This is a genomic window from Bartonella vinsonii subsp. vinsonii, from assembly GCF_902825235.1.
Lineage (GTDB): Bacteria > Pseudomonadota > Alphaproteobacteria > Rhizobiales > Rhizobiaceae > Bartonella > Bartonella vinsonii.
Genome location: NZ_CADEAJ010000007.1, coordinates 1 through 56650 on the forward strand (window position 1 = coordinate 1; position 56650 = coordinate 56650).

Consider the following 56650-nt stretch of genomic DNA (forward strand, 5'->3'; position numbering starts at 1 on the left):
GCCCCAGAATGGGAAAAACATCTCTTGCGACCAACATTGCCTTTAACATTGCCAATGCTTACAAGCGTGATGGCACAACACAAGATAATGAGGGAGGTATCGTTGGATTCTTCTCCTTGGAAATGTCTTCAGAGCAGCTAGCAACCCGTATCATTTCTGAACAAACGGAGGTTTCTTCTTCTGATATCAGACGGGGCAATCTCTCCGAAGAGCAATTTGCAAAAATCATCCGTGCTATGAATCGCTTACAAAAAGCCTCGCTTTATATCGACCAAACGGGTGGTCTTTCTGTAGCTCAATTAGCGGCACGTGCTAGACGTTTAAAGAGACAACATGGTTTGGATGTTTTGATTATTGATTATATCCAGTTAATAACGGGGCATTCCAAACGTTCCTCAGACAGCCGTGTGCAAGAAATGACAGCCATTACCATGGCTCTTAAGGCATTGGCGAAAGAACTAAATATTCCTATCATTGCTCTTTCACAGCTTTCACGACAAGTTGAAAACCGCACCGATAAACGCCCACAACTTTCTGATTTGCGTGAATCCGGTTCGATTGAACAAGATGCCGATATTGTTTTGTTTGTCTATCGTGAAGAATATTACTTGAAAAATGAACAGCCAAAGGAAGGCAGTATTGAAGCTGTCAAATGGCAAGAAAAAATGGAACAAATTATGGGGCAAGCTGAAGTGATTATAGTCAAACAACGTCATGGTCCCATAGGAACTGTCCCTCTTGCTTTCCAAGCTAATTACACACGTTTTCAGGATTTCAAGTAGATGCAAGAGAAGACAAGGTAGTTTATAACTTTATATAAAAAAAATATTGACTTTATTCAGGGCATTTTGACATTCGCGTCTGTTGGTTTGATAATAGTAACAACTATTTTTGCAATTTTAATATCCCTTCTGAGTTGCAGAACAACCCAAAATATAAAGATGATGATACAACGGCTTGGGTGAAACTAACACGTGATTTACAACAATATATGCACCAACTCTTAAATATAATAATTTTAGCGCTTATCGTTTTAATTTTCCCAAATAGTTATAAAGAAACTGTTTCTTTGCCTGTAATTTCTAGGTATATGGAACACAAATTTCCTTTTTCATTAGATACCGTAATGTGGTACTCAGATATCGCTGTTTGGTATTTAAACATTGTACTTTGGTATTATTTTTTATGCCGTGTACTCTTTCTTATGTTGTATACACACAATTTAATAAATATATCTATCCTCACCCTGCAGTGTTCCATTATAAAGCCACAGTGAAATTTCCGATTTTATAAAACTGTTTAGGTTAAATGGCGTTTTCTCTCCTCAACGTTTATTGATGAAATCAACAACAACATCAAAAAATTATCGGAAGCAGCTTGACATTATTTCTGTAATGTGTATTTTCGAATCAGGTGCCTAGAAAACGCCTTAAATCGATAGCGGATAGATTGCCGACACAATCTCTTCTCCGCACATTAAAGGCTTTGACTCATTATATGTTACACGCATATAATGCTCTCGTCGGGTGTGGCTATGCCATAAAATACCCTTTTGGGAAAAACATAGCGACGGACTATCGACCGTGTTTTCTAGCGCCCGGCATCCTCTTGGGATGTCAATAGAAAACCTCTAATCGATAGGAGTTCATATGAACACTCTCATTAAAATTACAGAACAAACGATTGATCAAGAAACAGTTCAAGCAGTAAATGCGCGTGAGTTGCATACGTTTTTAGAAGTAAAATCCGAATTTAGAAATTGGATAAAAAATCGCATTGAGGAGTATGGTTTCCTAGAAAATAAGGACTTTATAAGTTTCGCTAAAATTTTAGCGAAACCTAAAGGCGGTCGTCCAAGTACAGAATATCACATCACTTTAGACATGGCGAAAGAGCTCTCAATGGTGGAACGTAATGAGAAAAGTAGACAGGCTCGACGCTACTTTATTGAATGTGAAAAGAAACTAAAAAGCCAATCTACTAATTATGATAATGATACGCGCTTTGATAATTTTAACTATCTTCGCCAATATGTTTTGACAAATTATCCTAAAATCATGGGGATCATCTTTAGTCGTCTTTTGAAAATAGATGAAATTGAAAAAGAGCTTGATCATTACAAATCAGTTACAAAAGAAGCTAAGCGCGTTCTAGCAAGATCTGTAGTAAAAGCTGCTTAGACTTAAAACAGAACTCCCTTCCCCATCTTCAAAGGTGGGGAAGACGTTTCAAGCCGCGTTTTTGATTGTAATAACGACTTGCTTGCCAAGAACACTCAGTGCTTGCTCTAGTGTTTGAAGCTTAGTTGGATAATTGGGATCAAGAATGCGTCTTGCTTCTGTTTCTTTTTTACCCAAACGATTAGCCAATTCTGTTTTTGTGATATTCGCTTCATTAAAGGCTTCTACCACTGCTAACTTAAGAGCATTCCATGCGTCTACAGTTACCGCTACAAGACCTTTATACTGCTGGGGTGTAGGTAAAGATAAACCACGCATAGGATAGCTCCGTAATGCTAACCCTAAAGCTTCAACAGCATTCTCTAATGCCTCTGCTCTATTTTCTCCAGCTGTTATTGCTTCTGGTACATCTGGAAAGGTTACAATAAAACCACCATCTGGATCAGATTCCAGTTTTGCTTGATAAGTGTATTCCATGTTTAGGTCTCCTCGCCATAATCGAAATGCTTTTGAAACGAAAAATTAAAGCCGTTGAGAGAGTAACTCATACCCCTAACTGCTTTTTTATTATTTTCACGTAAAGTGGTGTTAATTCACCAGATTTTATAACGGTTGTCTTGTCTCCAAAAGTTACCAAATAATGTGACCCTTTACCTGCATCAGGAGTTTCACTGTAATGAATGCCTCTTTTTCTGGCTTCTTTACGTAATTCTCTAAGCAGCGCTTCTCGTTTCATTTAGCCTCCCCTTTCTGCATAAAATGAATATCGCACAAAAAGGTTCGATAGTCAACAATAAATCGAACAAAAAAGTTTGATACAGACTCTTAATGAAAGGATATTTATTGAAAAGTTAAAAGCAGAAATAAGAAAGCCGTGCCATTTGTGTGACATGGTTTTTTGATGAATAATTTGTCAAATAATATTATAATATAATACTTTAAAAAGCTGTTATTAATTTACTGAATTATTTGATAAAATATGTAAATTATGCTAAGATTTTTCATGTATAAATTGCACATCAAATGGAACTTACAAGCATGTTAAATAAAGTGACGTTAATCGGGCGTTTGGGTGCTGATCCCGAAAGCAAAACTATGATCTCTGGAGCAGAAGTCGTCAATTTTCGTATAGCAACTTCTGAGAGCTATACAGATAAAAAGACCAATCAAAAAATAGAAAAGACAGAATGGCATTCCGTTGTAGTTTTCAATCCACATTTGGCAAAAATAGCGCTTCAATATTTGAATAAAGGTTCAAAGGTTTATGTAGAAGGCAAATTACAGACACGCAAATGGCAAGATAAAAATGGACATGAACGTTACTCAACAGAAATTGTCTTACCACAATTCAAAGGCGAATTGTATTTGCTTGATGCAAAGAAAGAGCAATCTTCTTCACCTGTCACTTCCCAAAGTTATGCCGCCGCTTCAGGAGCTGCTGATTATAATACATCTCTTAATGATAGCATGCCATTTTGATTGAAAAAAATATGACAAAAAGAAAAAAACGTGCAAAACGTGGTCGTCCACGGATTAAAGGATGTATCAGAGAACCGAATGGTCGCATCTCAAGAGCCAAAACACCGCGTGAACCCGTTGATCAATTAGCAATAGAAATACGCGCTAAACGCTTCTGTTTAACCATAGAAGACGCCAAAAATCCGCTTGCTGGTACCTATATCGGGCGGCTTTATTTGCAAGGAGAACTCAATCAAGATCAATATGATGCTGCACAAAAATATCTTGAAGTGAGAAACAATTACCTCTGTGCAAAAGCGTTACCTAATGCTGTTTATGATGACTTTACTCCTTCATCAAATGAGGAGGCACAAAAACGGTGGATTGAAAGAGTAACTCATTGTTATGAAGAGACAAAAGAGGTTATCAAAGAAGCTCAATATCTATATCGCCAACATAATTTTTATGCCACCTTGCAATATCTTGTTATAGAAGACCAATCACTACCATATCTTGTTAATTCTCTGCGTATCGTGCTTAACGGACTTCATAAACATTTCAGTCGTTAAAAAAAGAATTGACATCAAATGAGAAATCATTAAAATGTGTATATATTTACACATTATGAGTTTAGGTAATGGAACAAGATAGCCGAAAAATCATTGCAAAATTAAAGCGTGATGGCTTTGAACTTGTCAAAGTAAAAGGTTCTCATCATAAATTAAAAAAAGATGGTAAGGTTGTTATTGTTCCGCATCCTAAAAAAATCTTCCGATTGGTACAGCACGTTCTATCGCACAACAAGCAGGTTGGTTAAAAAAAGGAGAAGAAGAATGAAAAGATTTTTTGCTCTTGTTCATAAAGATGAAGATTCTGCTTTTGGTGTTCAGTTTCCCGATTTTGAGGGACTTTTTTCTGCTGCTGATCAAGAAGAAAATTTAATCGCAAATGCAACAGAAGCACTTCAACTTTATTGTGAAGATATAGATACGGTGCCTATTCCTTCAAAATTTGAAGAAGTCATACAACGGCAATCTGTCAAAACAGCTTTGGCCGAAGGAGCTTTTTTAATACAAGTCCCCTTTATTGAAAATGACACTGAAGTGGTGCGCACAAATATATCTATTGAACGAGGACTTTTACGTGCCATTGATGATTGTGCACAAGAAAGAGGCTTAACAAGATCTGCTTTTCTGGCAACAGCAGCGCGTCACGAGCTTAATATTTAGATTTTCTTACTTTTTGGATGCATCAATGCATGCCATTTTATTCCTAAAAACACTAGATTTTGATCAAAAAAATAAAAAAACACAAGATCATGATTTTTCTATTGACATGATGTAAAAAATCGTATTTAATGACAATACGGCATTAGTCGTATTGTATCCAAAATTTAAAAATCCCCCCTCAAAATTCAGTAAAATGTGGACTTGAAACGCGGCTAAAAAGCCCTGTTTTCTTGAAAATTTTGGCTAATCCATTTTTCACAGTGTAAAAATCAATATTTGACCCATTATGTTATTAAATAATTCCCCAAAAGGAGCTATGATGAAAGCTGTCATCACTAAGCCAATGTGTGTCGTTGGCGACAATAAAAGCACCGTTCGTTTTGAACCTTCAACACAAACGACCCCATTTGTTGAAATTTCCAATCAGGTCTATGCACGTCTCAAACGTGCCAATGCTGTAAAACCTTTTGTTGAGGTTAAGACAACAGCAAAGCTTGAAAAACCATAAAACAATTCGTGAGACCTATTTAAACACAGCCTTAGCACAGACCCTCAATAGCGCCGGAGGTGTTGCAACACCAAGTGCTCTTGGCTCGGGGAGCTTTGGTAGTTTTGACTTTACAGGGGTGACGTTTATCAATTATCGAAGCATTCACAACTATAATGTGAGTGCAAAAGCTGGGACAAAGCGCGCTATAGGAATTAAGCCTGATGAATGTCAATTCTTTCCTGTTGATGCCCCTAGTGTATTCCAAAAAACCTTTGCTCCTGGTGAAAGCTTGGATTTTGCCAACACGGTTGGAAAACCTCTCTACACGATGCTCATCGTCGACCACGACCGTAATGCATGGGTGAAACCTGAAGTGTACAGCTATCCGCTTTACATTTGCACACGCCCTGAAATGCTGTTTAAAGCAGTCATTGGAGCGAAATAAGATGCGATGGCACGGGCTTGCTCAACAAAATGGTTAAAGATGTACGCAACACTTTTGGGCAGCCCATCATCTACACGAGAAAGGACAACCAGCAATCTTTTCGGATTACAGCGATTTACGGCATTAAGCATTCGGAATCGGACGCCGGTGGTAGAATCCCCACCACAATTGCAAGAAAGGAACTTGATCTTTGTATTAAAGACATTGGAGGCTTACCACCAAAGCCTGAAGATAGCGTTGTTGTAATGGCTCCTGAAAACACTGAAGATACCACTCAGGAACACTTCATTGTCATAGATGTCCAAGCCTCTGAATCCGGTATGTATAAGCTTATCTTGCGGGAGAAAAAACAATGAGACATCTTTTTTTAGCGGCACAGTAAAACAGCGTTTTGATTATCCATCACACTGTAAAGCTTCTCCTTTAAGACGAAGAGGAAGCAAATAAAAATAGCATCAATTCAATAGGAACACTCATGCCCCCCAGAGAGACAATCAGGGAAAGTTTTGTTGCGTTGATCAAAGCAGCAAAGACGGTTGCTGATGACAATGTTTTCAATATGCGTGATTTCAACTTTTCCGTTGAGAAAATGCCGGCCATTAATATCTCAACACAAAGCGAAACAATTGAAGATAGCTATGATTATGGAGTAAAGCGGCGTGTCTTAACGGTGGATGTTGAATGTTATGCGACATGTGAAGATGGAGCGCGTTTTGTTGACCAATTAGCATGGGAGGTTGAGGAAATTTTCTATGCCAATCCCAATCTTAACAACACCGTTGAAACATGCCGCCTGCAAAATATTGCTTTTGCCTTTCGTGATAATGGCGCCCTAGCACTCCATGGTGCAATTTTAACCTTTCAAGTCATTTATGTAACCAATATCCCCTCCCCTGATACAGAAGAAGACAGTGTAACAGCAAGACTCATTGAACCTTTCTTAAGCTTTGAACCAGAAACAGGCGCGAGAAACAAAGACAAATATCATAAAATCGAGGGTACTCATGTTAGAGCGGCGCGATAAAGAAATCACTGATTTAAAGAGACGTGTGGCAAATATGGTTGTGGTGGGTAAGATTAGCCATGTCGACCATAAAAACGCACGCTATCGGATAAAAAGTGGCAATCTCATCAGTGACTGGATTCCAGACACACAAGCCCGCGCCGGTAAAACACGCTCCTATGAAGGGCGTGATGTTGGAGAGCAAGTAGTTGTTATCTCGTCATCGGGGGATTTATCACAAGGGGTGATTGTTGGTTCCATTCATACAGATGCTCATCAAGCAGCCGATAAGGGCAACATTCACCGAACGATATACCCTGATGGAACAACGCTTGAATATGATGATGAACAAAACCGCTATAGCATTCATATCAAATCAGGCGGAAAATTTATCCTCACAATTGCGGATGGCATATCTCTTAAAGGTGATGGTGGCAAGCTAGAGCTTACCGCACCAGAAGGTATAAAAATTTCTTCAGAACGTGACTTAAGTTTGAATGCAAAGGGCAGTATTTCTTTGAAAGCGGATGGTGGCGTTTCACTGAATTCGAATGATAGTCTCTCTCTTCATTCCGGTAATCATGTTTCCATTCATTCAAGTGGATTAAGGCATAACGGCACCAATATTGGAAACAGCCATGTTCATGGTGGTGTCTCCCCTGGTGGTTCTATGACAGGAGGTCCCAATTGAACAGTGGAATGGACCGCACAACGGGAAAGCCATTGACCGGCATTGCGCATTTGCGCCAATCAATCCTTGATATTTTGTCAACGCGGATTGGTACACGGGTGATGCGGCGTGACTATGGTTCACGCGTTGCCGAACTTATTGATGCACCGGTGAATGAGGCTTTTGCTGTTACCCTTTATGCCGCTATTGCTGAGGCTTTAGACAAGTGGGAACCGCGTTTTAAACTGAAAACAATTGATTTTAAATGGAGTGAGGCTGGACAAGTTTCTTTGTCCTTTGAAGGCATTTATTTGCCTTCAGGCAAGCCCATTACCATGGAAGGACTATTGATACAATGAATGGGGCGCTTGCAAAACCAGAAATCATCACAGAAATTTCTTTTGAGGAAATACGGGCTTCTGCTCTTGCCCATTTAAAAGAGCTTTTGCCTGAATATACCATTCTTGAAAGTGATCCGGCAGTCAAAGTCATTGAGGCTTTTAGCTATCGAGAGTTGCTTTTAAGACAGCGTATTAACGAAGCGGCACGCAACAACATTCTTGATTTTGCAACCGGTGAATCTCTTGATGCTTTAGGAAACTGGCATGGTCTTGCCCGCATGGAGGGTGAAAGTGATGAGAGGTATCGTGAACGTATTCAACTTCATGCCCGTGGTGGCAACGGTAGCGGGACAGAGCCCTATTACAAGCTTATAGCCTTAACAGCAGATAATCGTGTTAAGGATGCGATTGTTTACCGTAAAGGCAAAAACCCAACCATCTATGTTGCTCTTTTTGGCAACAATGAAGAAGGAACCGCATCTGAAGATCTCATACAAACAGTCTCACAAGCCCTTCACAGAAAAAATATCATCATGACCAATGATACAATCATTGTTCACGCTTCTGTCAAAAAAGTGGTGGATTTGGAAGCAGATATTTGGCTGTTACCGGAAACATCTTTGAAAATTCTCACGACAATGGAAGCAAATTTAAGAGCCGCATGGAAACAAGAACAAGCCATTGGTCGTGAATTAAGCCTCTCATGGTGGATTTCAAAATTAATGATTGCTGGTGTCCAGAAAGTTATCGCCATTACACCAACACAAGACAGTGCGGTTTGTGATGAAGAAGTTTTATCGATTGGAAAAATCACCTTAAACTTCAAAGGGCGCGCCCGTTAATGGTTGGCTCCCTACTCCCAAGCAATGCAACAGAATTTGAAAAACGCCTTGCTGAGGCATGTGATTTTCATCAAGATGTGGATGGTTCTGTTTTGGGGATTTCACGCTCTAAACTGATTACCCGCCCTCCCCGTTTCTTGCCGTGGTTGATTGAAGAATATGGGCTTGGAGAACTTACACCTTATGTTCCAAACCTTTATGATTTGATTGATCAAGGGCTTGAATGGCAGCGCTTGCGCGGCTCCCTTGCTGCAATAGAGTTGGGGCTTGAATGGCTTCAAATTACAGCACGCTTTCAACCCGCATGGACGGGACGTGCATGGTGGAATTCCTTTCAACTTTACTTTGATCAATTGCCTGAACGAACACAGCTCGAAGCCATTGAAGCCATCACAGATCTTTCCAAAAGTTTGCGCTCTGATTTTCGCCGTGGTGTCAATGGCTATGATGTGCAAGCTGTTGAATGCAATATGTCACGGCTTGATGACAGCATGTTGGAGTATGAAAGCGGTGTGTGCATAACAGCTGGGGGCACTTTGTTTTCCTTCGGGCGCACTACAGAGAGCACCCATCTTCTTAGTAAAGAAGAAGGCAGGCTTATTGGCAATTGGATCGATGATGGGGATGAAGAATTAAGCTGGGAACAAATTGATTATCCATGGGATATGGCAAACTTTCCGTGGTGTTCGGTCAAAAAACATGAACGCGATATTTTTATGGCAGAGTGGTTTCATGGACGCACGCTTTATCTCGTGTTACGAGACAGCCAAGATGGCGTGATTGGGTATCGCAGATGCTATGCTGTAGCGCCTGTCGAACAGGCTTTAGAGGGTGTGTACAGCCATGCAGGCGGCAGATTTAACCCTTCCACAACAGGCACTCTGTTGTTTCTTGCAGCACGCACAGATTTTGGCGATGTTGACGGCAAACAAGCAGCATTTGTTTCCCTTCTCGTTCATGCCACCCCCAAACAAGATATCCCCCTTGATATCCCTTTGGGCAAGCTTTGGTTGGAGCCTGATGAACTCAACGGCGGTGTGGAGATCCTCAAAACAGCTATCAACATTCCTTTGCGCGCCGATGTTCGCGAACAATTCAAGATTTTATTGAGGTTTTAACATGAAGCATGAAAGTGGTTTACCCTTTGCAATTGACAGATCTCGTGGCAAAGAGGAACAGCAAAGCGTTGTGTTTTATGGACAACGCCCCTTTATTCAAAGCGGTGAACTGAATGAGGTTCAAACTATTATAAGAGGACGCCATGACCGTTTGGGGCGCCTTGTTGCCAAAGAAGGTGACCGTGTTGAACGGGCTGATGCTTTTGTCAACAAAGAGATGAGGACCGTTACTTTAACAGAGGGCAAGATTTATATCGCCGGTGATATCTTTCCGGTCTCTGAAGCCATACTTAATAATGTTCCTATGGTTGGGCGCCTTGAAATCGGTGTGAAGCTACAGAAAAAATGGATAACCCATGAGGATGATCCAGAGCTATTGGGGCAAGTTCCAGGCACCTTAGCAGAAGGAGAGCCCGGTGCGGCACGCGAGAGTGCTAAGCTTGTTTGGGCACTCAAAGAGGATGCACAGCAAGGCACGTTCTTTCCGGTTTATATTTTGCAAGATGGCATTCTCATTGATCAAAAATCCCCCTCTCTGCTTGAACCGGCCATGCAAGCCATTGCCACTTACGACCGTGCGCATGGACATTATATCGTCAAGGGATGCCGTGTGAGCGCATTAGGAGCAAACAATGGTTGCCAAGTGTTTAGTATTCAAGAAGGGGAAGCGAATATCAATGGTTTTAAACGCAAACGCCTTGCCGCTTTGCGCCATGAAGAACGAGAAGACTTTTCGACAAGCGTTGTTCCTAGTGAAACGCATATTTTTGCACCCCCAAAAGGCAAAACAAGCTTTACCTTTAAAAGCTATTATGCCCCCATTGCCGATATTCACTCGCTTTTGTTGACAAAAGAAAAAACCGTTAACGTCACCCGTGGTGCAGTTGCTGCAGGGCGTGATGGTGTTCCCGATAAAAGCATCACCGCGTTTATTAAAGTCGTTCAAGGCAACAAGGAATTTAAAGAAGGCACAGATTTTAAAAAGACAGGAGATACCATTGATTGGGCACCGGTGGGAGATGAACCTGCTGGTGGGAGCACTTATAAAGTCACTTATCGTTATCGTGCGCAAGTGACAGCTGATAAGGTAACAGCGCAGGAAATCACTGTCTCAGGCGGCGCTGAGGGGGGCGATATTATCGTCAGTTACACCTACAAATTGCCCCGTATTGACCGTATAGGTCTCAATACAGGGGGCGATGTGGTTTATATCAAGGGGATTTCGTCAGACGATCCCATGGCACCAAGCGTCCCTGATGATGTGTTGTCCCTTGCAACCATTACCAACAATTGGCTTGAAACGCCGGGTGTTGTCAATGATGGCACACGAGTTGCGCCCTATGATGAGATGTGGCGTTATTTTCAACGGGTGCTTTCCCTTGATCGGTTGATGCAGTTAGAGCGCATTAAAAGCAATGTCGACTCTAAAGAGCCTGTTGCCAAAAAAGGCATGTTTGCCGACCCTTTTCTGGATGACTCTTACCGAGATGAAGGCTTTCAACAAACAGGGGCTGTAGGCAATGGCATTTTGCAGCTTGCCATTGACCCAACATTCTATACGGCACCTTTAAAAGCCCCTGTCACCCTTGACTGGACAAATGAAGTGATCATTGCGCAAGAATTGACAACGGCTTGCGAAAAAATCAACCCTTATCAAAATTTTGCGCCCCTCCCTGGTACGGTCACGCTTACCCCCGCAACAGACTTTTGGCACGAACAGCGCACCGATTGGCTCTCAAGTGTCACCAATCAAATCATTATGGGAAAACATCGCGGCAGTACCATACGTAAAACAGAAGTAAGCGATAATTTCATCAACACACACCAAGAACAAACTGATTTCTTAAGACAAATTACCCTTCACTTTAAAATTGAAGGTTTTGGCAAGTTAGAACAATTAGCAAGCCTCACCTTTGATGGTGTGAGTGTCTTGCCAACGAACCGCCTTGTTGCCAATTCCAACGGCGTTCTTGAAGGCACTTTCAAGATTCCACAAAACATTACCGCTGGCACAAAAAATGTTATAGCACGGGGGAAAGGTGGAACAACGGCAACAGGTCTTTTTACTGGCAAAGGTGTGATTGATGTGAAGGTAATGCGGCGCACCATAACGGTGAAGATATGGGAAAAAGACGATCCACAAGCACAAGTCTTTATCCCAGATGAAACACGGCAAATTACTGGCATTGACTTTCATCTTTGCAAAATTGGCAATAAGGACCATGATCTGGTGATTGATTTGGTCACCACAGAAAACGGCTATCCCACCGCCGATATTCAAGCACAAAGTTTTTACTCCATGAAGGGCGCAAAGGCAGGATGGGCAGAGGCACGCTATGATGTACCACTCCTTATTCCCGATGACCGCTTAACGGCTTTTGTCATCAAAACAGATGATAGTGATCATTCTGTCTCCTTGGCAAAACTTGGCGATTTTGATGCCGAACACCAGAGATATGTCTCAAGCCACCCTTATGTGACCGGTCCACGTTTTTCTTCTGTTAATGCGCAGACATGGACCGCCCATCAAGATGAGGCTTTAGCCTTTCGGGTGTTGGCGGCACGCTACACACAAACAGAAAAAACCATTGATCTTGGCAGTTTTGATCTTGTTGACTGCTCTGATTTGCAAATACGCGCAGCCATTGAATTGCCTTCAAGTGATTGTTCTGTCATCTTTGAAATTGAACGAAACAACGGCACGATTTATCAACTCCTTCCCTTTCAATTGCTAAGCCTTACCGAATATATCAGTGAAAAGGTAAAGCTTCGCGCTATTCTCAAAGGCACCGAAAAACTCTCACCTGTTTTGTTCGCTCCAGTGCAATTGATTGCGGGAAAGATTCATAAAACAGCCACCTATGTCACCCGTGCTTTTTCCTTTGGCGAAAAGGCAAGGTTGACCAGCTATATCAAAACTTTTTTACCGGGCGGTGCAACCTTTACACTGGAGATGCAGCTGGATGATGGTGCTTTTACTCCTCTCACATTAGAGGAAACGGAGCAACTTGCCGAGCCGCTTTGGACAGAGCGCAAATTTGTAAGCAGCGACAAAACAGCTAAACAGGCGCGCTTAAAACTCACGCTAACCGGTGGACCAGCAGCGCGGTCCATGGTGAGTGATTTTGGTGCCGGTATATTGTGAGGGGAAAACAGACATGACAAAAACCAAAAAGCTTGAAATGGAATTGCCGAAAGAAGGGCGTTTTATCAGTTCTGAATTCCCCATTTTGCGGGAAAACTTGACAAAAATTGATCAGGCAATAGCAGATGTTGAGGAAAAGGTAGAGGGAAAAGCACCTTCAAAACACACGCACCCTATAAGTGATGTTGCAGATCTTGAAGCAGCTCTCAAAGGCAAAATGGCAGCCGATAAAACCTTCACTTTTGCTGATTTAAGCGATATCGAGGGTGCAAAAGATGCCGCAAACAATTATGTTCTCTATAAAGCAAGCAACAATCATTTTACCTTTGGCAGTGCTATTTCCTTATTAGGTACGCACCAACATAAAACCGAAGATATTATTGGATTAGATGAATTTAGAGCCAAGATCAACGAAGATCTGACAGCCTATGGTCACCTAAAACAAGCCAATGAATGGCAGGATTATAACAAGTTTACAAAAAAAGTCACTATGAGTGGTGGCTTGGAACTCATAAGCAATTCGTCTGAAAACTTCAAGCCCCATACTCATTCGTTATTCGGTTTCATGCATAATGATACATTGGGTTTCATGAATGAGGATGATTCCTCATTTAGCCTCATCCATAATGGTAAAGTGGTCACAAGTTTAAGCACAACTGGAAGCTCACTTAAAGGACCGCTGAAAGTGGATGGTGATGTTGTTTATACCAAGGCGCAAGTGGATGCAGCTATACTGGCACAAATAAAGAACCTTAAAAAAGCTTTAACCGATCAGATCATTAATTGGCCGGCACTTGCCGATGCCGAATTGCTCTATACGCAAGATGGGAAAATTGAATGGCCTGATTGGGTAACTGATAACACAAAAGTTGAAATCCAAGCATGGGGTGGCGGCGGTAGTGGTGGTGGTGCGGATACACCAAGATTAGGCGGCGGTGGCGGTGGCAGCGGTTGCACGGTGTGGTATGGTTATAAAGCCAGTTTAAACGGTCATGAGGATATCGTGATTGGTAAAGGAGGGGCTTCTATTGCAAAACGCTATGCAACAGGAAATTCTGGAGGAACAACAGTTGTTGGTAAAAATTTCATGACTGCTACAGGGGGACATGGTGGTGGGGGTGCTTATTACGATAACTCTCGCGCAAATTTTGTTGGTGGTACTACTTACTACTATTCAGGATCTGGCGCTGCTGGAGGTACAGGTGGAAACTTTGGTTTAGCAACAGACGAACATCCAGGAATCGCCAAAGGCGGAAATGGTTGTTCAGGAACGAGTGGAATTACTAGCAAGACAAGCGGTAATGGAGGTGATGCTGGGGGTGATACATCAAGGGGTGGTTCTGGAGGAACAGGACAAGGTAATTATACTTCAGGAAAAGCAGGGCGTGGTTTTGGTGGTGGCGGTGCTGGTTCTCATGGAGATTCCTCTCCAAGCGGTGCTGGAGCTGATGGCGCTGTTCTTATAAGATTATGGAAAGAATGAATGGTTATAAAAAAACCACAAGAGAAAGATGATCAAAACTAAGCTATAATATTACATTCAGAAAGCATTCCAATACGATAGAACGGAACTAACAAGAACTCGTGAAAAGAGGATGTATTTTAGGTTGTTTATGTTTTAGAGCTTGCGCTAAATCATAATTTGCCTGCATAGCTAGCCAAGCACGTGCAGTACTCACACCAGCCATTTCAAGCCTAATAGCGAGATTGGGACTAATAGCAGCTTTCCCATTTAAAACCCTAGAAAAAGCTACACGAGACATACCAAGCCGTTCAGCTGTTTCACTAACAGATAAGCCAAGTTCTGCGATTACATCTTCACGCAAGAGTTCACCAGGGTGTGGAGGGTTTTTCATCATTTTTTAGCTCTCCTTATTTAATGATAATCTAGATAATCAACCAATTCGACATCTATACCAACAAAACGGAATATTACACGCCAATTTCCATTTACTGTAATCGACCAATAGCCCTTAAGATCACCTTTTAGAGGATGTAATCGAAAGGACGGATAATTCAAATCATTTGGTGATATAGCTACGTCAAGAGCACCTAGAATACGCCTTAACTTTTGAGTATGAGCAGACTGAATTCCTTTTGTAGTGCCAGTATTGTAGAAGGCTTCAAGCCCTTTATGTTTAAATCCCAAAATCATAACATATTGTATCGTGTATAGTTACCAAATACAAGAAAAAATTTCATAAATCCTAATAAAATACCTTATCATTGATTTAAATAACCAATCACAGAAACAAGATCTTTAGCGGTTAAGTTCATTTATTCCATTCTCAATTTAATAGCCTCAATTGGATGAGGTGGAGAAACAGGATAGTGTTCCGCTTCATACGCTTCAATTAACAAAACAAGAGTTTTCATTCTATCAAATTCTGGAGTATTAACTTCTGGCTGATTGTCAAACATCGCAGACACAATTTCTAAAGCTTCTTGGTAATTTCTCTCTGTACGAATTGGTTTGATATTCATTTCTTAAATTACACAGTATTGATGTTATACTATTTAAATTGTAATGGTTTTTAAGTTAATTGCAAAGAAGACTATCTATGACTACACGCAATCCTAATCGTTGTCCTACTCATCCAAGAGAAGTTTTAGCAGAAATTATTCCTGAAACTGGCAAAACAAAGTCAGAAACTGCACAGATGCTCGGTATATCACGCCAACATCTCTATGATATCCTGAATGCAAAAAAGCCTGTCTCTCCTGCTATTTCTGCTTGTCTTGGCAAAATGTTTGGTGATGGAGCCGCTATATGGTTACGTATGCAAGCCAATTATGACGCTTGGCATGTCGAACGCGATATAGATGTTTCTTCTATTCCAACACTAGAAGCTAGTAAAAAAGTAGATGTGCAAATGGAACATAGTCGTTAAGAAGGTGCCGTTTTGAAAGCATTTTATCTTCTCCCCGCCTAAAAGACGAGGAGATAAAATTATATTTTTAAACTATGCAGCTTTTACAACAGATCTCTCTAAGACTCGCTTAGCTTCTTTTGTAACCGATTTATAATGTTCAAGTTCTTCTTTGATTTCATCTATTTTCAAAAGACGACTAAAGATGATACCCATGATTTTAGGATAATTTGTCAAAACATATTGGCGAAGATAGTCAAAATTATCAAAGCGTGTATCATTATCAATCAATTGGTTTTTTAAATCATAGAAAGCTTTAACAAGTGCTTTTTTAAACGCACGCACCGTATCGTTGTTACGCATATAGGTCATGAGTAAAGTTGCTTGTGGTTCGTTGAGGATAGTAACTTCTCTTCTTTGTCTTCCACCTTTGGTTCCAAAGGGTAGCATTTCAAATGCGACCCTTCCAAATTCTTCAAAATCTTCAATATGTTGACGTACAAGCTGTATAACTGTTTTATGTGTATTACCTACACCCTCTGCAATTTTTAAAGAGGTTGTGACAGCGATACTATCATTGTTGATTGTTACTAAATTGTTCATGATGAACTCCTTGTTGTTAGACGTTTTTCATTGACATTTTTTATAAAAATGCCGAGTGCTGAAAAACACGGCAACAAGCCTCTCATTTTTCCCATTCATTTTCATTCACCACTTAATTTTAAGGAGCATAAAGTATGGCAACAGGTTTTCTACACGGTGTTGAAGTTGTCGAGGTTGACGACGGCACCCGTCCCCTTCGCGCGGTTCAATCGGCAGTTATCGGTATTGTGGGTACAGCACCCGATGCAGATGAACAAGCCTTTCCTCTTAACACACCCGTTTTGGTAACAGGCTCTCTTTCACAAGCCGCTAAACTGGATAAAACGGGTAAGCGTCAAGGCACCCTACCCAATGCCCTTGATCTCATTTTCAAGCAAGTGGGTGCCATTGTTGTCGTCGTCCGTGTGAACGAAGGTGACAATGAAAATGCAACACCCACCAATGTTCTGGGCGGTGTGAACGCAAATGGCGCTTATGAAGGCGTCCATGCTTTGATTGGAGCACAATCCATTGTGGGACAAACACCACGCATTCTCATTGCTCCAGGTTTTACACACAAACGCCCTATCAGTCTTAGCAAGATTGATGTGATAAACCAAGGAAGCGGTTACACTCAAGCAACTGTTAAAATTGCTGGCGGTGCAGAAGCAGAAGCAATCCTGAAAGATGGAAAAATAACTTCTATTGTCATTAAGGACAATGGCTTTGATTATCAAACCGCCCCAAATGTGACGATTGAAGGAGATGGCACTGGAGCGACAGCCAAAGCCGATATCAGTACAACCTCTAATCCTGTAGCGGCAGAACTCATTGGTATTGCAGAGCGTCTGCGCGCTATTGTGGTGCTTGATGCACCCAATACAACCGATGAAGCAGCACTTAGCACAGCAAAGGATTTTGACTCCAAGCGCGCCATTATAGTTGACCCTTTTGTAAAGGTGAATCGTGGTGGAAAAATCCTAGAAGAACCAGCAAGTGCGGCAGTTGCAGGTGTCATTGCCAAAACAGATTTTGCAAATGGTTTTTGGCATTCACCTTCAAACAAAGTGATCAATGGCATTGTTGGTATCTCGCGCCCAATTGATTTTTCCATTGGTGATAGATCAAGCCGTGCCAACCTTCTCAATGAACAAAACATTACAACAATTATTCGCGAAAATGGTTATCGTCTTTGGGGCAATCGCACCCTTTCAAGCGATACAAAGTTTGCTTTCTTATCGGTAGTGAGAACCGCGGATATGATCAATGACGCTATTTTGCGCGGGCATCTATGGGCGGTCGACCGCAATATCAAAAAAACCTACATGCATGACGTGAGTGAAAGCGTCAATGCCTATTTGCGTGATTTAAAAGCACAAGGCGCCATTCTTGGTGGGCGTTGTACGCCTGATCCAGAGTTGAATACAGCAAGCGCTATTGAAGGCGGCAGAGTCTATTTCAATGTCGAATTCACACCAACAACACCAGCAGAACACATCACATTCCGTTCACGCATTGTCAATGATTACTTAGAGGAGATTTTTTAATGACTATCCCCGTTTTACCAAGAGTTTTGAAATATTTTAACATTTTTGTTGATGGCATTCCCTATCAAGCAAAATGTGAAAGTGTGACGCTACCAAATTTAAGCTTGGTTGTTGAAAACTATCGCGGCGGTGGCATGGATTCGTCCATTGAGGTTGACCTTGGTCTTGAAACTCTCATCCTCACCATGACCATTTCTGATTGCTCTCCAGAGTTGATGTCCCTGTTAGGGCGCTCTGATGTCGACATTTCATTGCGCAGTTCAATGCAAGCGCAAGGCACACCAGCAGAAGGTGTTGTCATAACTATGAGGGGACTATGCAAAGGCTTTGAAATGGCAGAATGGCAACCAGGAAGCAAAGCAACATCCACTGCTACCTTCACATTGCAGTATTTCAAATATGTCCAGAAGGATGTGGAAATTGTTGAGATAGACGTCCTCAACTTAATCAGAAAATTCAATGGCGTTAACCAATTAGCAGAACATAAAAACTTTTTAGGAATGTAAAAATGACAATACAAACAAGTATTACACATCAATTGCTTATCCCTGTTATCTTTGAAGGAAAAAAGCATACCACAATCACTTTACGGCGTCCCAAAACAAAAGATGTGCAAGCAATTGATAAGAAAGAAGGTGTTGAACAAACAATCGCTATGGTTGCACGCCTTTCTGAATGGCCCCATGAAGCTGTTGGAGAACTCGATATTAATGATTTGTCGAGCATTGGGGAGATTTTAGAGTCTTTTATCAAGCGGCGGGACACCTCGACTGGGAAACCGCCGCTAAACTCATAGCCGATATTGCTCTCGTTTTTCATTGGTCCCTTTCAGACATGATGGAAATGGAACCGCAAGAGTTAATATTCTGGCGAAAACAAGCAGCAGAAAGGTATAAGACAAAATGAGTGAAAAAGTTGCTGATGCAAAGGTCAAACTGTCTCTTGAAGACAAACTCACCGCACCTCTTAAACATCTTCAAAAAAAATTTGATACATTGTCAAAAACGCTCTCACATAGATTGAGTATTCCTCGCTTTTCTGCTGCTGTCAAAAACATGACAAAAAGCCTTCATGGCGTTCAAAGTGCTCTTGGCACGGCGGCAAGCCGTGCTTCAGTCTTTACCGGTGTCTTAGGGCTTGCGGGTGGTGATCTTGTGGCAAGTGTAACCGCCCTCACCATGAAAACCATGCATCTGGGGGATAGTCTTCACCACGCATCACGGCATTTGGGGATGAGTGTTACAGCACTTCAATTATGGGGTGATGCAGCCGATAATTCAGGATATTCTGCTGAACTCTTTCAACAATCCTTAGCAACTTTAAACAGGCATTCAGCACAAGCATATGCCGGACAAAAAAGAGGCATTATGGGGTTTGAGGCGCTTGGCATTTCTGTCAAAAACGCTTCTGGAAAACTCAAATCAAATTCCGTTTTGTTGGAAGAAATTACCGACAAGATGAGTAAGATGAAAAATCAAGCGCAAAGACAGCATATTGCCGCTCTACTGTTTGGTGGTGATGGCAAGGAAATGGCAGCCATGCTTGCGCAAGGGATGGCACCCATAAAAGAACTGTTTGCAAAAGCACGAAAAGGAAAATGGCTCATCGGTGCCGATGTTGCACGCTATGCAGCGGACTTAAGTGACAAAATGGGAGCTTTTAAGAAAAAAATAGGCGGTATCGCTAGCTTTATTGGCGCACGCTTTATGCCCGTGATCAATGATATGATTGACGGTTTTTCTCGCCTGATTGATGAAAACCGTGATCTTATTCAAATAACCGTTGCTGGGTGGGCAAAAACCTTAAGAAAAGTCTTTAATGATTTGCTTAATCCTACCTCTGATTTGAGAAAAGGCATCAGCGATCTCACAGAGAGAATTCAAGGCTGGTTTCAATGGATGGAGCCGTTGGTTGGTGAAATAACCCTCTTCAAGGTAGGGCTTGTGGCACTTGGTTCGTTCATTTTTGGTCCTCTCATCGCCGCATTAGCCGCAGCGGGAGCAGCGTTTGTCACACTTGGCTATACTATAATGACGACACCTATCGGTTGGCTAATTGGCGGTATTGCTGCCCTTGTTGTAGTCTATAAATATTGGGATAAACTCAATGGCTGGGTAGCCGCATCTTTAGCCGCAGTTGGAGTAGTTCTTATAGCTTCAGTTATTCCAGCAATAACTGCCGCTGCATCCTCTTTTATATCGTTTGGTATCGCAATCATGACCACTCCTATCGGCTGGATCATTGGCGGTATTGCTGCCCTTGTTGGAGCTGGATATTTGCTCTACAAAAATTGGGATACGGTAGTAAGCTTCATAAGCAACTTGTGGAATTTTTTTGCCAACTTATGCAGTAACATTTTCAGTAAACTCTTTACGCTCTTTAAAAACTTTTCACCACTCGCTTGGATTGCAAAAAAAATCAATGCATTGATTGAATGGTTGTTTGGGGTCGATTTAATGGAAGCTGGTGCTAATCTCATTGGTAGCTTGTGGGACGGCATCAAAAGCCAATGGAATGCTCTGTCTGAATGGTTTAGCGGCATGATAAGCAAATTAACTAGCTGGATGCCTAATTGGATGAAAAAAAAGTTAGGCTTTAATGTTTCAATCAACAAAACTTCAACGGAGACAATTAAAACCTTTACCGATGAAACCAATGCACGGGCAAAAAAAATGCTGGATACAGTAGTGGTTACAAATACCCCGCCTGAAAAACGCAAGAGTGGTTTTAATACAAGTGTCGTTGAAACAGGACAAATGCAGGCAACAAATGAAGTGGGTGCCTTTAAAGCTCCAGAGCCCATTACGGTTCATAAACCCGTTGAAGTAGACGCCCGTGTAACCATTACAAATCTCAATATTTCAGTACCAAATGGTCTCAAGGACGAAATCAGAGACGCTGTCAATCAAGCACTTGAACGCTATGCAAAACAACAATGTTTAGCCATAGCCTCTAGCCTTTCGGATTAAATACCATGATGTTAGCTTTGGACAGTTTTATTTTTTCGATTGAAACAGCAGCCTATCAAACACTTGATCTGTCTTATGGTGTGCCATGGGTGGAGCAAGGGCGTTTGGGGCGAAAGGCTGCTCTTCAATTGCCAGCTGTTGCAAATGCGGAATTTTCTTTAGCAGGAGTAATTTATCCAGATTTCAAAGGTGGTCATGGACAACTGGAATATTTACGGCAAATAGCACATATGGGACCTCATATCCTTGTAACGGGTCAAGGCAAAATCTTAGGTAAGTTTGTCATTCTTTCCGTGGAGGAAAAGCAAAGTGTTTTTCATCATAATGGCACCCCCAAAAAACAAGAATTTACAGTAAAATTGAGAGAATATGGTGAAGACCTATGAGTGATCTTTACAGGACCAAAGAAGGTGATATGGTCGATGCCATTTGCTGGAAATACTATGCCAAAGGTCAACAAGCGCTTGCTGTTGAACGTGTCTATGCGGCGAATTTAGGGCTTGCAGACTATGGACCCATTTTAACAGCAGGCATCACAATAGTTTTGCCATCCCTCCCTTATCCCAAAGCCACACCCGTGATCAGAATTTGGGGTAGCAAATCATGAAACCTTTTTGCATGGTTCTGGCAAATGGAGAAGACATTACCAAAACGCTCATGGATTATGTTTTATCGATTGAAATTACCGATGAGGCAGAAGACAAGAGCGACCGTATCACCATAGAGCTTGATGACCGTGCACGCGACAGTGATAATGGCTTTCTTGACATTCCTTTAATCGGGACAGTTATTTCCATAACACTTGGCTATGAAGGCCGAAAAAACCGCGATATGGGAGCCTATCTGATAGACGAAATCTCCGTGAGTAGTCCACCACAAAGCTTAAGTGTGACAGGGCGCGCCGCCTCCATGAACACGTCTTACAGAACCCCAAAAAGCCAATCCTATCACCAGCAAACCCTTGGCAGTATTGTTCAAGAGATAGCGGAGCGTAATGGTTATAGTGCGAAGGTTGATCCTGCTCTTGCAAAAATCGTTGTGCGTCACATTGATCAAACATCAGAAAGTGATATGGCTTTTTCCACACGCCTTGCAGAGGAATATGATGCAGTAGCAAAGCCCGTTGATGGAAAACTTGTGCTCGCCAAACGGGGTGAAGGCAAAGCCATTACCGGTGAAACACTCCCTGTTGTTGTTATCCATGAGAAACATTGCACCTCTTGGGATTTTAAATACAGCGCACGAGATGAAGCAGGTGCAGCAAATGGCTTAGAAACAGATGTGGGGGACGACCAAAAAGCTGCGGCTGATGCACGAGAACCAGAAGAGATTGATGATGATGAAAACTTTATCCATATGGATGACAGTGACAGAGCAGAACCATCATCATCTGAATCGGAAAAAGCAGAAAAAGAATCTGAGCAAGAAGAAGACAAAGAGAAAAAAGGCGGTGTTCTTGCAGCCTATCATGATATCCGCAGTGGTGAAAAAAAAGAAGTCAAAGTTGGCAACCCGCCATTTCATGAACTCAAATATACTTACCATAACCAATCAGAGGCTGTTGCGGCCATTGCTGGTTATCGCAATAAGTCATCACGCGGTAAGTCTTCTTTCTCATGTGATATTGGTGGTGATCCGTTTGTGCAAGCAGAAGCAAAGCTTGTTCAAGAGCCCCCTTTCCGCCCTTATATTCCAGCAGAATGGCGCATCAAAAGCGTCAAGCACAAACTTGATAAAACGGGTGGTTACACCACAAAAATAGAGTGTGAACTTTTTGATAAAGCACAGGAAGATGCGGCCGAGAACGTTGCAAACACAACACCAGACAAAGACGATACCCTTGATCCAAACGCTCCACCCAATGCATGCGATGAAGGCGAAGGCGTCATCCATATGGACAAGGATTAATATCAACTTTATGAAGTTTTTTTAGCAGAAGGTTATTTGTTGTGCCGTCCTGTTAATGCCTTTTAGGAAGGAGATCAATGAACATTTACGATAGATATTTTTTCATCTGCAGCGCAATGGCTTTAATGACTGGAACAGATACACTATTTCCAAATTGGCGATAGGCTTGCGTATCAGATACTGGAATCTTATAGCTTTCAGGAAATCCTTGCAAGCGCGCTGCTTCTCTTGGAGTCAGTTTTCTAGGATTTTTATTATCCTGCATTATGAGTATTTCGCTCCCATCTTTGTAATAACGGGCAGAAAGTGTATTCGTGTATGGCGATTCCACGTTGAAAAGCCCGTAACCAAATCCCTTTCCTTTTAGTTTATTCAGAACCTTTCTTCGTTGATGTCCATGCCAAAGAGTATTGCTAATTGTATATTTTTCATCAACCTCATTATCTAAAATATCTCCCACCTTTGTTTTAATATTCATGGGAGATGGGAATTTAAAATCTATAGAATGATCTAAAAAACCAATGATGTATATGCGCTCGCGATTCTGAGGCACCCCAAAATCCCGTGCTTTTAAGATATCATAAAAAACTTTATAACCGCTTGATTGTAAATGCTCTATAATACTAGAAAGGGTACGTCCCTTATCATGTCCCTTTAATTGCTTAACATTCTCTAATAAAAATGCTCGAGGCTTCCTATGTAATAAAATTCTATTGATATCAAAAAATAAAGTTCCACGTGCATCCGCAAACCCCTTCTTCAAACCCGCTTGCGAAAAAGGTTGGCAAGGAAAGCCCGCTAATAAAATATCATGCTCTGGTATTTCTTCTTCATTGATCTGAGTAATGTCTCCATGGACGTGATCGTTGTTAAAATTAAGCCGATAAGTTTGAATAGAGTATTTATCAATTTCCGATGTAAAAACACACTGGGCATTATCCAAGCCAAATGCAGATTCGAAACCCAAACGAATCCCTCCAATGCCGGCAAATAAGTCAATTAGTTTAAACATCTTACTGATTTTTCCAATAATTAAACATCTCAGGTAGTTCTTTCAAAAAATATGTTTCAAAATCTATAACGCTGTGGTTATGCAATATTTTTTCTTGATTTTTAACTGTATTGAGTACGACGATAACAATGTTATGCTTGTTCATTTGTTCAATTTTATTTACAGAGATTTTATCATCAACTGTTAACAAGTGAATGTTAGGAACTTGAGACCTTGACTGTTCTTCAATAACTTCTTGCCAACGTTCACGCAAAGTAGTTTTCATTGTGCCAATAATAGCCTTATCGCGTCTTTTCTTAAAACACTTTATGCTCGGTAGAACTGAATCAACCATTTTACCCAAACCGGCTTTTTTAAATAGGTCTTTTCCAACTTCTTTTTGAGCATCGAAACTGTAGCCAAAGTGATTATATAAAAAATAAATGATATCTTCAAATGTTTTTCCCGCACGTGAACGACGTGATTGTGTATTGCTAAGACACAATGCATAGATATATGGAATAATTTTTCCTGCATATTGCCCAAAACAATTTATTAGCTGCTCGTTAAATTTGTGGGAATCGTGGATGTTAAGCTGAAATAATTTCAAACTTAGTTCAGTAATAATTCTTTTAGGCATTTCAAACTGGTGGCTAATTTCCATCAAAATAGCAGAATTGAAAGCAGATTCTTGCTTTAACAATACGGAATACGATAGTTCTCGCATATCAAAAATTGTCTTAGAAACTTCCTCTTTTTTGAGCAACTCATCTATAATTTGTTTATTTTCCTGTACTACTTGACTTACTATTTTATCCATAGGTGAAATCAGTTCACTTCTTTTTTTCTTGAGAAAGTTTCCGAAGCTTTTTTTTTCTTTCTCATCAAGCCCACAAAAATCTTCTAAGCTTTTGTATCCTATATCAGTCATTGCATTAAATCCTACAATTAAACAAGTACAACTGATTAGCAGATTCTAAATTTTAACCAATGGTATTTTTGTCCGTTTAGGCGAGGAGGAAGCTAATTTTTTACTAATTAAATAGCTTTTTCAATATCTTTTTGTTGAGTAGTTTTCTTACTGTCCTTTAAGAGGAAAAGACATTCATTTTTAATATTCACTCATCCCCGCCTTGTACGGGGCTTTTTTTATGGAGAAATTTATGAGAACAATATCATCAGAAGGACTTGCACTTATTAAACAATGGGAAGGTTTGCGTTTAAATGCCTATAAAGATGCCATTGGGGTGTGGACAATTGGTTATGGACATACAAACAATGCTGGAAAGCCTTTTATTTATGAAGGCATGACAATCACTGAAAAGCAAGCAGAAGAACTTCTTTGCCAAGACTTAAGACAATTTGAAAATGCTGTTGAACGCGCTGTTACGGTTTCATTAACGAATGAACAATTCGCGGCATTAGTGTCCTTTTGTTATAATGTAGGAACAGGAGCCTTTTGTAACTCGACACTATTAAAAAAGCTCAATCAAGGTGAATATGAAGCAGTGCCAGCCGAACTACAGAAATGGACCAAAGCAGGCGGTAAGCGTCTTCAAGGTCTCGCACACCGACGTGCAGCAGAAGCAGGCTTATGGGTAAAAGGGGCTTATGTTTCCTCCAATTATCAAACAGTAGAAACACAAGAGCCAACGGGGCTTTTCAAAGCAGAAGCGCTTGCACCTATTATTGGCTCTTTCTCAGGTCTTGGAGGCTTTTTAGCAGGCAATGGACCACTCCAATGGGCTTTGGCAACCATTATGATTTTAGCGGCATGTACTGGACTTTTCTTGGTCGCTAAACGTTTTCAGGAACACCGCCTATGATCTTATGGATGAAAAGAAATCTGATGCTAACAGGCGCGGCTTTAGCCGCTTTTTTTATGATTTTAGCAAGAGCTTTTACCCTTGGAAAGAAGGTTGAACAGCAAAAACAAACAGAAAATACTCTAAAGACAGCAAAAACACGGCTGGAGGTGGAAAGTGAAGTTAATCAAAAAAGTGATGCTGATGTGCGTGCTGCTCTCTCTGACTGGTTGCGCGACAAATAAATATGTTTCTTCTTGTGTTGGCTGGTTGCCAATTTATTTAGACAAGAAAGATTTAAACGTCATAAGTTCAAACTTAGCAAGAGAGATCTTAAAGCACAATAATCTAGGTGAACGCGTGTGTGGGTGGAAACATGGCTAGAAAAAAAACACAAGACAATATAGAGCTTACAGAAGCAGAAAAAGAACTACTTCAAGAAATCATCATGACCTACAAAAGTGTAAAAGTGATGTCACGTTATACGAAATGGATTGTATTCATTATACTCTTATTAGCGCTTGATTTTTCACGTATTATGGATGCATTAGTAAGTATTTTTACACAAAAACCAAATATCCGACTCTAAACATACTCTGAGACTCGCAAAATTCTTTAGCAAATGGATTCTCAATTTCGCGCGTCTCGCAGATGCGATAGACAATGTCTTCGTCCATTTAAAACAGTGGATTTCAAAGAATTAATCTTTAAATTAATTGTTTCATAAATTTAAAGCTTCTAATAAACTATATTTGATATGAACAGCTTCGAAATTTTAATCCTTTAAGGATGAAGAGGAAGTCAAATCTTTGTAAAACGACACAATTGATTGTCTTTTATAGATTAGAGTGGATAATGAAAACAAATTTAAGTGGCCGCGTAAGAAATACGTCTTTACCAAAAACGCATGCTCTACTACCTCTTTTTGAAGCAGTTGTGAACTCCATTCATTCTATTGAAGAAACAGGAAGCGATTTTTCCTCAAGTCACATTATAATCTCAATAATGAGAACAGAGCAAGCTTTACTACCACTTGAAGGCACTGAAAAACTAAACAAATCACAAATTATAGGTTTTAAAGTAATCGATAATGGTACAGGCTTTAATGAGCGTAATTTTCAATCATTTGAAACTTTAGACTCAGATTATAAGGTAGAAAAAGGTTGCCATGGTATAGGACGACTTCTATGGCTTAAAGCTTTTGATGATGTAAAAATCAGGAGTATTTATGGAACAGATAAAGGGCTAAAAGGACGTGAATTTTTATTTGATGCTGTTGAAGGTATAAAAGCATTACACGAATTTCAAGATAATTGTACAACAAGAAAAACCGTTGTTGAGTTAAAAGGTTTGAAAAAAGACTATAAAGCTCGTGTTCGTAAAACGCTACAATCTATTGCAAATGCACTCTTAGAACATTGTCTCTGGTATTTTGCGAGAACTGGTGGTTGTCCCTCTATAACCATTGAAGATGGCTCTGAAAAGATATTATTGAATGAGTTATATAAGCAGTGCATACATGATGCAGTTTCTAATGAAGAAATAGAAATTGGAGATTATAATTTTTCTATTATGCATATTAAATTTAGAAACTTACCTTTAGATAATCATACTTTGTCTTTTTGTGCAGGCAGTAGAGTTATCACAGAAGAAGCAATATCTAAGAAAATTCCGAGCATGCAATCAAAACTGCAAGATGATATGGGTAAATTTATCTACTCTTGTTATATAAGCTCTCCTTTTTTGGATGAAAGAGTACGATCTGAAAGAACAGGCTTTAATATTGAAGAAAATACTGAAGGATTATTTGAGGAAATAGAGATATCATTTGATATGATACGGAAAGCTATATTCCCTAAAATTGAAAAATACTTAGATAAAGAATTGAAGCATAACATTCAAAACAATAGCGAGATAGTTGAAAAATTCACACATAAAGTACCACGCTATCGTCCACTCCTAAACTATTTGACTGACAATGACTATATGTTTTCACCTACAATAAATGAACAAAAATTAGAGCTACATTTGCATGAATGTTTTGCTAGAATAGAAAACGAGCTTTTAAAAGAAGGTCATAATGTTTTAGCAGTTCAACAAGGAGAAAATCCAGAGCGGTACACTGCAAGAATTAATAAATATGTAAACGCTGTAGGTGATCTTAAAAAGTCCGATTTGGCAAATTACTTGTGCCATAGAAAGACTATCATAGAGCTTCTGAAAGAATCTTTAAATTCTCTTTCTACAGATGATGGTAAAGAAAGATATGTTAAAGAAAATGTTATTCATCAACTCATAGTGCCAATGAAGTGCGATTCTGAATCTGTTGCTATGAATAATTGTAATTTATGGTTGATTGATGAAAAATTAGCATTTCATGATTATTTAGCTTCTGATCTTCCATTAAATAGAATCCCTTTTACAGGGTCTACGGATAAGGGAAGACCTGATATATCTAGTTTAGAAGTGCATGATAATTCTACCTATTGTAATCCTCTATTAGTATCAGACAACAAAGAGGATTCAACACCTCCTACTTTAGCATCTCTTACTATAGTGGAAATAAAGCGTCCAATGAGAAATGATGCAGAAGCTGGTACCGACAAAGATCCTATTGAGCAGGTCTTTACTTATTTAGAAAAAATTCGTGAAGGTGAAGTACGTACCCCAAAGGGGCGTCCAATAAATTTGAACGGAAAAGTTCCTGGTTACTGTTATGTCATCTGTGATCTAACTGAAAAAATACAAGAGTGTTGCAAACGTTGGGATTTAACAGAAGCGGGTGATCATATGGGATATTTTGGTTATCACAAAAGATACGAGTCCTATATAGAAGTGATTTCATTTGATAAACTCATAGCTGATACTGAAAAAAGACATCAACGATTCTTTGAAGCTTTAGGATTGCCATTACGATAAAGCAATAGCGATTATATTTCTGATTTAATGATTTTGAATATTTTGTCAAACCACTCCCGATATAAAGCTAGCCCACAGCTCTAAAAGAACACGCCGTTGCTCTAAAAAATCCGTTCGCATGTAGGCTTTCGTCACTGAACTCCCAACTGTATGTGCAAGAACAGTTTCGGCAATCTCAAATGGTGTTGACGTTGTCTCTGCTATCCAATCCCGTAAGCTTGAACGAAAACCATGTGGACGATAAGTTAAGCCGCAAAGTGTCATATATTTTGCCATGGTAGCATCAGAAATGGGGTTGCCTCTAAGACCAGAAAAGAGAAAACCATTCTTTTCAAAGGGGAGAGTTTTTTCAATAACTCTCAAAGCTTCATCACTTAGTGGCACACGAAAGTCTGAAACTTTTCCTACAATACCTTTCATGTTTTCTTTTGGTATCGTCCATATATTTTTGTCAATTTGTTCAAGGCGCAAATAGCGCAATGGATATGACCGTGCGCCTGTCAAAATCAATAACTTCAGTGCTAAATTTGAAAGGATCTTATCATCCAAGCTTTGATAAAATGCCGGAACCTCTTGCCATGGCATAGCAGGAATATTTGTTGATGTCGCACGTGGTTTTCCTAAAAGCGCGCGTGCCTTCATACAAGCCTGTAGATCAACATCTAAACCAAGAGCCGCAGCATATTTCAAGCAAATATTGATACGGTTAAGTGCTTTTCGCGCTGTATCTGCTTTTTCATGCCAAAGGGGTGAGAGAACATTGCGAATGATATTGGCTGTTAATTTTTCTATAGGTAAATTCCCAATGTGTGGAATCACGTGCAACTCTAGTGGAGAAAACCAGCGTCCGTTTTTACCTTCATTTTTCAACTCTGCTTTTTTGCTTTCAAAAGCCGCTTTTGCAATTTCTTGGAAGATATTGCTTTGCTGTTTTAAAATAGTCTGTTCCCTAAAGACAATAGGATCATTGCCTTCTTTAAGAATATCACTATAATATCTTGCAAGCTCACGCGCTTCTTTTAAAGAGAGTTTCGTAACAGAACCAAGTCCCATTTCACGGCGCTTATTGTGGTGCGTATAGCGAAAAAACCAAGAGCGTGTATTGTCTTTTCGAACATTCAACCACAACCCTGCTCCATCACAATATTTTCCTTGTGGAGAGGACTTTACAAGTAATGCTGATAACCGATGAATCGCCCTCACTTAACGTCCCCTCTCGTCCACCTTTTCAGGCATTGCTCGTCCACCTTTTTGGGTCCACCTTTTAGACCACCTTTAATTTTTGATTTGAGATTTTTTCTTTAATTCTTAATTTTTTTATTGGAACATAAAAAACTACAGACATCAATACGCTCTTGCACATATTTATATAATTTGATTCTTGCTAATAAAGCCCGCTCTGCCGGCATGCGGCACCACTTTTTGCTTTGAGTATATTGAAATATATAGATTTTTTCTTTAATTGGCAATTTTTAGATGTAGCTTGCCACTAGGTTTTGTATAATTTGACAGTAGGTTTTGTACGAATTTATTTTTTTTCAAAAGGTTTTTAAGGGGTTCTCAAAGGGTCTTCAAAGACCTTATCTAAAGGTCATTTAAAGCCCCCTTTCATGAATCTTTTTTTCTTTTCCTAAAGATCGCAATTTGAGATGATCAGTTCCTTACTGGGAATCGCATTATTGGAAAAACAGCACGAATAAACTATTCTCACTTCTTTTAATGTAAACTGACTAAAAGTTTTTCGGATCTCTGGCACATCATTAAGAGACAGAACAAACTTTCCCTTTAATTGGGCAAGCAGTGTGGACATCGTTTGGTAATCCTCCCGCTTAAACAAATCCTTGCCATAGCAATTCTCAACGCCCCAATAAGGCGGATCAAGGTAAAACAAGGTCGTTGGCCGGTCATAGCGAAGTATAAAATCAGACCAGTCTAAATGTTCAATGGTGACATCTGCTAAATAACAGTGAATAAGCTTTAAGAACCCTTCAAGTTTCAAAGTGTTAAATCGTGCACTACGATTCACTTTAACTTCAAATGTACACTCTGCGACCTTCCCGCTAAAGCTCAAACGTTGCAAATATCAAAATCGCAAAGCCCACTCTCAATCCGTGAGAGTGTTTGGATCTTGCATGCGCAAGCGTTGAAACTCATCACGGCTGGTGATTTGGAACTTCAGCAGATCCATAAAAGGGTGATAATGGCGTTGCAAAACTCGAAAAAAATTCACCACATCACCTGAACGATCATTGATGATTTCATATAAGGGTATCAATTTCCTCCTAAAGAATATTCCTCCCATACCAATAAAAGGCTCAGCATCAGCATAAGTGCGATGGAGAATGCCTTCAATAATTTTGATACAGCTACTGATCACTGTCCATGCAATAACGCTGCCCGATCCCCAAGCCAATTAGACAGACTGTGGGAAAAGGTAGGTTGTGGGGCTGAAAGTAATGGAACAGCACCGAACAGATAAGCCACGCGTCGTAAGTAAGCCTCTAGCGTGCATAGCTTATAGATTTTGGAAGCAGACAATTATTATAATTCAGGCGATTAAAGATCGGGTCTAAGATTTTCTAATCTAGTGGACAAACACGAATAATATGACCATCAGGATCTTTGATTAGGAAAGTACGTCCAAATATGTCACTATACGGTTCCTTCAAGACATTTATCTCAACGGTGGTTTGCTCTTGCCATTCCGCATATAGCTTATCTACGTCCTCTCCCTTAGGCAACATAGCGTAGTGAGATGAATACAGGCTCTTTCTTGAAGATGAATTTGTAAAAAGCGGTAGAATGCTCCACATTTGATACGTATACCAACTGTAGGTTTGGGGTAACAGGATAAATAGGGATATTACTCATTAAATTCTCTTCCTTATGATTTGCGGCTTCCTGAGATGCTACACCTATATTAGAGAATATTTCAACAAGAGTTTGTGATACTTCCGTTTGTACTGTACTCTATTTATACGTTTTTACTCGCTTATTACTATATGTTAAAATATCGAAACCGCTACTACATCATCTTCACCAACCTGCTTTTGCCACCAATATAAGCAGCAGCTGGTGTAATGGGATCAACTGATTTTAATGTTTCCTTGCAAAGTGTATCCATAATTTTTTAGCACTCTTTCATCTATAGTAGCCATCTTCTCATTGCTTCAAGTGATAAGAAGTGGCTGCGATGTTGAGTTCTGTTACATCGGACGGGTGTGTATCAAACTAGTCCCGTTGGCTGGACTACCAGCCCAGCCTCTATTCTTCTTTGTTGCTTTCCTTTCCCTTATCTGGTGCTTCGAGTGTAATTTCTGTGGTATATCCGCTTTGTTTCTCATAGCAGTGGGTCACGGTTTGAGCTTTCCATGGGCCATTGATTTCACTACGGAACCCTTGAAGAAGCAGCGGTTGATCAGCCATGATTTCGGGGCGGCCTTCAAGACACAAAGAACCACTGCCCACAGCACGGCACAGCCGGTCTGATTCTGAGGCAGCAGCAGCCAATGCCTCTTCCCTGCTGGTGTAGCAACAACGCAAATGGCGCACAGGACCGCTAAAGCCTGTCTGATGCTTAACTTGGCATTGTTGTCCTTGTGAGCGATCAAAATAAGAAGCTTCAATGGTGCCATATTGCGTACGCGGCTCTAACGTGAATTCCCAACTGGAACAGTCATGCTTATGGATGTCGAGGGCCGGTAAATTGTTTCCGCTTAAAAATAAAAACTTATTGTCCTTGATTAAAAAACGTGCCTGCATGCGCTCCGCAAGACGCGTTAAAAAATCAACAGCCGATTGATCTGTGCGAATCACATAAGGCAAAGTTTTGTGCGTGAATTCTGGACTAATCTTTGCTTGATAACCATGGCGTTTGGTGAGTGTCTCAACAATCTCGCCAACGGTTTTATGATCAAAATGTTCACTTGTTTGTTCTTTGAGTTCTTTACGCATCGAAGCGCTTTTGCCACAAAGGCGCAAGATCTCACCATCACTGCCACCACAACTTACCACTGCCTCGACAACAAAACGCCCCATAAAAGCACTGATACTGTTCTCATAGCCAAAGATCACCTGCAGAGTACTATTCTGTTGCGGAACCTCTAAATCATTGCCACTATCATCAAATTCTGCTTCAAATCTATCCGCTTCATTGCCGGCATGGTCCGTAATGGTTGCATTTAAAAGACGCTGGTAAAAAACCTCATGCACGGGTTTGTCTTCCACCTTAGCCATAATAAAGGGGTATGTGCGCATTAATCCCATAACCGCTTCACCATGCTTTGGGGATTGTGAAGTGCGAATTCAGGCAAAGTAACCTTTAAGCCGCGCGGCAAAAGCACACCATATTGGCAATCTCTGGATTGGCTTCCAGTGTGGCTTCTAGATAGCCTTTTAATGCTCCAACTTGCGCACGGTCCCCTAATACAGCCATGGCATGGTGAAAGCAGATGAGATCAAGACTCATATCCTCTAGCTCTACAACAACGTGCTTTTCTGGTACCTTCATGGAGTTTGCCCCACTTTATATTGCCCCACCTGAGTTTGACCTTGGGGTTTTCTCCCATCGAAAAACGGCAATAAACTGATGGAATAGCGGATGCGCTGCGATTGACCAGAGCGGCTAAATATACAATTACCCTAAACTGGCAAATCTGATTCCATAGATAGAAAAAATGAATGGGAATAAGTGATAAAAAAAGCCGCAAAAAGGCTGGAGGTCAGTAAAAATAGATCCACTGAAGAAAAGGACTAAGATTCCTGTACCTTAATATAACCCATTGATTTCATTTAAAAGTGGTGAGCGCGCAGGGATTCGAACCCTGGACCTACTGATTAAAAGTCAGTTGCTCTACCAGCTGAGCTACGCGCTCCCACACAAGTTATTTCACTTGCAGAAAGTGAGTGAAACATACGGTTGACTTTTCATTTGGTCAACACCTTTCGAAAAAAAAAATTATTTTCGATTCAGTTATCAATACTTTTCTGTTTTTTTTCCCTTTCACCAATACTGTAATATATAATTTTTCTCTTTTTTGAGTTTGAATAAAAGAAACATTTAAGCATAAAAATAATTCATAATTTCTAAAATACGAAAGAGTGAATATTTCAAAATTATGAGAGATCTAGGAATATATGTAAAACACGAAACTTGATTTATAAATAATCAAAACAAATAAGAAAAATAATGGATTCACTGTTGTTGAGTATGCAGATATAAATCAGAAGTTCAGCATAATTGAAATGATATAAAAAATATCACTCATGACGATAAAAAGCTCGTACTTGATATTTTAGCTATAAATAATTGTACTGAAAATAAAATGATAAAAATAATATGTGAATTGATCCCAATGTACAATGGGGCTAGCATCTTTGTTAGATCAACAAAATCTGTTTAACTAGGCTCTTTATAATAGAAATTACAAAATAGACAGCTATCTTTCCAGAAAAGGTAGATAACTCTTCTCCAAAACGGATTTATAAATTTAGATTAAGGAAAATTATCTAATTTAAGAGAATAAATGATATTTAAAATATATTAAAAATAAAAATTTACATTACAAAATATTTATTATTAATTTTAATTTCCAATTAAAAATAAAGTATTTTTTTATCTCAAAAAAACTTGTAGAGTATTTGCAGATACAATACACTTTACCTTATGTTTTCTTTATTTTTGATGTTTTTAATTGGAATATTGAATGCTGACATGTAAACAATATGAGCTCCTCTTGTTTATTCACAATCATATGAAAGAAACAGGTATTCCCCCCTCCTTTGAGGAAATGAAAATTGCATTAGAGCTTTCTTCAAAGTCTGGCATTCATAAACTCATTATAGCATTAGAACAAAGAGGTTTTATACGCCGTTTGCCAAATCGTGCCCGTGCAGTAGAAGTGATTCGACTTCCTGAAAAAATAACCTTTAATCTTTCTTTAGCGCGTAAAATTTCTCCTAGTATGATAGAAAAAAATAAAAGAAGAATATCAAAAAGCTTTAATGATCTTGATAATTTTGAAGTAGAAGAGAAAAAAAGTGTCATTATCCCTATTATGGGACGCATTGCTGCAAGTGTGCCTGTCTCCGCTGTATTACAGCAAATAAATACGCTTTCTTTACCAGAAGATATGATTCATTCCGGTGAGCACTATGCTTTAGAAGTCAAAGATGATTCTATGATTGAAGCTGGTATTCTTGATAAAGATATTATAATTGTTAAACGTCAAACTACAGCAGTATCAGGTGAAATTATTGTTGCATTTATTGATAAAGAAGAAGCAACTTTAAAACGTTATCGACGAAACGGAGCCTCTATTGCATTAGAAGCTGCAAATCATCACTATGAAACACGAATATATGGATCAGAGCATGTACAGATACAAGGTAAACTTATCGGACTTATTCGCAAATACTAAATAATAAAAATATTTTCCTACTATACTTCACACATTCAGTAAAAAATTATTTGGTATTTTTTCGTATTATACCACACTCCTTGATATAAATATTGCACGCATAAAACATTATAAAACCAAATGATGTCATAAAAAATTGTCTTGCATATCTATCAAAGATAAAGCACATTTTTATTCTTAATAAAGTGAAAATAGCCAACAAAATTTAATGTTATAAAGTTGCAGGATTTATCATGGCAGCACCCCGTATTAGTTTTGTCTCTCTTGGATGCCCAAAAGCACTGGTAGATTCTGAGCGAATTATTACCAGACTCCGATCTGAAGGTTATGAGATTTCACGTAAACATCAAGGTGCTGATCTCGTTATTGTGAATACTTGTGGTTTTCTTGATTCTGCGCGCAATGAATCATTAGCCAATATCGATGAAGCTCTCAAAGAAAATGGAAAAGTTATTGTAACCGGGTGTCTTGGTGCTGATCCTGATGTTGTTCGTCAAATACACCCTAATGTGTTAGCCATTACGGGACCACAGGCCTATGAAAGTGTTATACAAGCTGTTCATACAGCAATTCCTCCAGTTCACGATCCCTTTATTGATTTAGTTCCTCCACAAGGTATTCGCTTAACACCTCGCCATTATGCTTACTTAAAAATTTCTGAAGGATGTTCTAATCGATGTAGTTTTTGTATTATCCCTATTCTACGCGGTAATCTTACTTCACGCCCCATCAAGGATGTTCTTCACGAAGCTGAAAAACTTGTGCAGGCTGGTGTAAAAGAGCTTTTGGTTATCTCACAAGATACGAGTGCTTACGGCATTGATATTAAATATCTCGAAAGTTCTTGGAAAGATCGCACAGTAAAAACCAAATTTTTCGATCTTTGTCGTGAATTAGGTAATATGGGCATTTGGATACGCATGCATTATGTCTATCCTTATCCTCATGTTGATGAAGTTATTGAACTTATGGCGGCAAAAAAAATTCTTCCTTATCTGGATATCCCTTTTCAGCATGCTTCACCAACGGTTTTACGTAACATGAGACGTCCTGCTCTTATGGAAAAAACAAATCGTAGAATTGAAAAGTGGAGAAAAATTTGTCCAGATCTCACTCTACGATCAACGTTTATTGTTGGTTTTCCAGGCGAAACAAATGAAGATTTTAATATACTCCTCGAATGGCTAGAGGAAGCAAAAATTGAACGTGCTGGCTGCTTTAAATATGAACCAGTAAAAGGTGCTGTCGCAAATGATTTAGGATTAGAAAAGATTGCCGAAGAAGTGAAAGAAAATCGCTGGCATCGTTTTATGGCAAAACAACAACAAATTTCTACGCATCTTTTAAAGAAAAAAATCGGAAAAAGACTTCAAGTTCTCATTGATGAAAGTCAAGGAACAATTGCTAAAGGTCGTAGTCAATATGATGCTCCAGAAGTAGATGGTGTTGTACATATATCATCACGACGACCATTGCGTGTTGGTGAATTTGTCACCGTAAAAATCGAAAAATCAGATGCTTATGATCTTTATGGTATCGCAGTTTAAGAGTGAGGTTTATTATGCTTAGCAGTTAAGCTTTATAATAAGCTCTTAAAATCAAAAAAATTCTTATCAAGTAAATGGCTTGGACGAACATTTGTCAAGGCGCGGATCATAGTATCTTTCCGTCCTGGCATTCTTTTTTCTATATCTTTGAGCATTTCTTTCATTGCATTGCGTTGTAAACCATCTTGACTTCCACAAAGATTGCAAGGGATGATAGGAAATCGCATAGCTTGAGAAAATTTTTCCATGTCTTCCTCAGCAGCATAAACAAGAGGACGCAAAACGAAAAGATCTCCTTCGTCGTTTACAAGCTTTCCAGGCATGGCAGCTAATCGGCCACCATGAAACAAATTCATAAAAAACGTTTCTAGAACATCATCACGATGATGTCCGAGAACTAATGCAGAACACCCTTCTTCACGTGCAATACGGTATAAATTACCACGTCGCAACCGAGAACAAAGCGAACAATATGTTTGCGTATCTGCCAATTTATCTGTGACAATAGAATAAGTATCCTGATACTCAATGCGATATGGAATTTTATAAGAGTTTAAAAAGTCTGGAAGAATATGCTTTGGGAAGCCCGGTTGTCCTTGATCAAGATTACAAGCTAGAATTTCAATAGGTAAAAGGCCACGCCATTTTAAATCAAGAAGAAGTGCTAAGAGTCCGTAAGAATCTTTTCCACCCGATAAAGCAATAAGCCACTTTTTTCCTGAAGAAAGCATGGAAAAATCATCCAATGCTTGCCGCATATGGCGTAAAAGCCGTTTGCGTAATTTATTAAACTCCACAGTTGAAGGAGCAATCTGAAATATTGGATGACAATCATCAGCTTCCCTCGCCAAAGAATTAGTTTTTTCTACATTCTTTTCCATTGCTCGATATTCGACTTAAAATATTACCCATATACCATAATTCTGTATGTAAATATCTTGTTCTGCAAGAACGACAGAAATAACAACAGATGTAACATAGTCTAAACGAATGTCCATTGAGCTATAAGACGAGATCTGTAAAAAGAAATGGAGCTACATCAAATGACGCTGTTATAAAATATAACAACAACCTTGACATAGCACCATTTACAAAAAACTCGTTAGCTTTAAAAACTATAAAGTAACACTAATATTTTTGAATGTATCATAAAACGAAAGAGAGCAATATTCCCTTATAGAGAATTTAACGAGAATAAAATTCAACAACTAAATTGGGTTCCATATGCACAGCATAAGGAACATCCGCAAAAGCAGGAATACGCGTAAATGTTGCTTTCATTTGATTATGATCTGCTTCAATATATTCGGGCACATCACGTTCTGCTAACTGCACAGCTTCTAAGACCAAAACAAGCTGTTTTGATTTTTCACGAACCTCAATAACATCACCTGGTTTACAACGATATGATTGAATATTCGTGCGCCGACCATTTACGTTAACATGACCGTGATTGATAAACTGACGAGAAGCAAAAATTGTAGGCACAAATTTTGCACGGTAGACGACAGCATCCAAACGCGATTCTAAAAGGCCGATAAGATTTTCACCAGTATCACCACGCCGCCGAGCTGCTTCTTCATAAGTTTTACGGAATTGCTTCTCTGAAATATCACCGTAAAATCCTTTTAACTTCTGCTTAGCACGTAATTGCACACCATAATCAGACAGCTTCCCTTTACGGCGCTGACCATGTTGACCTGGTCCATAATCACGACGATTCACAGGAGACTTCGGACGCCCCCAAATGTTTTCTCCCATACGCCGATCAATTTTATATTTTGTTGTTTCGCGTTTACTCATCGCATTTCCTTTAAAAACAGAATACAAGATCTCATCGTAAGATCTCAAGGAAACGCGCCCTCCTCTGCCTTCAAATTAAAAGACTGACAGGATAGCTTAACATATAATAGGCAAAACTACCCACGGGACACGTCAATTCATGCCATTTCCTCGAAAGAAAAGACTCAAGTAGCTTTATTGATCTCAGATCCCAAAGTCAACTCCTTTGATGATATTTAAGTGAAATCTTTTTAACAAATGTTCTGTTGAAGAAGTTATATTTTGCGTTGTAAATAACGCGAAGTCTTTATGCTTCTTTATGATTTTTGACTGCACTCTTTCCGGTAATAATGATCTTGTGTGTTTGGCTACAGCTTTTGCTGGATCAATCCATTCTACTGGCCACAAAGCTTGTTCACGAAAAAAATTGATCAAAAAAGGATAATGCGTACAAGCTAAAACAATAATATCAGTATATTTACTACCTTTCTTAACAAAACATGGAAGGATTTCATGACGTAATTCCTGCAAATTAATAGGCTTTCCACGCAAATAATCTTCAGCAAATCCAGCAAGTTTCTCACTTCCAACAAGCTGAACATGACACTGAGCAGCAAAAGAATTGATTAATTCATGTGTATAGGCACGCTTAACTGTTGCAGGAGTGGCTAATACTGAAATAAAACCAGATTTTGTTTGTTCAGCCGCTGACTTAATTGCAGGAACTGTTCCTACAAAAAGAATATGGGGAAATCTCTCTCGTAAATCTGCCATTATCAGTGTAGAAGCAGTATTGCAAGCGATTACACATAAAATAGGGTTATAGTGTATTAAAAGATTTGTAAAAATCTTTAAAATGCGTTGTTTTAAAACATTTTCTTTCCAATTTCCATAAGGAAAACCCGCATCATCAGCAACATAAATAAATTGTCTTTCAGGAATAAGAAGCCGCACCTCCCTCAACACTGTTAAACCACCAATGCCACTATCAAAAAAAAGAAGAGGCCGTTCATCCATCAGTTTTCACACTTGTTTTTATTTTTTTACGTTCACGATCTGCAGGCGCACCACTTCCTCGTGGGAACTTAGGCGAAAAATGATCCAATGAAGATATAATCCCCCGTAGCAAACGAACCTCAGATTCGCTAAAATGAGCGCGTGTAAAAACAGAGCGCAGATTTGCAAGCATCACCTCTTTGCGTTCTCGAGGTCTAAAATATCCACGGATATCCAAAGCATCTTCTAACTGAGATAAAAAACCATGAAATGTTGCTTTATTCGCTGGCTCCATCTCTACTGCACGAAAAGCCGTATCGCGCATATCTTCCAAACCTGATTTCATCCATTCATAAGACATTAACAAAACCGCTTGCGCAATATTGAGTGAGGCAAAAGCAGGATTAACTGGAAAAGTAATGATTTCATCGACAAGACTGATTTCATCATTTTCTAGTCCCCACCTTTCTCTTCCAAAAAGAATACCCGTTTTATGTCCAATATTTTCACGTTGACGTAATACACTTGCTGCTTCAACAGCACTTCTTACAGTTTTAAAACCACATCTTTCACGTGCTGTTGTAGCAAAAACATAATGCAAATCTGCAATTGCATCATGTAACGTATCAAAAATGACTGCATCGTTAATGACATGATCTGCTTTACTCGCAGCAGCTATAGCTTTTTCATTTGGAAATACTTCTCGAGGCTTGACTAATCGAAGCTTAGAGAGCCCAAAATTTGCCATCGCCCTTGCTACCATACCAATATTTTCAGGCAACTGCGGCTCGACTAAAATAATAATTGGACCATTTGTCAAATTTTTACGATTCTTATTGGTTCCAGCCATCAATTCTCCCTAAATTCACGCGTTATGCTTTTATTGTTGTTTTTTTAAACACAACCTTCTTTTAAAATTGCTCCCTCAAATAACCTTTTTAATAACAAATTACGGTCAATATTATTTTTTGATTCAAAGTTTATTGTAAAGCAACAACTTTAAAAATTAATAATGGATTATAAAGAAAAAAATAAATTTTGACGCTTAGAGTAGTGAGGTAAATTGTTTTAACATTTTTGTGCATTTAAAATGCCTTATTGAAACACTAAAACTTATAAATAACAATCTGGTTGAATTATAAAAATATAAATTCTAAGAAAGGAATATGCTCTTTATTTCCGAACTTTTTCCTGCAAAACTTATCCGTCGTTATAAACGTTTTCTTGCTGATGTTAAAGGAGAAGATCAAGATATCTTTACCGTATCAGTTCCTAATACAGGATCGATGCTTGGCTTGACAACGCCCAATTCTAATGTTTGGCTTTCGTATAACAATAATTCCAAGCGAAAATACGCGTATCAATTAGAAATTGTTGAAACAAATAATACTTTAGTTGGTATCAATACGACTTTACCCAACAAGCTTGCATTAGAAGCAATTCAAAAGGGTTTATTACCAGAATTGAGTGGATACAAAACAATTTTGAAAGAACAATGCTATGGTACGCAATCTCGCATTGACTTTCTTTTGTGTGATGCTATCACCCCTGATTGTTATCTAGAAGTCAAAAATGTTCATTTTATTCGCCAAAAAGGATTAGCCGAATTTCCTGATACAGTGACAAAACGCGGTACACGACATCTTGAAGAACTTATAAAAGTTGTGCAACAGGGAAAACGAGCTGCTATGCTTTATGTTGTTCAACGGGAGGATTGCTCAGCTTTTACAATCTGTCATGACCTTGACCCAACCTATGGACGTACATTTGATTTAGCGCTAAAATCTGGAGTAGAATTTTATGCTGTAAAATGTCACGTAAGTACAAAAGGTATTTTTCCGATTGATCGAGTAAAAATAGAAAATAGAAAAAGTAATGATTGACTATATTGAATATAATAAAATACCCTTAAAATTTAACGGACAAATTCGCATTTTTGATGATTACGCTTTCACTAAAATGCGTGAAGTTGGTCGCATTGCTGCCGAATGCCTTGATGCACTTATAGATGTCATTAAACCTAGTGTCACAACACAAGAGATTGATGATTTTGTTTTTACTTTTGGAGCGGAGCGAGGAGCCCTTCCCGCTGACTTGAATTATCATGGATACGGTCATTCATGCTGTACATCCATCAATCATGTTGTTTGCCATGGCATCCCTAATAAAAGACCCTTACAAGAAGGCGATATTGTTAATGTTGATGTGACCTTTATTCTCGATGGTTGGCATGGCGATTCAAGCCGCATGTACCCTGTTGGAAAAATTAGACGAGCTGCCGAGCGTCTCCTAAAAATAACCCATGAAAGTTTGATGAGGGGAATTTCTGTAGTCAAACCCGGAGCAACCACTGGTGATATTGGTGCCGCCATTCAACATTATGCAGAATCTGAACGCTGCTCGATTGTCAGAGATTTTTGCGGACATGGAATCGGTCAGCTATTTCATGACGCACCCAATATTCTCCATTATGGAAATCCTAGAGAAGGAGTAGAACTAAAACAAGGTATGATATTTACAATTGAGCCGATGATCAACCTCGGTAAACCACAGGTTAAAATTTTATCAGATGGTTGGACAGCTGTTACACGCGATCGATCTCTTACCGCACAGTATGAACATACAATTGGTGTAACAAATGAAGGATGTGAAATTTTTACGCAATCTCCTAGAAATATTTTCTATATTCCAAATTCATATGCCTAAATAAATGTAGAAATGTCATGGCTAAAAAAATAAATAAAAAGGAAGACATCCAGAGCAATCATTTTGCATTAACACCAAGTTCTTCACTTAGTCCAATACCAGAAATAAAAGATAAAAAGGTTCAGAAAAATTTACAAATACATAAACATTATCAAGGACATCGTGAACGTCTCCGTAAACGCTATTTAAAATCAAAAGGAAATTCAATTGAAGATTATGAATACCTTGAATTATTGCTTTTTCGCACGATTCCCCGAGCAAATACAAAACCAATAGCTAAGAGTTTGATCGCACGTTTTGGCTCATTAGCTGACGTATTGGGTGCTGATATTCATCGACTTCAAGAAGTTGAAGGATGCGGTCCAGCAACTGCAATCGATTTAAAAATTATTTCAGATGTTGCTGGACGTCTTGCTCGTGCAGAATTATTTAAACGGGATATTTTTTCATCATGGGATAAAGTATTAGCTTATTGCAAAGCTGTCATGGCTCATGAAACACGTGAACAATTTCGTGTCTTATTTCTCGATAAAAAAAATGGTTTACTTGCTGATGAAGTGCAACAAACTGGAACCATTGATCACACCCCTGTTTATCCGCGTGAAGTAATCTGCCGAGCTTTGGAATTATCCGCATCAGGACTTATCTTAGTGCATAACCACCCTTCTGGTGATGCTACACCTTCTCAAGCAGATATAACTATGACACATAGATTAAAAGACGCAGCAAATGCGTTAGGAATCATTGTTCACGATCACCTTATCATCGCACGAAACAAACATACGAGCTTTAAAGCGTTAAGACTTATATGACTTTCATTAAATAAAAAAGACTTCATTCAATTATTGGCAAAGAATCAATTTCCTAAATCAATATCTAATATAGCCATCGAAAAATTGTATGATAGTTCATCCTCATCTTCATCTCGATAGATAACACCTAAAAACTCATCCCCAATATAAACTTCACAAGAATCATCCTTTTTAGGACGTGCCCTCACTTGTAATGCTGAATTCTGGAATGTGTTTTTTAAATAACTATCAAGTTTTTTTATTTCATCAGCATTCACAATGCTCTCCTGTCTTTTGAGACTTTTAAATTAACGCCTAAACAGCAAATAAGGCACTCCTAAGATTCTATAAAAATAATAAATAATCTTAGTTGCAATCTTTACTTATATTACCTATACTTGAAATAATATTTATCTTTGTGTATTTACTGAGGGACCTTTATTAAAAAATCCTACCACTGTTAAATATATTCGTATAGTTTCAAAAATAAAAAATACAGTTAGAAAATCGCAATTTCTAAATAATTTTTATTTTATCCCCAATTTTGGCACTTGCACTTACAAGCGTATTCTGACGAAATATTGATCAACCTCTTATATTTTTTGCTTCTAGCAAGATAAATTTTTCTAAAATAAAAGCACTTCCGTCTTTTTACAACTGCTTTGTTTTTCCAAAGACTCTATTGCATCATAAAAAAATAATTTTCTTTAACTATTTCCAGAACACATTTGTTAAACTTATAAGAGAAAATTTTATTCCTACACAAATACATAAAATAAACTAACAAGAATTTATTATTATTCCTTTTATCTCTCTTACCCCAAATAAAAATATTGGGTAACTTTGCGAACTCTAAAAATTACAAATAATTCTCATACGATAGGATAACGAGAAAGAAAATCGATAACGCCCTTCTTATAGACCTTATCTCCCACAGCAAGCATATGATCTCGATCGGGTATTGGCAATGCTTCACCACAGGGCAATAAAGCCGCTAGTGGCTCTGCTTCACCGCCAATTTCATCTAATGAACCAACAGCAACAAGTGCTGGTTGTTTAATTTTATAAATCTCAGATGCTGTTAATTCCTGTTTTGATGTAATAATACAAGCAGCTAAAGCACGTCTATCGCTTTTAGTTTGGTCTGCAAATTTACGAAACATCAAACCACGCGGATTAGTAATGGTAGAAATATCTTCTGCTAAAAGAGCCTCAGCAACAGGCTTCCAATCCCCTGCTCCTGTTACCATCCCAATACCTAAGCCACCAAAAATAACACTGTGTACATATGTTGGATATAAAAGAGCCATAAATGCACTAATTCGAGCACCCATAGAATATCCCATGACATGCGCTTTAGATAATTCTAAATGCTGTAATAATCTCGCCGCATCGCCAGCCATAGCTTGAGGTGTGTAAAAAGAAGAATCATAACTTTTAGCCGAATCTCCATGTCCGCGATTATCAAGAGCAATAACACGATATCCCGCTTCAGTAAGGGTACGAAACCAACCCGTTGCATACCAATTCACCCGTGCGGAAGATCCGAAACCATGAATTAACAAAACAGGATTCCCCTGCCCCTCTTCTCGATAAGCAAACCGCAAACCGTCATATTCAAAAAAACGAATATCCTCTGCTGTCATTGTTTATCGCCTTCGCACTTCCCACAAATGGTAGGATGAATAACACGTTGTCCTTGCTGTATTTGTTTTTCAGAAACTTCACCAGCATTCAGTTCAAGTGCGAAAGTTGCAGGCACTCCTGATGAAATAATATCTTTTGAAAATGGGGTAGTTTTTTCGACAATCGATACAATAACCCCCTCAGCGTTTAAAAAAATCATATCTAAGGGCAAAGGTGTATTTGCCATCCACATAAAAAATTTTTCCTTATCCTTTAACTGCTCATTTCCTTGCTGTTTAAAGAGCATTGCACGGTCATGTGGAAAATGCGTGCGATACATTAAACCAGCAGCCGCCTGAGACTGTGTAAAGGCAATCTCTACCTTGTAAGAAACCACACCTTGCTTTGTTTGTATTTCTAAAGGAACTGGATCAACAGGAATCTCTATGGGCTGTCTTGCTGCAACTACATTCACTTCCAATAGTATCAAAAATAATGCCAATATGACAATACGCCCTCTTTTAAAAGGCTTCAACATTTTTATCTCCACTACAGACAACTCATTAACTTCATTTCATAAAACTGAAAGAGCATTCTTGTTATTGCTCTTCATCTCATATTAGAAATCCGCTTTACTTTTTACGACTTCACAAATTATATCTTTTCGCACGTACTGGCTTTATAACTATCATATCTGAGCAAAACCACCTTTCTCCTTAAATCAAGAGATCATTTGGCTTCAATAGTGCAATTTAATGCGTATTAATGCGTAGCAAACGGAATCCCTATATCCGGATAAATTTCTGCTGTCATCAAGCCCTTTTCCCCTTTACCAAAACGCACAAGAACAACTTGACCAGAACGAAGTTCCGCTAAACCAAAACGGCGCAATGTCTCCATATGAATAAAAATATCTTCTGTTCCCTGCCCACGACTAAGGAAACCAAACCCTTTATCGCGATTAAACCATTTAACAATTGCGCGCTCTAAACCACTTTCTGGAGTAACAACCACATGCGTACGGGCTGGAATTTCTGATGGATGAATTGCTGAAGAGCAGTCTATGGATTTTACCTGAACACACTTCAACCCTCGTTCAGTTTTTTCCACAGCACAAATAACTTTAGCGCCCTCCAAAGCCGTTTGAAAACCATCCCTCCGCATTACTGTAACATGCAATAATATATCGGGAAAATTAGGTAAATCAGGTACAATAAACCCATACCCCTTACTACCATCAAACCACTTAATGACACCACTGATTTCAATAATCTCACCACAAGCACCTATACTGTCCTCAGATAGGGAACAATCCTTTAATGCATCCTTAATCGTCATAATAAAACGTGATCCTGTAGTTCTAAATTGTACGACATTGATTCTCTACATTTAAGTAAACATTGCTCTTGCCTCAACACGCAAGCCCCAAGATAAGATTTCCCCATATTGTCGTACCACCACTGTTAATATCAACATAAATATTCATAAAAGTATTTGATCGTACGCCTTACATATTTTACAAGAGATGTTTTACAATAAAGATTTTTCATCAATGATATTTTCATTCATGTGTAACTTGCATGATAAAGAACTTCAAGATAAGGTGCGAAAACCACAACTATTCAAGGAAAGTGCGCAATGCTATTAAAGAAAGTCCTTACTACAGTCGCAGCTACCATGGCACTTGTAGCAAATGTCTATGCGAATGAACCTATCAAAATCGGTGTTTACCTTCCGTTAAGTGGTCAGAATGCATTTGGAGGTCAGCTCGAAATTAGAGGTATAGAATTGGCACATAAAAAAGTCCCCGAAATATTGGGACGTAAAGTGGAGCTTATTATTATTGATAATAAGTCTGATAAGGTAGAAGCAGCTAATGCTGTCATGCGTTTAACCGCAAGTGAAAAAGTGAGTGGAATCATTGGTACTTACGGCTCTTCACTCTCGTTGGCTGGTGGAGAAATATCTGAAAAAGCAAAGACTCCAACCATTGCAACTTCTTCAACAAATCCACTTGTTACACAAGGTAAAAAATATTATTTTCGCGCTTGCTTTATTGATTCCTACCAAGGCATAGGGATTGCAACTTATGTACGTCAGACTTTACATGCAAAAAAGGCTGCTATTCTCAAAGATATATCGAGCGACTATGCAATTGGACTTGCAAGTTATTTTACGCGTGCTTTCAAAAAATTAGGTGGTGAAATTATCTCAAATTTAAATTACAATTCTGGAGATCAGGATTTTTCAGCTGTTCTTACACAAATTATAGCGCAAAAACCCGATGTTTTGTTTATTCCATCCTACTTTTCTGAAGGTGCCATCATTATGAAACAAGCGCGTGAATTAGGTGCAAAGTTTCAGATTATGGGAGGTGATGCTATGGATAATCCAGAAACCATTACAATTGCGGGAGAAGCTGCAGAAGGCTTCCTACATACCACACTTCCTTATAGTGAAAACATGCCGAATATGTCAAAAGCTGCTCAAGAATTCACAACTGAATGGAGAGAAGCTTATCCTGATAAAGAACCAAATATCAATTCTGTTTTGGGATATACGAGTTATATGATGTTCATGAAAGCTATTGAAAATGCGGGCAGTGCTGATCGTGAAAAAATCACTACAGAGCTTAGCAAATTAAAGGATTTTCAAACACCTTTTGGTGATATGACGATGGATGAAAACCATAATCCTAAAATTCCTATTGGTATAATTGAAATAAAGAGCGGTAAACGTGTCTATTTAGATGAAGTCAAACCTGCTTTTTAATTAAAGACAAAAAAAATTGCTAATTAAAAAGTGTAAGAATCGGTTAAGAATTTTTTCTCAGCTATCTAAAGGTTTCTTATTTTATCCTATATAAATGAATAAATGTGGAAGGATGAGAGATGAGCCCTGAAATGTTCATCCAGTATTTTTTTAATGCACTGGCATTGGGATCTCTTTATGGGCTTATCGCTATTGGTTACACGATGGTCTATGGTATATTGAGACTCATTAATTTTGCTCACGGTGATATCTTTATGCTGGGAGCATATTTTGTTTTCTTTTCCACCATTAGCTTTATGCCAGCTTGGGCAGCACTTCTTCTTTTGTTACTCGCTGTTCTCATTTATTACTCCGTGTTTATAGGGTTCAAAAAACGTCCTTCCACTTTTTGGATTGCGATTTTTTTAATGCTTATTTTGGGGTTCATTTATTATTTTAAAATTGCTCCACAAGATTTTACCCCAATTTGGGCACTCGCTCTCTGTTTTTCAATTTTCATCACAAGTGCAGTGGGTATTACTGTTGATCAATTTGCCTATAAACCTTTGCGCCATGCTCCGCGTATCTCAGCCCTTATCGGTGCAATAGGGGTTTCCTTTTTTATTGAAAATCTTGCTACTGTACTCTTCAGTGGTGTTCCGAAAGGTGTGAAACAACCAGATTTTCTTGTAAGACCATTTCTATGGCATTTAGAATCAGGAACAGAGAAGATCATTAGAATTGCTCCCATGTCTCTCATCGTTCCCATTGTCTCATTTATTCTTATTCTTTTACTTCTATGGATTATTCATAAAACAAAACCTGGTCTTGCTATGCGTGCAATCTCACATGATATTGAAACAACACGTCTGATGGGTGTTTCTGTCAATAAAGTCATTGCATTTACATTTGGAATAGGCTCAGCACTTGCCGCTATCGCAGGCATTATGTGGTCACTACGTTATCCTCAAATTCAGCCTTATATGGGCGTTCTTCCTGGGCTCAAAGCATTTATTGCTGCCGTTATAGGAGGTATTGGTTCAATTCCAGGAGCAATGTTAGGGGGATTATTACTAGGGTTTATTGAAATTATGATTATTGCATTTTTTCCCGCGTTATCTGGATATCGAGATGCTTTCGCTTTCATTTTATTGATTCTGATTTTATTAATAATGCCGACTGGATTAATGGGCAAAAAAAGTCAGGAGAAAATCTAATGGGAAAAGCAGCTACGACTTTTCTGTCATGTATCAGTATTCTCGTTCTTATTGGCTTTTTATTTTATGCTGATAACCATTTTAATGATTACACACTTCGTGTTATCAATCTGATTGCTATTAATGCAATATTGGCAATTTCACTCAATTTGATTTACGGTTTCACAGGCATGTTTTCTCTTGGACATGCTGGTTTCATGGCAATTGGTGCTTATGTATGTGCAATTTTACTGCTGTCTCCTGAACAAAAAGAGATGATGTGGATTCTTGAACCTATAGCTGAACCGTTGTATCATCTGCAGTTACCTTTTTTTATCGCCGTTGTTATAAGTGGTTTATCTGCTGCAATTGTAGGTTTATTGATTGCTCTCCCCATATTACGTCTTGGTGGTGATTATCTTGGAATTGCAACATTGGGTTTTGCGGAAATTATTCGTATTGTTATTACGAACGCAACATCGCTAACAAATGGCTCCTTGGGAATCAAAGGAATACCGCAAAATTCGACATTATGGTGGAACTATAGTTGGTTAGCATTTACAGTTCTCTTTATTGTTCTCTTACTACGAAGCAATACCGGTAATGTATTACGTGCTATTCGTGATGACGAAATCGCTGCAAAAACAATGGGAGTTAACGCTTTTTTCTATCGTAGTTTTTCTTTTACTGTTGGTGCATTTTTTGCAGGGATAGGAGGAGCATTGATGGCTGCTCTTATTTCAACTATCGATCCAAAAATGTTCAATTTTCTTCTTACTTTTAATATTTTGATGATTGTTGTTGCTGGTGGACTTGGTTCAATTACAGGGAGCATTATTGGGAGCATTATTATTACAATCATGCTTGAATGGCTTCGTATTATTGAAAGTCCGTTTGATTTAGGTTTTATACATATTCCAGAAACACCAGGGCTCCGTATGGTTGTGTTTTCTCTTTTATTGCTCGTTATTATCTTGTTTTGGAGAAAAGGATTGTTGGGACAAAATGAGTTCTCATGGAAAGGAATTTATAATTTTTTAACACGCAAAAAACTCTCTAATACTGAGGGAAAGTTATGAACGACACTATCCTTTCACTCAATGATATCATGATGCGTTTTGGTGGCTTGGTCGCTGTAAATAATATTAATATGGCAATTAAACGAGGAACAATTACTGGATTAATTGGTCCCAATGGAGCTGGGAAAACGACTGTTTTTAATATGATTTCAGGATTTTATACCCCCACTAGTGGAACAATTCTTTTTGATGATCAAAAAGTTTCTGGATTTCCTCCTTATATTATCTGTAGGCGCCATATTGCACGAACATTTCAAAATATTCGCCTTTTCTCAGGATTAACGGTCTTACAAAATGTGATGGTGGGAGCTCATGTTCGGCAAAAATATCCATGGTTTTCTTCAGCACTGTTTTTTTCAAAAGCAATAAAAGAAAAAAGAGAAGTTCACAAAAATTCAATGGAACTTCTTGAACGGCTACAGCTTGATCATCTTGCTCATCAATCTGCAACGACCCTTCCCTATGGTGTGCAGCGGCGTTTGGAAATTGCACGTGCTCTAGCAACAAAGCCAAAATTACTCCTTCTTGATGAACCTGCTGCTGGTATGAATCCACAGGAAAGTGAAGACCTTAGAAAATTCATAGAAAAAGTGCGGAAAGACTTTGATCTTACAATTCTGCTTATCGAACACGATATGAAAGTTGTGATGGAGCTTTGCCAATATATTTGGGTGATGGAATACGGATGTTGTATCGCGAATGGCACACCAGATGAAATTCGTAACAACTCTAAAGTTATTGAAGCTTATCTTGGCGGAGATATTTATGGATATTCTTAAAATCAAAAATCTTCACGTTCATTATGGTGCTATTAAAGCCATCCAAAACCTTTCTATGTCTATAAAAAAAGGAAGTATCGTAACTTTAATTGGTGCTAATGGAGCAGGAAAAAGCAGTATTGTGCGTTCTATTACAGGATTGAATCGATCTGTTTATGGAGAGATTACGTATAAAGGCGAATCAATTATTAAAAAATCACCAGAAACGATTCTGCGATTGGGTATTGCTCTAAGTCCTGAAGGACGGCGTATTATGCCCCATCTAACTGTTTTAGAGAATCTGCATCTAGGCGCTTATATCCGTCATGATAAGCTAGGAATTGCTCGTGATATAGAATGGATTTTTGATCTCTTTCCGCGTCTACGTGAAAGAGCAAAACAGTTGGGAGGAACAATGTCTGGTGGTGAGCAACAAATGCTTGCTGTAGGTCGCGCACTTATGAGCAATCCTGACATGGTCATATTAGATGAACCCTCTCTGGGTTTAGCACCACTGCTTGTAAAAGAACTTTTTTCGATTATCAAAAAAATTAATGATATGGGAAAAACTGTCCTTCTTATTGAACAAAATGCATTTGCGGCACTTTCTATTGCTGACTATGCTTATATTCTAGAGGTAGGACATGTTTTGTTTCACGGTGAAGGAAAATCTATGCTTTTTGATCCACGTGTTAAAGAAGCATATCTTGGTGGATAAAACGAGACAATGTTAAAAAACTAATATCTCCTTTTCCTCAAAGAACCTTCCTAGCAGTTATGCTTTTTGATTTAAATTTTCATAAAACAAACGCAGATTTTTTGTCATGTCCACCATTTCTCTGCAGTGAATACTCCTGCTGCTTGTTCTATAATATGCGCTATCTGAAAAATAACTTCCTCAGCAAAAGGCTTACCAATCAATTGTAATCCGAGTGGTAAACCATCTGATGAAAGACCAGCAGGAACAGAGATGCCTGGTAAACCTGCCATATTCACTGGTACAGTAAAAATATCATTGAGATACATTGCCACAGTATCATTTTTTATTTTTTCATCAGCAATGCCAAAAGCCGGTGTTGGTGTTGCAGGTGTGAGAATAGCATCAATACCGGAAGAAAAACATTGATCAAAATCACGCTTTACTAATGTTCGTACTTTTTGAGCTCTCAAGTAATAAGCATCATAATAGCCTGATGAGAGAACATACGTACCAATCAATATACGCCGTTTGACTTCATCACCAAAACCAGCTGAACGCGTATTTTCATACATTTCAATGACGTCTTTTCCTGGTACACGGAGACCAAAACGGACACCGTCATAACGTGCTAAATTAGAAGAGGCTTCTGCAGGAGCGACAATATAGTAAGCAGGCAAAGCATATCTTGTATGAGGTAATGAAATATCGATTATTTCAGCACCTGCTTCTTTTAGCCAATCCATGCCTCTTTGCCAAAGCGCAACAATTTCAGGAGACATCCCTTCCATATGGTATTCTTTTGGAATACCAATTTTCATTCCTTTAATTGATTGACCAAGATAACTTTCATAATCAGGAACTGGTAAATTAACAGAAGTGGAATCTTTTTCATCAAAAGAAGCCATAGATTTAAGCAAAATAGCACAATCGCGAACATCTCGTCCAATAGGACCTGCTTGATCAAGTGATGAGGCAAAAGCTATAGTTCCCCACCGAGAACAACGCCCATAAGTTGGTTTAATTCCCACCGTTCCAGTGAATGCTGCTGGTTGACGTATTGAACCGCCTGTATCTGTCGCTGTTGCACCAGCACAAATCTGTGCTGCAACAGCAGCTGCAGAACCACCTGAAGAACCACCCGGAACAAGCTTTTCATTGGAGTCCTTCTTTCTCCATGGACTCATAACTGGACCATAATATGATGTTTCATTGGAGGATCCCATAGCAAACTCATCCATATTAAGCTTCCCTAACATAACGGCTCCATCTTGCCATAAATTAGCGGTCACAGTTGATTCATAGTGCGGTTTAAAACCATCAAGGATATGTGAGCAAGCTTGCGTGTGAACATCATGTGTTGCAAAAAGATCTTTAATTCCCAGTGGAATTCCTTCTAAAACTCTCCCCTGCCCTCTACCTAATCGGCTCTCTGATTCAGCAGCCATTTTTCTTGCTTGTTCTGCTGTTACTGCCACATAAGCGTTCAAAGTTGGATTAGCCAATTCAATCGCTTTTAAATAAGCTTCCGTTAATTCAGTCGCTTTAAACTCTTTCTTTATGAGAGCATCACGGGCTTGTGCAATTGTAAGAGTTGTTAAATCGGTCATATTGATTCTCAAGTTTTTAAAAGACAAAAATTACTCGACGACTTTTGAGACAAGAAAGAAATTTTCTTCCGTAACAGGTGCGTTTGCTACGATATCTTCTACTATATCACCATCTGTGACACTATCTTCACGCATTCGTAAAGCCATTGGCATCACTGATGTTAATGGTTCAACACCACTGACATCGACTTCACTCAATTGTTCTACAAAACCTAAAATGACATTGAGTTCTTTTGTCATACGTTCTGCTTCATCATCATGGACAGCAATACGCGCTAAATGTGCTACTCGCTTGACTGTTTTCTTATCAACAGACATACTGTGCCTTTCTGCTTTATTTATTTTATCTCTATATTGGCTATACAAGGCTGCGTTTGTAAGCGCAAGAATATTGATAACACAAATAAAGAATATCAGTATAAACCTGAAAAGGAAAAGGCTTAAATTATAAACCATATGGCTATTATTCATATAAATGAAGTTATGACACATCTTTTGCCTGGACAAACAATAGCAGGTTTAGATTTGGGCAAAAAAACCATCGGAATTGCAGTTTCTGATATGGGGCTAACTTTTTCAAATCCGCGTCCTGCATTTCAACGAAAAAAATTTATGGAAGACGCTCGCACACTTATAAAAATTTTTGATCGTGAAAATGTAGGGGTTATTATCATTGGTCTGCCTCTTAACATGAATGGAAGCAGTGGCCCTCGTGCTCAAGCAACCAGAACTTTTGTAAGTAATATGGGAGCACATACACAAATTCCATTTGTTTTTTGGGACGAACGCTTATCAACAATTGCCGCAGAACGCTCTCTTCTCGAAATGGACGTCTCACGTGTTAAAAGAGCAACCCGAATTGATTCGGCTGCTGCCGCTTTCATATTGCAAGGTGCTCTTAATAGGATTAAAAACCTTCATCATATGGAAGGATAGAGAACATTTAACAAATGTCCTGCATTATATCTTGCAATGAGCATTCCATAAGATGATCTCCATTGTCCTCCAAGACGGCTTTCCATATAGGCATTTGCCACATGCTCTATATCTGTAGAACGTAATGAGGCAGCAGCTGCTGCATAAGCTACTTGTTCGATAAAAAATCTTCCTGCTCCCTCATTTGCCGTTGCCATCTCTACAGCAGATTTAATAATCTCCATTGCCCGTGGACCCGCTGGCCCAATATCAACAGCAATTTTTTCTAACAATTTCTGAAATAATCCCGGCGCTTTTTTAGCAATGAGAATTGCATCCTTTACCAATTGATTAGCAGAATTATTTCTCACCATCCGTGCAGGGGCATTACACAACATTTGTGATAATGGATTGCCTTCTATAAAGCTTTCGATACCAAGTTGTGCAATAATTTCGCCAATAATAGGTATAACTAATTGGCTTACGTGATAAGCAATAATAGGAGTCATAATCCGTGCAAAAGCTGCTTCAGAGCGATCATTTGCAGCATTGTCAAATGCACGTGCTAAACGTAAAACCAAGGCTTGTGCTGCAGCAATATCCAGTGCAATATCTGCAAAAATACGTTCTGTTAGTGGGGGCAAAGGTTGATCTGGCATTTTTTGCCGAAAGAAATCTATGCCAAATTGAAGTGCAGCTCGCAAAACACCTGCTGATATGACAGATTGATCAAAACGCATCATCGTTTCAATATCTTTAATGACTTTAATACCTTCTCCAACATTTCCCAAAAGCCAACCATAACTCCCCTGAAAATCAACAACACCTTCTGGCGTTAAAGATTCTCCAGAACGCTGCATCAAATGACGAATTGATATAACACCATTTAATGTACCATTTTCTTGCATACGTGGAACTAAAAAGCAGCTTAAATGGCCATCTAATTCTGCACTAACAAGATATCCATCAACTATAGGATTAATAACATTGGTTTTTGAAATATTTAAACGATACAGATCACGCCCAACTTTTTCATCGAAAGAAATTTTCTTAACAGTTGGGAAATTAAAAGAGTGTTTTTCACGTTGTTCGGCATCATCAAAAGCATAAGTCAGTGAAGCCGCTTTTTTGCTGTTAATAGGCTTGGATGATAAATCATATTGACGTGATAAAAGTACATTTTGCCATTTTTTGAAGAGCTCAACATCACTAATTAAAACTGCTATAGCTGCACTTGTTATAATAACCTCATTCAAATGCCCTGTTTCTAAACTAGCCGATAAAGCCAAGCGAATAGCACGCGCTTGATAGCGTACCCCATTTTCTGAGGAGGTATTTTCCCAAAGTGAAGTAACCAAACCTGCTTGTCTAGAATATTGTTGAAGAACTTGATAAGAGGAATGTATCTCTAATTTTTCTGTTGGCTGCCCCCACTCATCATTATAGCGCAAGACTGGTCGATAACGATTCGCTAGAGAAGAAAGCTCCCATGCTTCATGACTTGCTACAAAATCTCCTATTTCTTCAAAACTCGCTAATAAAAACTTAGGCAAAGTAGAAGCAACACGAAACATAAGCGTATCACTGAGAAACACATTTTTTTTGCGGACATTTTGCGCAGACACAGCACTCATAGGCATATTCCTATTATTCAAATCATTCACATCATAGACTATTTGTCGTTTTGCAGTTAAAAAACATTTACTATATTCAAACAAAAATGCTTGTTTAATCTGTTTAGAGAGAGATAGAAAAGAATGCTATGACTCAAAATACTTTTTTCCCCCTTTTCCCCCACCAACATCTTTTAGGCATTAAAGGTTTGCCTGCGCAAGACCTTAACACATTGCTTGATCGTGCAAATGCAAATGTTTACCTCTCTAAAAAAATTGATAAAACAAAATCTATATTATATGGGCGCACTCAAATTAATCTTTTCTTTGAAGCTTCCACGCGTACGCAATCCTCTTTCGAATTAGCAGGCAAACGGCTAGGAGCAAACGTAATGAGTATGGCTATTGGCAACTCATCTGTAAAAAAAGGAGAAACATTGATTGACACAGCCACAACCCTCAATGCGATGAAACCAGATATACTCGTCGTTCGCCATAGTTGTGCTGGAGCAGCTGCTTTGTTAGCACAAAAAGTGGATTGTTGTGTCATTAATGCGGGTGATGGAGCCCATGAACACCCTACACAGGCTTTATTAGATGCTCTCACGATTAAAAGAACAAAAGGCCACATTGAAGGATTAACTGTTGCAATTTGCGGAGATATTTTGCATTCACGTGTTGCGCGTTCTAATATTCTCAGTCTCAATGCTTTAGGAGCTCAGGTTCGTGTCGTCGCACCTTCAACACTCTTGCCTATAGGAATTGCCGATATGAGTGTTGAGGTTTTTAACACGATGAAAGAAGGTCTTAAAGGTGCTGATGTCATCATGATGCTACGCTTACAACATGAACGTATGACCGGTTCTTTTATTCCCTCTATTCGTGAATATTTCCATTATTTCGGCTTACATAAAGAAAATCTGGCTTATGCTAAAAATGATTGTATCATTCTGCATCCTGGCCCAATAAACCGTGGTATAGAAATTGCATCTGACATAGCAGATGGTCCACAAAGTATGATTCATACACAAGTAGAAATGGGAATCGCTGTGCGTATGGCTGTCATGGAGGCTTTATTGGATTCACGCCTTAAAGCAAGTGGAGAAAAAAAATGACCAAGCCAATTGTTTTTCAAAATGCTCGCATTATTGATCCATCACGTACAATCGATGAAATTGGCACTGTCATTGTTGAAAATGGGCTGATTACAGCCGCTGGAAAAGAAGCCCTTAATCAAGGAGTTCCCGAGGGAGCAGAGGTTATTAATGCACAAAACAAAACAATTTTACCCGGACTTGTTGATGCTCGTGTTTTTGTCGGAGAACCAGGAAATGAAAGCCGTGAAACAATTGCGTCAGCAAGCCAATCAGCAGCAGCAGGTGGTATTACGTCTTTCCTTATGATGCCAGATACACATCCCGTTATCGACAATGTAGCGCTGGTTAAATTCATTAGGCATACAGCACAAGAAATGTCATCGATTAATATTTATCCCGTTGCTGCAATCACTCAAGGTTTTCAGGGACAAGAAATCACCGAATTTGGCCTGCTAAAAGATGCAGGGGCAGTTGCCTTTTCTGAAGGGAAAAAAACACTTCAAAATTCATCTGTTATGCGGCGTGCAATGACCTATGCACGTGACTTCAATGTCC

59 protein-coding genes, 1 tRNA gene and 8 pseudogenes (1 of these 68 cut by a window edge) are annotated in these 56650 nt (G+C 39.0%); 43 read left to right on the forward strand and 25 right to left on the reverse strand.

Going from position 1 to position 56650, the window contains the following annotated elements; all coding sequences use genetic code 11:
• The 3 genes and pseudogenes from J7R12_RS05950 to J7R12_RS05955 form a co-directional block, all read left to right on the forward strand.
• On the forward strand, window positions 1-782 hold a 782-nt coding region (locus J7R12_RS05950), incomplete at its 5' end, for a DnaB-like helicase C-terminal domain-containing protein (protein WP_208439037.1).
• A gap of 36 nt (window positions 783-818) precedes the next feature.
• Window positions 819-1276 (forward strand): annotated as a pseudogene (locus J7R12_RS09005) (hypothetical protein); the annotation flags it as partial.
• A 373-nt stretch (window positions 1277-1649) separates the two neighbouring features.
• A complete protein-coding gene (locus J7R12_RS05955) occupies window positions 1650-2180 on the forward strand; it encodes an antA/AntB antirepressor family protein (protein ID WP_126602665.1) in 531 nt (176 codons plus the stop codon).
• A gap of 48 nt (window positions 2181-2228) precedes the next feature.
• Here J7R12_RS05955 and J7R12_RS05960 read toward each other — a convergent pair whose 3' ends face one another.
• Both J7R12_RS05960 and J7R12_RS05965 read right to left on the reverse strand, forming a co-directional pair.
• Window positions 2229-2657 carry a type II toxin-antitoxin system HicB family antitoxin gene (locus J7R12_RS05960; RefSeq protein WP_126602663.1) on the reverse strand — a complete coding sequence of 143 codons (429 nt, stop codon included), beginning with the start codon at window positions 2655-2657 and terminating at the stop codon, window positions 2229-2231.
• A gap of 67 nt (window positions 2658-2724) precedes the next feature.
• Entirely contained in the window at window positions 2725-2916 is a 192-nt protein-coding gene (locus J7R12_RS05965; RefSeq protein WP_126602662.1) for a hypothetical protein, read from the reverse strand.
• Window positions 2917-3218: 302 nt separating this feature from the next.
• Between J7R12_RS05965 and ssb the strand changes: the two genes are divergently transcribed.
• The 14 genes and pseudogenes from ssb to J7R12_RS06035 all read left to right on the forward strand — a co-directional run bounded on the left by ssb (window position 3219) and on the right by J7R12_RS06035 (window position 14404).
• Window positions 3219-3659: a single-stranded DNA-binding protein gene (gene ssb / locus J7R12_RS05970; RefSeq protein ID WP_126602660.1), complete on the forward strand. Its 441-nt coding sequence runs from the start codon at window positions 3219-3221 to the stop codon at window positions 3657-3659.
• An 11-nt stretch (window positions 3660-3670) separates the two neighbouring features.
• Window positions 3671-4207 carry a hypothetical protein gene (locus J7R12_RS05975; RefSeq protein WP_126602657.1) on the forward strand — a complete coding sequence of 179 codons (537 nt, stop codon included), beginning with the start codon at window positions 3671-3673 and terminating at the stop codon, window positions 4205-4207.
• A gap of 68 nt (window positions 4208-4275) precedes the next feature.
• Window positions 4276-4475, forward strand: a pseudogene (locus tag J7R12_RS05980) (type II toxin-antitoxin system HicA family toxin).
• A complete protein-coding gene (locus J7R12_RS05985; protein ID WP_126602655.1) occupies window positions 4472-4867 on the forward strand; it encodes a type II toxin-antitoxin system HicB family antitoxin in 396 nt (131 codons plus the stop codon). The pseudogene J7R12_RS05980 and the gene J7R12_RS05985 overlap by 4 nt, the downstream one beginning before the upstream one ends.
• Before the next feature lie 319 nt (window positions 4868-5186).
• Window positions 5187-5369: pseudogene (locus J7R12_RS05990) on the forward strand (hypothetical protein); the annotation flags it as partial.
• Window positions 5362-5802: pseudogene (locus J7R12_RS05995) on the forward strand (major capsid protein); the annotation flags it as partial. The pseudogenes J7R12_RS05990 and J7R12_RS05995, both read left to right, overlap by 8 nt.
• A gap of 1 nt (window position 5803) precedes the next feature.
• A pseudogene (locus J7R12_RS06000) lies at window positions 5804-6158 on the forward strand (head-tail joining protein).
• A 119-nt stretch (window positions 6159-6277) separates the two neighbouring features.
• Window positions 6278-6826 carry a hypothetical protein gene (locus tag J7R12_RS06005; protein WP_126602651.1) on the forward strand — a complete coding sequence of 183 codons (549 nt, stop codon included), beginning with the start codon at window positions 6278-6280 and terminating at the stop codon, window positions 6824-6826.
• Window positions 6807-7496: a phage baseplate assembly protein V gene (locus tag J7R12_RS06010; protein WP_126602649.1), complete on the forward strand. Its 690-nt coding sequence runs from the start codon at window positions 6807-6809 to the stop codon at window positions 7494-7496. Before J7R12_RS06005 ends, J7R12_RS06010 begins: the two co-directional genes overlap by 20 nt.
• Window positions 7493-7834, forward strand: coding sequence for a GPW/gp25 family protein (locus tag J7R12_RS06015; RefSeq protein ID WP_126602647.1), 342 nt, complete (start codon window positions 7493-7495; stop codon window positions 7832-7834). The genes J7R12_RS06010 and J7R12_RS06015 overlap by 4 nt, the downstream gene beginning before the upstream one ends.
• Window positions 7831-8658 (forward strand): baseplate J/gp47 family protein, encoded by an 828-nt coding sequence (locus J7R12_RS06020; RefSeq protein WP_126602645.1) that lies wholly within the window; start codon window positions 7831-7833, stop codon window positions 8656-8658. Before J7R12_RS06015 ends, J7R12_RS06020 begins: the two co-directional genes overlap by 4 nt.
• Complete coding sequence (locus J7R12_RS06025; RefSeq protein WP_126602643.1) at window positions 8658-9776, forward strand: phage tail protein; 1119 nt, start codon at window positions 8658-8660, stop codon at window positions 9774-9776. The genes J7R12_RS06020 and J7R12_RS06025 overlap by 1 nt, the downstream gene beginning before the upstream one ends.
• A gap of 1 nt (window position 9777) precedes the next feature.
• On the forward strand, window positions 9778-12921 hold the full coding sequence (locus J7R12_RS06030) for a DUF4815 domain-containing protein (RefSeq protein ID WP_126602641.1): 3144 nt from the start codon (window positions 9778-9780) through the stop codon (window positions 12919-12921).
• A gap of 13 nt (window positions 12922-12934) precedes the next feature.
• Window positions 12935-14404 (forward strand): Bgr_08870 family protein, encoded by a 1470-nt coding sequence (locus J7R12_RS06035; protein WP_126602639.1) that lies wholly within the window; start codon window positions 12935-12937, stop codon window positions 14402-14404.
• 88 nt (window positions 14405-14492) lie between these two features.
• Here J7R12_RS06035 and J7R12_RS06040 read toward each other — a convergent pair whose 3' ends face one another.
• From J7R12_RS06040 to J7R12_RS06050, 3 genes are all read right to left on the reverse strand, one after another.
• Window positions 14493-14780, reverse strand: coding sequence for a HigA family addiction module antitoxin (locus J7R12_RS06040; protein WP_126602638.1), 288 nt, complete (start codon window positions 14778-14780; stop codon window positions 14493-14495).
• A 17-nt stretch (window positions 14781-14797) separates the two neighbouring features.
• Entirely contained in the window at window positions 14798-15076 is a 279-nt protein-coding gene (locus J7R12_RS06045) for a type II toxin-antitoxin system RelE/ParE family toxin (RefSeq protein ID WP_100129247.1), read from the reverse strand.
• 122 nt (window positions 15077-15198) lie between these two features.
• On the reverse strand, window positions 15199-15405 hold the full coding sequence (locus J7R12_RS06050) for a helix-turn-helix domain-containing protein (protein WP_126602636.1): 207 nt from the start codon (window positions 15403-15405) through the stop codon (window positions 15199-15201).
• A 77-nt stretch (window positions 15406-15482) separates the two neighbouring features.
• Here J7R12_RS06050 and J7R12_RS06055 point away from each other — a divergent pair, with 77 nt between their 5' ends.
• A complete protein-coding gene (locus tag J7R12_RS06055; RefSeq protein WP_126602633.1) occupies window positions 15483-15812 on the forward strand; it encodes a HigA family addiction module antitoxin in 330 nt (109 codons plus the stop codon).
• Between the two features lie 72 nt (window positions 15813-15884).
• Here J7R12_RS06055 and J7R12_RS06060 read toward each other — a convergent pair whose 3' ends face one another.
• Window positions 15885-16394, reverse strand: coding sequence for a Rha family transcriptional regulator (locus tag J7R12_RS06060; protein ID WP_126602631.1), 510 nt, complete (start codon window positions 16392-16394; stop codon window positions 15885-15887).
• 134 nt (window positions 16395-16528) lie between these two features.
• Between J7R12_RS06060 and J7R12_RS06065 the strand changes: the two genes are divergently transcribed.
• Genes J7R12_RS06065 through J7R12_RS06100 form a run of 8 tightly spaced genes read left to right on the forward strand, consistent with a single transcriptional unit; the run spans window position 16529 to window position 22797 of the window.
• Window positions 16529-17920 carry a phage tail sheath subtilisin-like domain-containing protein gene (locus J7R12_RS06065; RefSeq protein ID WP_126602629.1) on the forward strand — a complete coding sequence of 464 codons (1392 nt, stop codon included), beginning with the start codon at window positions 16529-16531 and terminating at the stop codon, window positions 17918-17920.
• The gene (locus J7R12_RS06070; protein ID WP_126602627.1) at window positions 17920-18426 is read left to right on the forward strand and encodes a phage major tail tube protein; all 507 of its coding nucleotides are present in this window, start codon (window positions 17920-17922) and stop codon (window positions 18424-18426) included. Before J7R12_RS06065 ends, J7R12_RS06070 begins: the two co-directional genes overlap by 1 nt.
• 2 nt (window positions 18427-18428) lie before the next feature.
• A complete protein-coding gene (locus J7R12_RS06075; protein WP_126602625.1) occupies window positions 18429-18716 on the forward strand; it encodes a phage tail assembly protein in 288 nt (95 codons plus the stop codon).
• A gap of 47 nt (window positions 18717-18763) precedes the next feature.
• Window positions 18764-18826, forward strand: coding sequence for a hypothetical protein (locus J7R12_RS09010; RefSeq protein ID WP_234924827.1), 63 nt, complete (start codon window positions 18764-18766; stop codon window positions 18824-18826).
• Window positions 18823-20889: a phage tail tape measure protein gene (locus J7R12_RS06085; protein WP_126602623.1), complete on the forward strand. Its 2067-nt coding sequence runs from the start codon at window positions 18823-18825 to the stop codon at window positions 20887-20889. The genes J7R12_RS09010 and J7R12_RS06085 overlap by 4 nt, the downstream gene beginning before the upstream one ends.
• A 5-nt stretch (window positions 20890-20894) precedes the next feature.
• Window positions 20895-21275 (forward strand): phage tail protein, encoded by a 381-nt coding sequence (locus tag J7R12_RS06090; RefSeq protein ID WP_126602621.1) that lies wholly within the window; start codon window positions 20895-20897, stop codon window positions 21273-21275.
• Window positions 21272-21496 carry a tail protein X gene (locus J7R12_RS06095; RefSeq protein WP_126602619.1) on the forward strand — a complete coding sequence of 75 codons (225 nt, stop codon included), beginning with the start codon at window positions 21272-21274 and terminating at the stop codon, window positions 21494-21496. Before J7R12_RS06090 ends, J7R12_RS06095 begins: the two co-directional genes overlap by 4 nt.
• The gene (locus tag J7R12_RS06100; protein ID WP_126602618.1) at window positions 21493-22797 is read left to right on the forward strand and encodes a contractile injection system protein, VgrG/Pvc8 family; all 1305 of its coding nucleotides are present in this window, start codon (window positions 21493-21495) and stop codon (window positions 22795-22797) included. The genes J7R12_RS06095 and J7R12_RS06100 overlap by 4 nt, the downstream gene beginning before the upstream one ends.
• 85 nt (window positions 22798-22882) lie before the next feature.
• Here J7R12_RS06100 and dcm read toward each other — a convergent pair whose 3' ends face one another.
• Both dcm and J7R12_RS06110 read right to left on the reverse strand, forming a co-directional pair.
• Complete coding sequence (dcm, locus tag J7R12_RS06105; RefSeq protein WP_126602616.1) at window positions 22883-23809, reverse strand: DNA cytosine methyltransferase; 927 nt, start codon at window positions 23807-23809, stop codon at window positions 22883-22885.
• A gap of 1 nt (window position 23810) precedes the next feature.
• A complete protein-coding gene (locus tag J7R12_RS06110) occupies window positions 23811-24719 on the reverse strand; it encodes a type II restriction endonuclease (protein ID WP_197721517.1) in 909 nt (302 codons plus the stop codon).
• 232 nt (window positions 24720-24951) lie between these two features.
• Here J7R12_RS06110 and J7R12_RS06115 point away from each other — a divergent pair, with 232 nt between their 5' ends.
• The 4 genes from J7R12_RS06115 (at window position 24952) to J7R12_RS06130 (ending at window position 28512) form a co-directional block, all read left to right on the forward strand.
• Window positions 24952-25614, forward strand: a complete 663-nt coding sequence (locus J7R12_RS06115; RefSeq protein WP_126602615.1) for a lysozyme — start codon at window positions 24952-24954, stop codon at window positions 25612-25614.
• Complete coding sequence (locus J7R12_RS06120; protein WP_126602613.1) at window positions 25611-25838, forward strand: hypothetical protein; 228 nt, start codon at window positions 25611-25613, stop codon at window positions 25836-25838. Before J7R12_RS06115 ends, J7R12_RS06120 begins: the two co-directional genes overlap by 4 nt.
• A gap of 131 nt (window positions 25839-25969) precedes the next feature.
• A complete protein-coding gene (locus tag J7R12_RS06125; protein ID WP_126602609.1) occupies window positions 25970-26182 on the forward strand; it encodes a hypothetical protein in 213 nt (70 codons plus the stop codon).
• A gap of 266 nt (window positions 26183-26448) precedes the next feature.
• A complete protein-coding gene (locus tag J7R12_RS06130) occupies window positions 26449-28512 on the forward strand; it encodes an HMG-box domain-containing protein (RefSeq protein ID WP_126602607.1) in 2064 nt (687 codons plus the stop codon).
• A gap of 45 nt (window positions 28513-28557) precedes the next feature.
• Here the strand turns inward: J7R12_RS06130 and J7R12_RS06135 are convergent, their stop codons facing one another.
• From J7R12_RS06135 to J7R12_RS06160, 6 genes and pseudogenes are all read right to left on the reverse strand, one after another.
• On the reverse strand, window positions 28558-29715 hold the full coding sequence (locus J7R12_RS06135; RefSeq protein WP_126602605.1) for a tyrosine-type recombinase/integrase: 1158 nt from the start codon (window positions 29713-29715) through the stop codon (window positions 28558-28560).
• A 427-nt stretch (window positions 29716-30142) separates the two neighbouring features.
• Window positions 30143-30814 (reverse strand): annotated as a pseudogene (locus J7R12_RS06140) (DNA adenine methylase).
• A gap of 962 nt (window positions 30815-31776) precedes the next feature.
• Window positions 31777-32769 (reverse strand): phage late control D family protein, encoded by a 993-nt coding sequence (locus tag J7R12_RS06150; protein WP_208439038.1) that lies wholly within the window; start codon window positions 32767-32769, stop codon window positions 31777-31779.
• Window positions 32769-33022 (reverse strand): annotated as a pseudogene (locus J7R12_RS06155) (tail protein X). The gene J7R12_RS06150 and the pseudogene J7R12_RS06155 overlap by 1 nt, the downstream one beginning before the upstream one ends.
• Window positions 33019-33138: pseudogene (locus J7R12_RS09020) on the reverse strand (phage tail protein); the annotation flags it as partial. The pseudogenes J7R12_RS09020 and J7R12_RS06155, both read right to left, overlap by 4 nt.
• Before the next feature lie 172 nt (window positions 33139-33310).
• A tRNA-Lys gene (locus tag J7R12_RS06160) sits at window positions 33311-33386 on the reverse strand.
• Window positions 33387-34217: 831 nt separating this feature from the next.
• On the opposite strand from J7R12_RS06160, the gene lexA reads away from it, so the two are divergent.
• A complete protein-coding gene (gene lexA / locus J7R12_RS06165) occupies window positions 34218-34931 on the forward strand; it encodes a transcriptional repressor LexA (protein WP_126603970.1) in 714 nt (237 codons plus the stop codon).
• Window positions 34932-35164: 233 nt separating this feature from the next.
• Window positions 35165-36478, forward strand: coding sequence for a 30S ribosomal protein S12 methylthiotransferase RimO (gene rimO / locus J7R12_RS06170; protein ID WP_126603969.1), 1314 nt, complete (start codon window positions 35165-35167; stop codon window positions 36476-36478).
• 32 nt (window positions 36479-36510) lie between these two features.
• On the opposite strand, the gene ttcA is transcribed toward rimO, so the two are convergent.
• The 4 genes from ttcA to J7R12_RS06190 all read right to left on the reverse strand — a co-directional run bounded on the left by ttcA (window position 36511) and on the right by J7R12_RS06190 (window position 40106).
• Window positions 36511-37359: a tRNA 2-thiocytidine(32) synthetase TtcA gene (gene ttcA / locus J7R12_RS06175; protein ID WP_126603968.1), complete on the reverse strand. Its 849-nt coding sequence runs from the start codon at window positions 37357-37359 to the stop codon at window positions 36511-36513.
• A gap of 304 nt (window positions 37360-37663) precedes the next feature.
• A complete protein-coding gene (gene rpsD / locus J7R12_RS06180) occupies window positions 37664-38281 on the reverse strand; it encodes a 30S ribosomal protein S4 (protein ID WP_126603967.1) in 618 nt (205 codons plus the stop codon).
• A 183-nt stretch (window positions 38282-38464) separates the two neighbouring features.
• On the reverse strand, window positions 38465-39277 hold the full coding sequence (gene murI, locus J7R12_RS06185) for a glutamate racemase (RefSeq protein ID WP_126603966.1): 813 nt from the start codon (window positions 39275-39277) through the stop codon (window positions 38465-38467).
• The gene (locus J7R12_RS06190) at window positions 39270-40106 is read right to left on the reverse strand and encodes an RNA methyltransferase (protein ID WP_126603965.1); all 837 of its coding nucleotides are present in this window, start codon (window positions 40104-40106) and stop codon (window positions 39270-39272) included. The genes murI and J7R12_RS06190 overlap by 8 nt, the downstream gene beginning before the upstream one ends.
• A 316-nt stretch (window positions 40107-40422) precedes the next feature.
• On the opposite strand from J7R12_RS06190, the gene sfsA reads away from it, so the two are divergent.
• The 3 genes from sfsA to radC are packed head-to-tail and all read left to right on the forward strand — an operon-like array spanning window position 40423 to window position 42774.
• Window positions 40423-41139 carry a DNA/RNA nuclease SfsA gene (sfsA, locus tag J7R12_RS06195; protein ID WP_126603964.1) on the forward strand — a complete coding sequence of 239 codons (717 nt, stop codon included), beginning with the start codon at window positions 40423-40425 and terminating at the stop codon, window positions 41137-41139.
• A complete protein-coding gene (map, locus tag J7R12_RS06200) occupies window positions 41132-41962 on the forward strand; it encodes a type I methionyl aminopeptidase (protein WP_126603963.1) in 831 nt (276 codons plus the stop codon). The genes sfsA and map overlap by 8 nt, the downstream gene beginning before the upstream one ends.
• 17 nt (window positions 41963-41979) lie before the next feature.
• Window positions 41980-42774 carry a RadC family protein gene (gene radC, locus J7R12_RS06205; protein ID WP_126603962.1) on the forward strand — a complete coding sequence of 265 codons (795 nt, stop codon included), beginning with the start codon at window positions 41980-41982 and terminating at the stop codon, window positions 42772-42774.
• 44 nt (window positions 42775-42818) lie between these two features.
• Here the strand turns inward: radC and J7R12_RS06210 are convergent, their stop codons facing one another.
• The 4 genes from J7R12_RS06210 to J7R12_RS06225 form a co-directional block, all read right to left on the reverse strand.
• Window positions 42819-43031, reverse strand: a complete 213-nt coding sequence (locus J7R12_RS06210; RefSeq protein ID WP_126603961.1) for a DUF3126 family protein — start codon at window positions 43029-43031, stop codon at window positions 42819-42821.
• A gap of 594 nt (window positions 43032-43625) precedes the next feature.
• A complete protein-coding gene (locus J7R12_RS06215; protein WP_126603960.1) occupies window positions 43626-44399 on the reverse strand; it encodes an alpha/beta fold hydrolase in 774 nt (257 codons plus the stop codon).
• The gene (locus J7R12_RS06220; protein WP_126603959.1) at window positions 44396-44917 is read right to left on the reverse strand and encodes a DUF192 domain-containing protein; all 522 of its coding nucleotides are present in this window, start codon (window positions 44915-44917) and stop codon (window positions 44396-44398) included. Before J7R12_RS06220 ends, J7R12_RS06215 begins: the two co-directional genes overlap by 4 nt.
• Before the next feature lie 224 nt (window positions 44918-45141).
• Window positions 45142-45717, reverse strand: a complete 576-nt coding sequence (locus tag J7R12_RS06225; protein WP_126603958.1) for a cold-shock protein — start codon at window positions 45715-45717, stop codon at window positions 45142-45144.
• A gap of 300 nt (window positions 45718-46017) precedes the next feature.
• Between J7R12_RS06225 and J7R12_RS06230 the strand changes: the two genes are divergently transcribed.
• From J7R12_RS06230 to J7R12_RS06250, 5 genes are all read left to right on the forward strand, one after another.
• The gene (locus J7R12_RS06230; protein ID WP_126603957.1) at window positions 46018-47151 is read left to right on the forward strand and encodes an ABC transporter substrate-binding protein; all 1134 of its coding nucleotides are present in this window, start codon (window positions 46018-46020) and stop codon (window positions 47149-47151) included.
• Window positions 47152-47270: 119 nt separating this feature from the next.
• Window positions 47271-48347, forward strand: coding sequence for a branched-chain amino acid ABC transporter permease (locus J7R12_RS06235; RefSeq protein WP_126603956.1), 1077 nt, complete (start codon window positions 47271-47273; stop codon window positions 48345-48347).
• Entirely contained in the window at window positions 48347-49405 is a 1059-nt protein-coding gene (locus J7R12_RS06240) for a branched-chain amino acid ABC transporter permease (RefSeq protein ID WP_126603955.1), read from the forward strand. The genes J7R12_RS06235 and J7R12_RS06240 overlap by 1 nt, the downstream gene beginning before the upstream one ends.
• Entirely contained in the window at window positions 49402-50184 is a 783-nt protein-coding gene (locus J7R12_RS06245) for an ABC transporter ATP-binding protein (protein WP_126603954.1), read from the forward strand. The genes J7R12_RS06240 and J7R12_RS06245 overlap by 4 nt, the downstream gene beginning before the upstream one ends.
• The gene (locus J7R12_RS06250) at window positions 50171-50881 is read left to right on the forward strand and encodes an ABC transporter ATP-binding protein (RefSeq protein WP_004864042.1); all 711 of its coding nucleotides are present in this window, start codon (window positions 50171-50173) and stop codon (window positions 50879-50881) included. Before J7R12_RS06245 ends, J7R12_RS06250 begins: the two co-directional genes overlap by 14 nt.
• 104 nt (window positions 50882-50985) lie before the next feature.
• Here the strand turns inward: J7R12_RS06250 and gatA are convergent, their stop codons facing one another.
• Window positions 50986-52470, reverse strand: coding sequence for an Asp-tRNA(Asn)/Glu-tRNA(Gln) amidotransferase subunit GatA (gatA, locus tag J7R12_RS06255; RefSeq protein ID WP_126603953.1), 1485 nt, complete (start codon window positions 52468-52470; stop codon window positions 50986-50988).
• Between the two features lie 30 nt (window positions 52471-52500).
• Window positions 52501-52788, reverse strand: a complete 288-nt coding sequence (gene gatC, locus J7R12_RS06260; protein WP_126603952.1) for an Asp-tRNA(Asn)/Glu-tRNA(Gln) amidotransferase subunit GatC — start codon at window positions 52786-52788, stop codon at window positions 52501-52503.
• Between the two features lie 138 nt (window positions 52789-52926).
• On the opposite strand from gatC, the gene ruvX reads away from it, so the two are divergent.
• Window positions 52927-53406 (forward strand): Holliday junction resolvase RuvX, encoded by a 480-nt coding sequence (gene ruvX / locus J7R12_RS06265; RefSeq protein WP_126603951.1) that lies wholly within the window; start codon window positions 52927-52929, stop codon window positions 53404-53406.
• On the opposite strand, the gene J7R12_RS06270 is transcribed toward ruvX, so the two are convergent.
• Window positions 53391-55019, reverse strand: coding sequence for an acyl-CoA dehydrogenase family protein (locus J7R12_RS06270; protein WP_126603950.1), 1629 nt, complete (start codon window positions 55017-55019; stop codon window positions 53391-53393). The genes ruvX and J7R12_RS06270 overlap by 16 nt on opposite strands.
• Before the next feature lie 128 nt (window positions 55020-55147).
• On the opposite strand from J7R12_RS06270, the gene J7R12_RS06275 reads away from it, so the two are divergent.
• Complete coding sequence (locus tag J7R12_RS06275) at window positions 55148-56113, forward strand: aspartate carbamoyltransferase catalytic subunit (RefSeq protein WP_126603949.1); 966 nt, start codon at window positions 55148-55150, stop codon at window positions 56111-56113.
• A protein-coding gene (locus tag J7R12_RS06280) for a dihydroorotase (RefSeq protein WP_126603948.1) crosses the window boundary here: on the forward strand, window positions 56110-56650 show its 5' end (the start). 764 nt of this gene lie beyond the right edge of the window; 541 of the gene's 1305 nt are visible here — the first part of the coding sequence; it begins with the start codon at window positions 56110-56112; its stop codon lies beyond the right edge, outside the window. Before J7R12_RS06275 ends, J7R12_RS06280 begins: the two co-directional genes overlap by 4 nt.

Coding starts and splice junctions, on each gene's coding strand:
- J7R12_RS05955 (WP_126602665.1), top strand. CDS start 1,650: ATGAACACTCTCATTAAAATTACAGAACAAACGATTGATCAAGAAACA.
- J7R12_RS05960 (WP_126602663.1), bottom strand. CDS start 2,657: ATGGAATACACTTATCAAGCAAAACTGGAATCTGATCCAGATGGTGGT.
- J7R12_RS05965 (WP_126602662.1), bottom strand. CDS start 2,916: ATGAAACGAGAAGCGCTGCTTAGAGAATTACGTAAAGAAGCCAGAAAA.
- ssb (WP_126602660.1), top strand. CDS start 3,219: ATGTTAAATAAAGTGACGTTAATCGGGCGTTTGGGTGCTGATCCCGAA.
- J7R12_RS05975 (WP_126602657.1), top strand. CDS start 3,671: ATGACAAAAAGAAAAAAACGTGCAAAACGTGGTCGTCCACGGATTAAA.
- J7R12_RS05985 (WP_126602655.1), top strand. CDS start 4,472: ATGAAAAGATTTTTTGCTCTTGTTCATAAAGATGAAGATTCTGCTTTT.
- J7R12_RS06005 (WP_126602651.1), top strand. CDS start 6,278: ATGCCCCCCAGAGAGACAATCAGGGAAAGTTTTGTTGCGTTGATCAAA.
- J7R12_RS06010 (WP_126602649.1), top strand. CDS start 6,807: ATGTTAGAGCGGCGCGATAAAGAAATCACTGATTTAAAGAGACGTGTG.
- J7R12_RS06020 (WP_126602645.1), top strand. CDS start 7,831: ATGAATGGGGCGCTTGCAAAACCAGAAATCATCACAGAAATTTCTTTT.
- J7R12_RS06025 (WP_126602643.1), top strand. CDS start 8,658: ATGGTTGGCTCCCTACTCCCAAGCAATGCAACAGAATTTGAAAAACGC.
- J7R12_RS06030 (WP_126602641.1), top strand. CDS start 9,778: ATGAAGCATGAAAGTGGTTTACCCTTTGCAATTGACAGATCTCGTGGC.
- J7R12_RS06035 (WP_126602639.1), top strand. CDS start 12,935: ATGACAAAAACCAAAAAGCTTGAAATGGAATTGCCGAAAGAAGGGCGT.
- J7R12_RS06040 (WP_126602638.1), bottom strand. CDS start 14,780: ATGATGAAAAACCCTCCACACCCTGGTGAACTCTTGCGTGAAGATGTA.
- J7R12_RS06045 (WP_100129247.1), bottom strand. CDS start 15,076: ATGATTTTGGGATTTAAACATAAAGGGCTTGAAGCCTTCTACAATACT.
- J7R12_RS06050 (WP_126602636.1), bottom strand. CDS start 15,405: ATGAATATCAAACCAATTCGTACAGAGAGAAATTACCAAGAAGCTTTA.
- J7R12_RS06055 (WP_126602633.1), top strand. CDS start 15,483: ATGACTACACGCAATCCTAATCGTTGTCCTACTCATCCAAGAGAAGTT.
- J7R12_RS06060 (WP_126602631.1), bottom strand. CDS start 16,394: ATGAACAATTTAGTAACAATCAACAATGATAGTATCGCTGTCACAACC.
- J7R12_RS06065 (WP_126602629.1), top strand. CDS start 16,529: ATGGCAACAGGTTTTCTACACGGTGTTGAAGTTGTCGAGGTTGACGAC.
- J7R12_RS06070 (WP_126602627.1), top strand. CDS start 17,920: ATGACTATCCCCGTTTTACCAAGAGTTTTGAAATATTTTAACATTTTT.
- J7R12_RS06075 (WP_126602625.1), top strand. CDS start 18,429: ATGACAATACAAACAAGTATTACACATCAATTGCTTATCCCTGTTATC.
- J7R12_RS06085 (WP_126602623.1), top strand. CDS start 18,823: ATGAGTGAAAAAGTTGCTGATGCAAAGGTCAAACTGTCTCTTGAAGAC.
- J7R12_RS06090 (WP_126602621.1), top strand. CDS start 20,895: ATGATGTTAGCTTTGGACAGTTTTATTTTTTCGATTGAAACAGCAGCC.
- J7R12_RS06095 (WP_126602619.1), top strand. CDS start 21,272: ATGAGTGATCTTTACAGGACCAAAGAAGGTGATATGGTCGATGCCATT.
- J7R12_RS06100 (WP_126602618.1), top strand. CDS start 21,493: ATGAAACCTTTTTGCATGGTTCTGGCAAATGGAGAAGACATTACCAAA.
- dcm (WP_126602616.1), bottom strand. CDS start 23,809: ATGTTTAAACTAATTGACTTATTTGCCGGCATTGGAGGGATTCGTTTG.
- J7R12_RS06110 (WP_197721517.1), bottom strand. CDS start 24,719: ATGACTGATATAGGATACAAAAGCTTAGAAGATTTTTGTGGGCTTGAT.
- J7R12_RS06115 (WP_126602615.1), top strand. CDS start 24,952: ATGAGAACAATATCATCAGAAGGACTTGCACTTATTAAACAATGGGAA.
- J7R12_RS06120 (WP_126602613.1), top strand. CDS start 25,611: ATGATCTTATGGATGAAAAGAAATCTGATGCTAACAGGCGCGGCTTTA.
- J7R12_RS06125 (WP_126602609.1), top strand. CDS start 25,970: ATGGCTAGAAAAAAAACACAAGACAATATAGAGCTTACAGAAGCAGAA.
- J7R12_RS06130 (WP_126602607.1), top strand. CDS start 26,449: ATGAAAACAAATTTAAGTGGCCGCGTAAGAAATACGTCTTTACCAAAA.
- J7R12_RS06150 (WP_208439038.1), bottom strand. CDS start 32,769: ATGCGCACATACCCCTTTATTATGGCTAAGGTGGAAGACAAACCCGTG.
- lexA (WP_126603970.1), top strand. CDS start 34,218: ATGCTGACATGTAAACAATATGAGCTCCTCTTGTTTATTCACAATCAT.
- rimO (WP_126603969.1), top strand. CDS start 35,165: ATGGCAGCACCCCGTATTAGTTTTGTCTCTCTTGGATGCCCAAAAGCA.
- ttcA (WP_126603968.1), bottom strand. CDS start 37,359: ATGGAAAAGAATGTAGAAAAAACTAATTCTTTGGCGAGGGAAGCTGAT.
- rpsD (WP_126603967.1), bottom strand. CDS start 38,281: ATGAGTAAACGCGAAACAACAAAATATAAAATTGATCGGCGTATGGGA.
- murI (WP_126603966.1), bottom strand. CDS start 39,277: ATGGATGAACGGCCTCTTCTTTTTTTTGATAGTGGCATTGGTGGTTTA.
- J7R12_RS06190 (WP_126603965.1), bottom strand. CDS start 40,106: ATGGCTGGAACCAATAAGAATCGTAAAAATTTGACAAATGGTCCAATT.
- sfsA (WP_126603964.1), top strand. CDS start 40,423: ATGCTCTTTATTTCCGAACTTTTTCCTGCAAAACTTATCCGTCGTTAT.
- map (WP_126603963.1), top strand. CDS start 41,132: ATGATTGACTATATTGAATATAATAAAATACCCTTAAAATTTAACGGA.
- radC (WP_126603962.1), top strand. CDS start 41,980: ATGGCTAAAAAAATAAATAAAAAGGAAGACATCCAGAGCAATCATTTT.
- J7R12_RS06215 (WP_126603960.1), bottom strand. CDS start 44,399: ATGACAGCAGAGGATATTCGTTTTTTTGAATATGACGGTTTGCGGTTT.
- J7R12_RS06220 (WP_126603959.1), bottom strand. CDS start 44,917: ATGTTGAAGCCTTTTAAAAGAGGGCGTATTGTCATATTGGCATTATTT.
- J7R12_RS06225 (WP_126603958.1), bottom strand. CDS start 45,717: ATGACGATTAAGGATGCATTAAAGGATTGTTCCCTATCTGAGGACAGT.
- J7R12_RS06230 (WP_126603957.1), top strand. CDS start 46,018: ATGCTATTAAAGAAAGTCCTTACTACAGTCGCAGCTACCATGGCACTT.
- J7R12_RS06235 (WP_126603956.1), top strand. CDS start 47,271: ATGAGCCCTGAAATGTTCATCCAGTATTTTTTTAATGCACTGGCATTG.
- J7R12_RS06240 (WP_126603955.1), top strand. CDS start 48,347: ATGGGAAAAGCAGCTACGACTTTTCTGTCATGTATCAGTATTCTCGTT.
- J7R12_RS06245 (WP_126603954.1), top strand. CDS start 49,402: ATGAACGACACTATCCTTTCACTCAATGATATCATGATGCGTTTTGGT.
- J7R12_RS06250 (WP_004864042.1), top strand. CDS start 50,171: ATGGATATTCTTAAAATCAAAAATCTTCACGTTCATTATGGTGCTATT.
- gatA (WP_126603953.1), bottom strand. CDS start 52,470: ATGACCGATTTAACAACTCTTACAATTGCACAAGCCCGTGATGCTCTC.
- gatC (WP_126603952.1), bottom strand. CDS start 52,788: ATGTCTGTTGATAAGAAAACAGTCAAGCGAGTAGCACATTTAGCGCGT.
- ruvX (WP_126603951.1), top strand. CDS start 52,927: ATGGCTATTATTCATATAAATGAAGTTATGACACATCTTTTGCCTGGA.
- J7R12_RS06270 (WP_126603950.1), bottom strand. CDS start 55,019: ATGAGTGCTGTGTCTGCGCAAAATGTCCGCAAAAAAAATGTGTTTCTC.
- J7R12_RS06275 (WP_126603949.1), top strand. CDS start 55,148: ATGACTCAAAATACTTTTTTCCCCCTTTTCCCCCACCAACATCTTTTA.